53 protein-coding genes (2 of these 53 cut by a window edge) are annotated in these 57213 nt (G+C 62.1%); 34 read left to right on the top strand and 19 right to left on the bottom strand.

The features are described 5' to 3' along the window. Positions 1–184: the 3' end of a hypothetical protein gene (locus tag PH551_RS09420; protein ID WP_285192792.1), read on the top strand. 320 nt of this gene lie to the left of the window's left edge; only the last 184 of its 504 coding nucleotides appear in the window; its start codon lies beyond the left edge, outside the window; it ends in the stop codon at positions 182–184. 70 nt (positions 185–254) lie between these two features. Here the strand turns inward: PH551_RS09420 and ndk are convergent, their stop codons facing one another. Further along, a complete protein-coding gene (gene ndk / locus PH551_RS09415; RefSeq protein WP_011424805.1) occupies positions 255–677 on the bottom strand; it encodes a nucleoside-diphosphate kinase in 423 nt (140 codons plus the stop codon). Positions 678–758: 81 nt separating this feature from the next. Further along, on the bottom strand, positions 759–1448 hold the full coding sequence (locus PH551_RS09410) for a glutathione S-transferase family protein (protein WP_285192791.1): 690 nt from the start codon (positions 1446–1448) through the stop codon (positions 759–761). 137 nt (positions 1449–1585) lie between these two features. On the opposite strand from PH551_RS09410, the gene PH551_RS09405 reads away from it, so the two are divergent. From PH551_RS09405 to PH551_RS09380, 6 genes are all read left to right on the top strand, one after another. Further along, positions 1586–2095, top strand: coding sequence for a DinB family protein (locus tag PH551_RS09405; RefSeq protein WP_285192790.1), 510 nt, complete (start codon positions 1586–1588; stop codon positions 2093–2095). 143 nt (positions 2096–2238) lie between these two features. Further along, on the top strand, positions 2239–3288 hold the full coding sequence (locus PH551_RS09400) for a GGDEF domain-containing protein (RefSeq protein ID WP_285192789.1): 1050 nt from the start codon (positions 2239–2241) through the stop codon (positions 3286–3288). 125 nt (positions 3289–3413) lie between these two features. Continuing rightward, positions 3414–5297, top strand: a complete 1884-nt coding sequence (locus PH551_RS09395) for an ABC-F family ATP-binding cassette domain-containing protein (RefSeq protein WP_285192788.1) — start codon at positions 3414–3416, stop codon at positions 5295–5297. Positions 5298–5424: 127 nt separating this feature from the next. After that, the gene (locus tag PH551_RS09390; RefSeq protein WP_285192787.1) at positions 5425–6276 is read left to right on the top strand and encodes a polysaccharide deacetylase family protein; all 852 of its coding nucleotides are present in this window, start codon (positions 5425–5427) and stop codon (positions 6274–6276) included. 67 nt (positions 6277–6343) lie between these two features. Then, positions 6344–8386: a prolyl oligopeptidase family serine peptidase gene (locus PH551_RS09385; RefSeq protein ID WP_285192786.1), complete on the top strand. Its 2043-nt coding sequence runs from the start codon at positions 6344–6346 to the stop codon at positions 8384–8386. Between the two features lie 98 nt (positions 8387–8484). After that, positions 8485–9411, top strand: coding sequence for a Gfo/Idh/MocA family protein (locus PH551_RS09380; protein WP_285192785.1), 927 nt, complete (start codon positions 8485–8487; stop codon positions 9409–9411). Positions 9412–9456: 45 nt separating this feature from the next. Here the strand turns inward: PH551_RS09380 and PH551_RS09375 are convergent, their stop codons facing one another. Together PH551_RS09375 and PH551_RS09370 are read right to left on the bottom strand one after the other, a co-directional pair. Continuing rightward, a complete protein-coding gene (locus PH551_RS09375; RefSeq protein ID WP_285192784.1) occupies positions 9457–9906 on the bottom strand; it encodes a DNA polymerase III subunit chi in 450 nt (149 codons plus the stop codon). After that, complete coding sequence (locus PH551_RS09370) at positions 9903–11396, bottom strand: leucyl aminopeptidase (protein WP_285192783.1); 1494 nt, start codon at positions 11394–11396, stop codon at positions 9903–9905. Before PH551_RS09370 ends, PH551_RS09375 begins: the two co-directional genes overlap by 4 nt. 143 nt (positions 11397–11539) lie before the next feature. Between PH551_RS09370 and PH551_RS09365 the strand changes: the two genes are divergently transcribed. The 7 genes from PH551_RS09365 to rsmA all read left to right on the top strand — a co-directional run bounded on the left by PH551_RS09365 (position 11540) and on the right by rsmA (position 20000). Next, complete coding sequence (locus tag PH551_RS09365) at positions 11540–12313, top strand: phosphatase PAP2 family protein (protein WP_285192782.1); 774 nt, start codon at positions 11540–11542, stop codon at positions 12311–12313. Positions 12314–12412: 99 nt separating this feature from the next. Then, positions 12413–13594, top strand: a complete 1182-nt coding sequence (locus tag PH551_RS09360) for an LptF/LptG family permease (RefSeq protein WP_285192781.1) — start codon at positions 12413–12415, stop codon at positions 13592–13594. Continuing rightward, positions 13591–14679: an LPS export ABC transporter permease LptG gene (lptG, locus tag PH551_RS09355; RefSeq protein ID WP_285192780.1), complete on the top strand. Its 1089-nt coding sequence runs from the start codon at positions 13591–13593 to the stop codon at positions 14677–14679. Before PH551_RS09360 ends, lptG begins: the two co-directional genes overlap by 4 nt. Further along, positions 14679–17009, top strand: coding sequence for an LPS-assembly protein LptD (locus PH551_RS09350; RefSeq protein WP_285192779.1), 2331 nt, complete (start codon positions 14679–14681; stop codon positions 17007–17009). Before lptG ends, PH551_RS09350 begins: the two co-directional genes overlap by 1 nt. 184 nt (positions 17010–17193) lie before the next feature. Next, the gene (locus PH551_RS09345; protein WP_085777659.1) at positions 17194–18138 is read left to right on the top strand and encodes a SurA N-terminal domain-containing protein; all 945 of its coding nucleotides are present in this window, start codon (positions 17194–17196) and stop codon (positions 18136–18138) included. Between the two features lie 6 nt (positions 18139–18144). Continuing rightward, the gene (pdxA, locus tag PH551_RS09340; protein WP_285192778.1) at positions 18145–19173 is read left to right on the top strand and encodes a 4-hydroxythreonine-4-phosphate dehydrogenase PdxA; all 1029 of its coding nucleotides are present in this window, start codon (positions 18145–18147) and stop codon (positions 19171–19173) included. Continuing rightward, positions 19173–20000, top strand: a complete 828-nt coding sequence (rsmA, locus tag PH551_RS09335) for a 16S rRNA (adenine(1518)-N(6)/adenine(1519)-N(6))-dimethyltransferase RsmA (RefSeq protein ID WP_285192777.1) — start codon at positions 19173–19175, stop codon at positions 19998–20000. The genes pdxA and rsmA overlap by 1 nt, the downstream gene beginning before the upstream one ends. Before the next feature lie 96 nt (positions 20001–20096). On the opposite strand, the gene PH551_RS09330 is transcribed toward rsmA, so the two are convergent. From PH551_RS09330 to PH551_RS09315, 4 genes are read right to left on the bottom strand one after another with little or no spacing between them, the layout of a single operon-like run. Beyond that, on the bottom strand, positions 20097–21536 hold the full coding sequence (locus PH551_RS09330; RefSeq protein ID WP_285192776.1) for a coniferyl aldehyde dehydrogenase: 1440 nt from the start codon (positions 21534–21536) through the stop codon (positions 20097–20099). Positions 21537–21557: 21 nt separating this feature from the next. Next, entirely contained in the window at positions 21558–22664 is a 1107-nt protein-coding gene (locus tag PH551_RS09325; protein WP_285192775.1) for an NAD(P)-dependent alcohol dehydrogenase, read from the bottom strand. Positions 22665–22695: 31 nt separating this feature from the next. Further along, entirely contained in the window at positions 22696–23517 is an 822-nt protein-coding gene (locus PH551_RS09320; protein ID WP_085777654.1) for a p-hydroxycinnamoyl CoA hydratase/lyase, read from the bottom strand. Between the two features lie 45 nt (positions 23518–23562). Beyond that, positions 23563–25140 carry an AMP-binding protein gene (locus PH551_RS09315; protein WP_285192774.1) on the bottom strand — a complete coding sequence of 526 codons (1578 nt, stop codon included), beginning with the start codon at positions 25138–25140 and terminating at the stop codon, positions 23563–23565. A 197-nt stretch (positions 25141–25337) separates the two neighbouring features. Here PH551_RS09315 and PH551_RS09310 point away from each other — a divergent pair, with 197 nt between their 5' ends. Beyond that, on the top strand, positions 25338–25823 hold the full coding sequence (locus PH551_RS09310) for a MarR family winged helix-turn-helix transcriptional regulator (RefSeq protein ID WP_085777652.1): 486 nt from the start codon (positions 25338–25340) through the stop codon (positions 25821–25823). A gap of 77 nt (positions 25824–25900) precedes the next feature. Here the strand turns inward: PH551_RS09310 and PH551_RS09305 are convergent, their stop codons facing one another. Beyond that, positions 25901–26800 carry a helix-turn-helix transcriptional regulator gene (locus PH551_RS09305; protein ID WP_285192773.1) on the bottom strand — a complete coding sequence of 300 codons (900 nt, stop codon included), beginning with the start codon at positions 26798–26800 and terminating at the stop codon, positions 25901–25903. Between the two features lie 232 nt (positions 26801–27032). On the opposite strand from PH551_RS09305, the gene PH551_RS09300 reads away from it, so the two are divergent. The 8 genes from PH551_RS09300 to PH551_RS09265 all read left to right on the top strand — a co-directional run bounded on the left by PH551_RS09300 (position 27033) and on the right by PH551_RS09265 (position 35637). Then, entirely contained in the window at positions 27033–28496 is a 1464-nt protein-coding gene (locus PH551_RS09300; protein WP_285192772.1) for an aldehyde dehydrogenase, read from the top strand. Positions 28497–28561: 65 nt separating this feature from the next. Then, positions 28562–29881, top strand: a complete 1320-nt coding sequence (locus tag PH551_RS09295; protein WP_285192771.1) for an ABC transporter substrate-binding protein — start codon at positions 28562–28564, stop codon at positions 29879–29881. A gap of 5 nt (positions 29882–29886) precedes the next feature. Continuing rightward, the gene (locus tag PH551_RS09290) at positions 29887–30642 is read left to right on the top strand and encodes an ABC transporter ATP-binding protein (RefSeq protein WP_285192770.1); all 756 of its coding nucleotides are present in this window, start codon (positions 29887–29889) and stop codon (positions 30640–30642) included. Beyond that, positions 30639–31367, top strand: coding sequence for an ABC transporter ATP-binding protein (locus PH551_RS09285; RefSeq protein ID WP_285192768.1), 729 nt, complete (start codon positions 30639–30641; stop codon positions 31365–31367). Before PH551_RS09290 ends, PH551_RS09285 begins: the two co-directional genes overlap by 4 nt. After that, positions 31364–32296 (top strand): branched-chain amino acid ABC transporter permease, encoded by a 933-nt coding sequence (locus PH551_RS09280; RefSeq protein WP_285192767.1) that lies wholly within the window; start codon positions 31364–31366, stop codon positions 32294–32296. Before PH551_RS09285 ends, PH551_RS09280 begins: the two co-directional genes overlap by 4 nt. Continuing rightward, positions 32293–33330, top strand: coding sequence for a branched-chain amino acid ABC transporter permease (locus PH551_RS09275; protein ID WP_285192766.1), 1038 nt, complete (start codon positions 32293–32295; stop codon positions 33328–33330). Before PH551_RS09280 ends, PH551_RS09275 begins: the two co-directional genes overlap by 4 nt. 55 nt (positions 33331–33385) lie before the next feature. After that, entirely contained in the window at positions 33386–34171 is a 786-nt protein-coding gene (locus PH551_RS09270) for a coniferyl-alcohol dehydrogenase (RefSeq protein ID WP_285192765.1), read from the top strand. A gap of 20 nt (positions 34172–34191) precedes the next feature. After that, complete coding sequence (locus tag PH551_RS09265; protein WP_285192764.1) at positions 34192–35637, top strand: aldehyde dehydrogenase; 1446 nt, start codon at positions 34192–34194, stop codon at positions 35635–35637. Positions 35638–35807: 170 nt separating this feature from the next. Here the strand turns inward: PH551_RS09265 and gmk are convergent, their stop codons facing one another. The 7 genes from gmk to fabD form a co-directional block, all read right to left on the bottom strand. Next, positions 35808–36470: a guanylate kinase gene (gene gmk, locus PH551_RS09260; protein ID WP_064810043.1), complete on the bottom strand. Its 663-nt coding sequence runs from the start codon at positions 36468–36470 to the stop codon at positions 35808–35810. A gap of 3 nt (positions 36471–36473) precedes the next feature. Further along, positions 36474–37361, bottom strand: a complete 888-nt coding sequence (locus PH551_RS09255; protein WP_285192763.1) for a YicC/YloC family endoribonuclease — start codon at positions 37359–37361, stop codon at positions 36474–36476. 18 nt (positions 37362–37379) lie between these two features. After that, a complete protein-coding gene (gene mltG / locus PH551_RS09250) occupies positions 37380–38597 on the bottom strand; it encodes an endolytic transglycosylase MltG (RefSeq protein ID WP_285192762.1) in 1218 nt (405 codons plus the stop codon). 132 nt (positions 38598–38729) lie between these two features. Beyond that, positions 38730–39992: a beta-ketoacyl-ACP synthase II gene (fabF, locus tag PH551_RS09245; protein WP_285192761.1), complete on the bottom strand. Its 1263-nt coding sequence runs from the start codon at positions 39990–39992 to the stop codon at positions 38730–38732. Positions 39993–40085: 93 nt separating this feature from the next. After that, complete coding sequence (locus PH551_RS09240) at positions 40086–40322, bottom strand: acyl carrier protein (protein ID WP_003547058.1); 237 nt, start codon at positions 40320–40322, stop codon at positions 40086–40088. A 287-nt stretch (positions 40323–40609) separates the two neighbouring features. Further along, entirely contained in the window at positions 40610–41347 is a 738-nt protein-coding gene (gene fabG / locus PH551_RS09235; protein WP_285192760.1) for a 3-oxoacyl-[acyl-carrier-protein] reductase, read from the bottom strand. 30 nt (positions 41348–41377) lie between these two features. Beyond that, positions 41378–42322 carry an ACP S-malonyltransferase gene (gene fabD, locus PH551_RS09230; RefSeq protein WP_285192759.1) on the bottom strand — a complete coding sequence of 315 codons (945 nt, stop codon included), beginning with the start codon at positions 42320–42322 and terminating at the stop codon, positions 41378–41380. A 200-nt stretch (positions 42323–42522) separates the two neighbouring features. On the opposite strand from fabD, the gene PH551_RS09225 reads away from it, so the two are divergent. From PH551_RS09225 to PH551_RS09195, 7 genes are all read left to right on the top strand, one after another. After that, positions 42523–43566 (top strand): aldo/keto reductase, encoded by a 1044-nt coding sequence (locus PH551_RS09225; RefSeq protein WP_285192758.1) that lies wholly within the window; start codon positions 42523–42525, stop codon positions 43564–43566. 192 nt (positions 43567–43758) lie between these two features. Further along, entirely contained in the window at positions 43759–45534 is a 1776-nt protein-coding gene (locus PH551_RS09220) for an adenylate/guanylate cyclase domain-containing protein (protein WP_285192757.1), read from the top strand. Between the two features lie 256 nt (positions 45535–45790). Then, positions 45791–46249 carry a 30S ribosomal protein S6 gene (gene rpsF / locus PH551_RS09215; RefSeq protein ID WP_085777636.1) on the top strand — a complete coding sequence of 153 codons (459 nt, stop codon included), beginning with the start codon at positions 45791–45793 and terminating at the stop codon, positions 46247–46249. 12 nt (positions 46250–46261) lie between these two features. Further along, the gene (rpsR, locus tag PH551_RS09210) at positions 46262–46510 is read left to right on the top strand and encodes a 30S ribosomal protein S18 (RefSeq protein WP_004680498.1); all 249 of its coding nucleotides are present in this window, start codon (positions 46262–46264) and stop codon (positions 46508–46510) included. 155 nt (positions 46511–46665) lie between these two features. Continuing rightward, complete coding sequence (locus tag PH551_RS09205) at positions 46666–47652, top strand: DUF2232 domain-containing protein (RefSeq protein ID WP_285192755.1); 987 nt, start codon at positions 46666–46668, stop codon at positions 47650–47652. Between the two features lie 22 nt (positions 47653–47674). Continuing rightward, positions 47675–48253 carry a 50S ribosomal protein L9 gene (rplI, locus tag PH551_RS09200; RefSeq protein ID WP_285192754.1) on the top strand — a complete coding sequence of 193 codons (579 nt, stop codon included), beginning with the start codon at positions 47675–47677 and terminating at the stop codon, positions 48251–48253. A gap of 375 nt (positions 48254–48628) precedes the next feature. Beyond that, positions 48629–50125 (top strand): replicative DNA helicase, encoded by a 1497-nt coding sequence (locus PH551_RS09195; RefSeq protein ID WP_064707063.1) that lies wholly within the window; start codon positions 48629–48631, stop codon positions 50123–50125. Positions 50126–50149: 24 nt separating this feature from the next. On the opposite strand, the gene PH551_RS09190 is transcribed toward PH551_RS09195, so the two are convergent. From PH551_RS09190 to PH551_RS09180, 3 genes are all read right to left on the bottom strand, one after another. Continuing rightward, positions 50150–50452, bottom strand: a complete 303-nt coding sequence (locus tag PH551_RS09190; RefSeq protein ID WP_285192753.1) for an AzlD family protein — start codon at positions 50450–50452, stop codon at positions 50150–50152. Beyond that, positions 50449–51168: an AzlC family ABC transporter permease gene (locus tag PH551_RS09185; RefSeq protein ID WP_285192752.1), complete on the bottom strand. Its 720-nt coding sequence runs from the start codon at positions 51166–51168 to the stop codon at positions 50449–50451. Before PH551_RS09185 ends, PH551_RS09190 begins: the two co-directional genes overlap by 4 nt. A gap of 67 nt (positions 51169–51235) precedes the next feature. After that, positions 51236–52057 (bottom strand): AraC family transcriptional regulator, encoded by an 822-nt coding sequence (locus PH551_RS09180; RefSeq protein ID WP_285192913.1) that lies wholly within the window; start codon positions 52055–52057, stop codon positions 51236–51238. 189 nt (positions 52058–52246) lie between these two features. On the opposite strand from PH551_RS09180, the gene alr reads away from it, so the two are divergent. The 4 genes from alr to purF all read left to right on the top strand — a co-directional run. Beyond that, positions 52247–53410 (top strand): alanine racemase, encoded by a 1164-nt coding sequence (gene alr / locus PH551_RS09175; protein WP_285192751.1) that lies wholly within the window; start codon positions 52247–52249, stop codon positions 53408–53410. Positions 53411–53586: 176 nt separating this feature from the next. Then, on the top strand, positions 53587–54987 hold the full coding sequence (gene radA, locus PH551_RS09170) for a DNA repair protein RadA (protein ID WP_285192750.1): 1401 nt from the start codon (positions 53587–53589) through the stop codon (positions 54985–54987). Between the two features lie 89 nt (positions 54988–55076). Further along, positions 55077–55691, top strand: a complete 615-nt coding sequence (locus tag PH551_RS09165; RefSeq protein WP_285192749.1) for a CvpA family protein — start codon at positions 55077–55079, stop codon at positions 55689–55691. A gap of 233 nt (positions 55692–55924) precedes the next feature. After that, a protein-coding gene (gene purF / locus PH551_RS09160) for an amidophosphoribosyltransferase (protein ID WP_064801591.1) crosses the window boundary here: on the top strand, positions 55925–57213 show its 5' portion. 202 nt of this gene lie beyond the right edge of the window; 1289 of the gene's 1491 nt are visible here — the first part of the coding sequence; it begins with the start codon at positions 55925–55927; its stop codon lies beyond the right edge, outside the window.

Below are 57213 nucleotides of genomic sequence, written 5' to 3'. Positions count from 1 at the left end.
CCAGCTGGTCGACAAGGACGGCAAGGTGCTGCAGCAATTGAAGACGGAGTTCCGCTCCGACCTCGACCAGACGGTGCTGCCGAGCAAGCCGCTCGTCGTCGGCGCGCTTTACGACAAGAACCCGGAGGTCTTCAAGCCTGACGGCAGCGTCGATTTCTCGAACACCGACAAGTGCCCATCATAGAAAAGCCGGGGCGAGGCCCGGCTTTCGAGAGTCAATTCAACGCATTGCGCAGCAATGCCGAAGCGCGGCCTCAGCCGACGATTTCGGTGTCGGAGAACCAGTACTTGATTTCCTGGGCAGCCGTTTCCGGAGCGTCGGAGCCGTGAACGGAATTTTCGCCGATCGACAGGGCATGGACCTTGCGGATCGTGCCTTCGGCAGCGTTTGCCGGGTTGGTCGCGCCCATGATTTCGCGGTTCTTGAGGATCGCGCCCTCGCCTTCCAGGACCTGAACGACGGTCGGGCCGGAGGTCATGCCTTCGACGAGTTCGCCGAAGAAGGGACGGTCCTTGTGAACGGCGTAGAAGCCTTCAGCTTCACGGCGGCTCATCCAGACGCGCTTGGAGGCGACGACGCGCAGGCCGGCATCTTCGAGCATCTTGGTGATGGCGCCCGTCAGGTTGCGCTTGGTTGCGTCAGGCTTGATCATCGAGAAGGTGCGTTCAATCGCCATAGTCAAATCCTCTGTTTTCTCGGGAAAAGTGGGCGGTCTTTACCCGCCCCAACGGCCGAAAACAAGAGGCTGGCGGCAATTTCACGCCGCTGTCACAGTCCTGCCGCGGCTTTCGTGGAGATCAAGGCAGCGTTCGAACCAGGCCATGACGGGATCGGCGGCGGCGAGCATGGCCAGTCCTGCGGACACCCGCAGCCATTGCAGCGCGCCGAAGACGATATAATCGGCAAAGAGCGGCGATTGCCCGCCGATGAAGGGCTGAAACTTCAGCATGTGACGGAGCGGCTCCAGCTTGGCGCCGAAGGCAGCCTTCTCCGCCTCGCTGTCGGCGGCAAAGACTTCCAGCGGCTTGCCGAGCCTGACCTCGCGGCTCTGACGAAAGTAGGCCTTGTCGCCTTCGTCGAGGATCGCGTGGATATCGAGAAGGGCGATCCGCATGATCGCCGGGTGGATGATCATCTGCGAATAGCCCTCAACCATGCGCGACAGCGCCTTGCCGCCCTCGCCATTGAACAGCGACGGCCGCTCCGGATATGCCTCTTCGAGATAGAGGGCGATAGCAAAACTGTCCGAGATCAGCCGGCCATCATCGTCGAGCACGGGCAGGGTCGATGATACGCCGCCGCCGATGTCGCGGATGCGGGCGTAGGTCGTCGGGATCTCCTTGAAATCGAGCCCCTTATGCGCGAGCGCCATCACCGCCTTCCAGCAATGGGGCGAAAAGAAGCGCCGTTCGTCGGCGCCGCAGAGGGAATAGAGGGCTCTAGTCATGACAATCCTTTCGAGGTCTGATCTGCCTGCATTCGACGACAGAAAGCGAACGCGATCAAATCAGGAAATTTCATGGCGCCATCACTCGGATTTCTCGGGAAAGCGGCTAGACTGCGCCAACAACGCCAGGGGACCATATGCTTAGACATTTCAGGATGCTCGCGGCCTATAACCGCTGGGCCAATGCCCAAGTCTATACGGCTGCGTCCGAACTCAGCGAGGCGGAGTTCCGCAGCGACCGCGGCGCCTTCTTCGGCTCGCTGCATCGCACGCTCAATCACCTGCTCGTCGCCGACCGCATATGGATGAAGCGCTTCACCGGCATCGGCGAAGCGCCGGTGACCCTCGATGCCGTACTTTTCGAAGAGCTGGACGCGCTTGCAGCCGCGCGCAAGGCGGAGGACGAGCGCATCATTGCCTGGATGGGTAGTCTCGATCAGGCGAGCCTCGCCGGCGACTTCACGTATGTCCCGGTGACGCAGCCGATCCAGATCACTCAGCCGCTGTCGAGCGCGCTCGCGCATCTGTTCAATCACCAGACGCATCACCGCGGCCAGTGCCACATGACGCTGACGGCGCTGGGCAAACCGAGCCTCGGGCTGGACCTTATCTATTTTCTGCGCAGCGAAGGCCGCGAGTGGCTGTAAGGCAACGGCTTCATCAAGACTGAATTAACCGCCTTCGCCGGTTCCCATCGCCAATCCGGCGCTTCCCTTCGCAAGTTCAGCTTCTTTTAAAAGCTTGAGAGCATAGCGGAAGCGACAAATGAGGCCGGGCGCGAGGGATCGTCATGCAGAATGCAAGCACAAACGCACTGGTGGCGCGCGAGGCTGTACGCCCAGGGCCAATGACGGATATCCAAAAGATCGCGCATCACATGGCGCGGCTCAACGTTGCCGCGCTGCCGCGCAACTACGAACTCTTTCATGAGGCCATCATCGGGCACAATCCTGGTCTTGCGCAGGATATCGCCGCGCTCGGACCGCAGCCGCAACAGGCGATGCTCGACGAACTCGGACTGAAATACCGGCTTATCGGCCATTGCGGACTGGCGGGCGAGACGTCGCGCAACGAGGCCAGCCTAACGCTGCGCGCGGTGGCGGAAAGGCTTGCCGAAGGATTGCGGCACAGAGACGCCTTTGCCCGCGCCTGCGGCATGATCCTGAGATCTGTCGGCGGTCATGAGGACCAGAGCCTTGCCGCCTTCATCGGCGAGGTCGATTACCTCTCCGCCTCGCTTGCAACTGTAATGTCGGCGGAGATGGAAATCAGCGCCAGACTGCAGGACGACATCAACAAGCTGGACACGCTGGAGCGCGGCATTTCGGCGATGCAATCGGCCACCGTCGCCGACAAGATCACCGGCCTTGCGAATCGCATCGCGCTGAACCGGCAGATTGCCGAACTCTACGAACGTGAAGAGGGTGCCGCCGGCAGCGCGCTGATCATGGTCGATATCGACGATTTCACCGAGCTCAACGACAGATACGGCACTCAGGCAGGCAACAAGCTCTTGAAGAAGCTTGCCGCCCTGTTTCGGAAATCGGTGAAGAAGAACGACTTCGTCGCGCGCACAGAGGCCGACGAATTCGCCTTGCTGTTTGCCAATGTCGGCATGCAGGATGCGATTGCTATCGCCGAGCGCCTGCGCGCCTCGGTCGAAGAAAATCTCGTCTTCGCCACCTCAGACAAGGATGACAGCGGCAGGCTGACCATTTCGGTCGGCGTGGCGCTCAGCGCCGATGCGGCGACACCGGGACATCTCCAGGCCAACGCCCGGGTCGCGCTGCTTGCCGCGAAATCGAACCGCCGCCTGCCGGTGCAAGCTTTCGGCCGCTGAGGCGTATGAACGCTGTCGGTGCGGCGAGCAAGCTCGCGGCCGGACGAGCAAGCTCGCCGCCGAGCGAGCTCGCCGGGGGATAAGCGGTCTTGCCTTGCCGGGCGGTTTCGGCCAAAAAGCCGGCCATGATCACAATTACCGACATTTCCGCCCGCATCGCCGGACGCCTGCTTCTCGATAATGCCAGCGTTTCGCTGCCTTCAGGCACGAAAGCGGGGCTAGTCGGGCGCAATGGCGCCGGCAAATCCACGCTGTTTCGCGTCATCACCGGCGATCTCGGCTCGGAGACCGGCTCGGTGTCGATTCCGAAGGCGGCGCGTATCGGTCAGGTGGCCCAGGAAGCGCCGGGAACCGAGGATTCCCTGATCGAGATCGTGCTTGCCGCTGACAAGGAACGTACGGCCCTGCTTGCCGAAGCAGAAACGGCAAGCGACCCGCACCGCATCGCCGAAATCCAGATGCGCCTCGTCGATATCGATGCCCATTCGGCCGAGGCGCGGGCTGCCAGCATCCTCGCCGGCCTCGGCTTCGACAAGGCGGCGCAAGCCCGCCCCGCCTCCTCCTTCTCCGGCGGCTGGCGCATGCGCGTAGCGCTCGCCGCGGTGCTGTTTGCCGAGCCGGACCTGCTTCTGCTCGACGAGCCGACCAACTACCTCGACCTCGAAGGCACGATGTGGCTGGAGGACTATATCCGCCGCTATCCGCACACGGTCATCATTATCAGCCACGACCGCGATCTCCTGAACAATGCGGTCAATTCCATTGTCCATCTCGACCAGAAGAAGCTCACCTTCTACCGCGGCAATTATGACCAGTTCGAGCGGCAGAAGGCGGAAGCCGACGAGCTGCAAACGAAGGCCAGGGCGAAGAACGAGGCAGCGCGCAAACATCTGCAGAGCTTCATCGATCGCTTCAAGGCCAAGGCTTCCAAGGCCCGGCAGGCGCAATCGCGTGTCAAGGCACTCGAGCGGATGGGGACGGTAGCTGCCGTCATCGAGGATCATGTGCAGCCGATCACCTTCCCCGAGCCGGAGAAGCAGCCGGCCTCGCCGATCGTCGCAATTCAGGGCGGCGCCGTCGGCTACGAGCCCGGCAAGCCCATCCTGAAGAACCTCAACCTGCGCATCGACAACGACGATCGCATCGCCCTGCTCGGTTCGAACGGCAACGGCAAGTCGACCTTCGCCAAATTCATCTCAGGGCGACTGGCGCCGGAGAGCGGCGAAGTGAAGCTCGCACCGAGCCTGAAGATCGGCTTTTTCGCCCAGCATCAGCTCGACGATCTGATCCCCGAGCAGTCGGCGGTGGAACATGTGCGCCGGCTGATGCCGGCCGAACCGGAGGCCAAGGTGCGCGCCCGCGTTGCGCAGATGGGGCTTGCGACCGAAAAGATGGCTACCGCCGCCAAGGATCTTTCCGGCGGCGAGAAGGCACGCCTGCTGATGGGGCTCGCCGCCTTCCATGCGCCGAACCTGCTGATCCTCGACGAGCCGACCAACCATCTCGACATCGACAGCCGCCGTGCTCTGATCGAGGCGCTGAACGATTACAACGGCGCCGTGATCCTGATCTCGCACGACCGCCACCTCATCGAGGCGACCGTCGACCGGCTGTGGCTGGTCAACGGCGGCACTGTCACCACCTTCGAAGGCGATATGGACGAGTATCGCGACCTCATCGTCAGTTCCGGTAAAAAGAAGGAAGACAGGCCGCAGACCAGCGACGATACGACTTCGAAGGCCGACCAGCGCAAGCTCAACGCGGAAAAGCGCGCCTCGCTGACGCCGCTGAAGAAAAAGATCAACGAAATCGAATCCTTGACGGCGAAGCTGGAGAAACAGATTCAGGCTCTTGATGCGGAGCTTGCGGATCCGACTCTTTATGAGAAGACGCCCGCCAAAGCCGCCGAAAAGGCAAAACAGCGCGGCGAGGCCGCGGCAAAACTCACTGCTGCCGAGGAAGAGTGGCTGATGCTGTCGTCCGAATATGAAGAGGCAATGGCAGGATAGCCACAGTCTTTTAGGAAACGCCGCGGACTGCCACGCGTTACGAGAATTCCTGCCGATCTCAACCGATCGTTAATCATAATTCGAAAGGTTGTCTCAACATTCATTACTGATTTGTTGAGCCCTTTCCATGCATCGATTTTTCGTTCTTTCCTGGATCGCCCTTGCGGCCGCCCTCTCCGCCTGCAGCACGACCAGACAAGCTCCCGACACCTCGATCAAAACCGCCTCCGTAGTTGCGCCCGAGGGGCGGACGCCTTCCGGCAATCCGGCCAAGGATGATGATGCAACGCCGCTCTTTCTCGGCCCGCATCACCTTTCCGGGAGGACGCTGGAGGTCTCTTCACTTGCCGATTTCAAGCTCAACGACAAGGAAGTGATCCTGAGCTTCGACGATGGCCCGATCCCCGGCCGGACGGACAAAGTGCTGGCGATTCTCGACCAGTTCGGCGTCAAGGGCGCCTTCATGATGGTCGGCGAGATGGCCGAGATGCATCCGGCGCTGGCGCGCAAGGTGGCAATGGAGGGCAATGCGGTCGGCAGTCACACCTATGACCATGCCAACTTGACCTCGCTGAGCTTCGATGCGGCAATGGACGAGGTGCTCAAGGGCGAGCTGGCGGTGACCAAGGCGACGGGAACAGACGTCTCCTTCTTCCGCTTCCCCTATCTCGCCGAGAGCCAGAGGCTGCGCGCCGCTATCGCCATGCGCGACATGGTCGTCATGGATGTCGACATCGACAGCAAGGACTATTTCACCAGCACACCCCTGTCCGTGACGCAGCGGACGATGAACCTGCTGCACAAGCGCGGCCGCGGCATCGTTCTGATGCACGACATCCACAAGCGCACCGCGAGGATGTTGCCGACCCTGCTTTCGAAACTCGAAGCCGAAGGCTACAAAGTCGTGACGCTGAAGTTCAAGAAGCCGCAGGTACCGAACGATCTCGTCGCCTCGGCCGATGTGGTGATGACCCGCTAACGCGCCTTGCCAAGGCGGAGCAGGCTGCCTAGATCTGGGCGACGTCAATGCAAGCGGCAGCTCAGATATGAACCTTCATCTCGAAACGGACGAAGATCCGCGGACCCGCCAGTTCATCGCTGAACACAATGCGCTCTCCGACGCGGCATTGAGAACGCAGCAATTTGCCGAAGATCGCGACGCGATCAAAGCGCTTATCGAGCGGCAGGACAGGCTGATCGTGCCGATGCGCCGCGGGGGCTGGCTGTTCGATTTCCGGCAGAGCAAGGACAATCCGCTCGGCGTCTGGCTCCGCCTGCCGGCGGACCAGGCTCCCCTGCCCGATGCAGCCTGGGAGCCGGTCTTCGATCTCGATGCCTTCTGCGCCGGCGAAGGCAAGCGCTGGAACTGGCGCGGCGCCGTCACCTGCCCGTGGGAACCGACCCGCGTCCTGCTCATGCTTTCGGACGGCGGTTCCGACCTCATCCGCCTGCTCGAATTCGACGCCGAACGCAAACAGGTCGTGACGGGCGGTTTCGACACGCCCGCCGCGCGGTCGCATGGCACGTGGCTCAGCCGCGACGAGATCTGTTACTTCGGTTCGATCGACCGATTTTCGGCGACCCGCTCGGGATGGCCGCGCGTCGGGCGGCGGTTGAAGCGCGGGCAGCGGCCGGAAGAAGCCGCCATCATGTTCGAAGCCGCAGACGAGGATGTCTATGGCTTCAATCTCGTCATCGACCCTGCCAGATCGGGCGGTTCGACAGGTACCGGGCTGATCGACATTTTCGTCGCCAGCCATGAAATCGGCGTGGCCAGCGCTTTCCTCATTGCCGATGACGGCGCGCAACGGCGCATCGATCTGCCCAAGGAAGCCGATTTTCAGTTCAATCATAATCATTGCCTCTGGCGAGCAAAGACCAAGGAGCGCGTTGCGACCGGCAGCCTGGTGCTGCAACGCTTCGACCCCAGTTCGGACACGATGCCGCTGGGGCCGGAGCGGATCCTGTTTCAGCCCGGCGAAGGCCAGTCCGTCGCGCAGATGATGCTGATGCGCGAATGGTGTGTCTTCATCGTTTCCGACCGGCTGCGGCCGCGACTTCTGGTGCTCGACCTCACAAAGCCTGATGCCGAACAGCGGGAAATCGCGCTGCCGGCGGAGATGCAGACGGCTTATGTCAGGCCCCTCTATGCGGATCTGCATCATGGCAACGACACACTCCACATCGTCGGCCAGGGTTTCCTGCAGCCGCCGACCTGTTACCGTCTCGAACTCTCCGATCGCAGCAGAGAGCCCGAGCCGATCTTCACAGCGACGGCGCCGAGCTATTTCGATGCGACTGATATGTCGTCGGAACTGCTGGAGGCTGTGTCCGAGGACGGAACCAGGGTCGCCTACCGGCTGGTGCTGCCGCGGCAGTGGACCAATGGCGCACTGCCGGTGCTGATCTACGGCTATGGCGGATTCGACGTCTCGCTGTCGCCGAATTACTCCGGCGTAACCGGCCGCTGGCTAGAGCAAGGTGGCGCCTATGTGCAGGCCTATATTCGCGGCGGCGGTGAATTCGGGCCTGACTGGTATCGCAGCGCCAAACGGCACGGGCGAGACCGGGCCTTTGCCGATTTCGTCGCCATCGCCCGCGATCTGGTCGCTCGCGGTTACACCATGCCATCCCGAATTGCCTGCCAGGGCGGCAGCAATGGCGGCCTGCTGACGGGCGTGATGCTGACGCGCTACCCGCATGATTTCGGCGCGGTCTGGTGCCAGGTGCCGGTGCTCGACATGACACGCTTCCACCTGTTCAGCGCCGGCCAGGCGTGGATGGATGAATATGGCGATCCAGATACGCCGGCGGACAGGGAATTCATGCTCGGCTATTCGCCGCTTCACAATATCCGGCCGGCCAGCGAGGTCACTTATCCGCCGATCTATATTGAAAGCTCCAGCAATGACGATCGCGTGCATCCCTCGCACGCACGCCGTTTTGCTGCGCGGCTGGAGGAAGCGGGACATCAACTGCTCTTCCACGAATTCGGCTTAGGCGGGCATGGCGGCGACGGCAGTTCCGAGGAGCGCGCCGCCCGCGCGGCGATGGGTTACAGCTTCCTTCGCGAGACCATCATGCGATAGGATAGAAAGGAATGGAGGAGCAGAGCTTGTCGGCGCTCTTCTTTCTGCTACAACACGCCCAATAAATCATACTTTTCATACAGGCACGAGCGAAACACATGTCCCCTATCAACCTCGCCATCGTCGGCGTCGGCAAGATCGTCCGCGACCAGCACCTCCCTTCCATCGCCAAGAACCCGGACTTCAAGCTCGTCGCCACGGCAAGCCGTCACGGCACGGTCGAAGGCATCAACAGCTACACCACGATCGACGCGATGCTCGACGCCGAGCCTTCGATCGATGCCGTGTCGCTCTGCATGCCGCCGCAATATCGCTATGAAGCCGCCTATAAGGCGCTCGTCGCCGGCAAGCATGTCTTCCTGGAAAAGCCGCCGGGTGCAACGCTGAGCGAAGTGGCCGACCTCGAGGCGCTGGCGAACAAGCAGGGTGCTTCGCTGTTTGCCAGCTGGCATTCTCGTTATGCGCCGGCCGTCGAATCCGCCAAGGCCTTTCTTGCTTCGACGACGATCAAAAGCGTGCATGTGATCTGGAAAGAGGATGTCCGCCACTGGCATCCGAACCAGGACTGGATCTGGCAGGCCGGCGGCCTCGGCGTTTTCGATCCCGGCATCAATGCGCTGTCGATCGTCACCCATATCCTGCCGCGGCAGGTCTTCATCACCGGGGCTGTGCTGGAATTCCCAGAAAATCGTGATGCGCCGATCGCCGCCGACATTCACTTCCGCGATGCAGACGGCCTGCCGGTTCATGCCGAATTCGACTGGCGCCAGACTGGCAAGCAGAGCTGGGACATCGTTGCGGAAACGGCAGCCGGCCAGATGGTCCTCTCCGAAGGCGGCGCCAAGCTTTCCATCGACGGCACGCTGACATTCGCCGAACCGGAACAGGAATATCCTTCGCTCTATCGCCGCTTCGCTGAGATCATCAAGGCGGGCAAATCGGATGTCGATCTCGCACCCCTGCGCCACGTCGCCGATGCTTTCATGCTCGGCAAGCGGAAATTCGTCGAGGCGTTCCACGACTGAGCCATTTGAGGTCCTTGCCTGTCGGCTCCGACGGCAAGGACCCGCTCAAGCCTTCTTCTCCCACCGCCCTTCCGGTGTCTGCTGCCAATAGGTGAGGTTATGCCCCTCGCCTTTCAGCTTCTTCCATTGCGCGCGGGCAGTTTCCAACTGCTCCTGATCGTGACCGTCGAACATGAAGACGACGCGCTCATAGGCATCGGCCGGCGGCGGCTCGGCACCGTCGACAACGAAACGAACCGTCGCCGCATTGGCATTGTCCCCCGTCGCCGTCAAAAGCACCGGCTGGCTTTCGGCAAAATCACCTTCGTCGGTCCCATGCGGCAGGAAACTCTCCTCCCGGAACGTCCAAAGATGCGCATCGAGTGCATCGCGCCGCGCCGCCTCGCGCGTCTGGACGACGACACGCCAGCCGCGCTCGACACTTTTGTCGAGGAGCGGTGGAAGCGCGTCTTCCAGCCTGGTTTCGGTCAGATGATAGAAGAGAACGTCGGTCATCGGGATTCATGATGCGCGCGAACGAGCTCGTCGAGCAGGCGCACGCCGAAACCGGAACCCCAGGACTGGTTGATCTCATCCTGCGGCGAGCCCATCGCCGTGCCGGCGATATCGAGATGCGCCCAAGGCGTCTCCTGGACGAAGCGTTTGAGGAAATGCGCCGCGGTGATCGAGCCGGCCTGACGGCCGCCGGTGTTCTTCATGTCGGCGAATTTGCTGTCGATCAGCTTGTCATAATCCTTGCCGAGCGGCAGGCGCCAGAGTTTCTCGTTTGTGGAAAGGCCGGCCGCCGTCAGCTGTGCCGAAAGCTCGTCGTCATTGGAGAACAGGCCGGCGTGCACGTTGCCAAGCGCCACCACGATTGCACCGGTCAGGGTGGCCAGATTGATCATGAACTGTGGCTTGAAGCGATCATTGCAATACCAGAGTGCATCGCAGAGCACGAGGCGGCCTTCGGCATCGGTGTTGATCACCTCGATCGTCTGGCCGGACATGGAGGTGACGATGTCGCCCGGGCGCTGGGCGTTGCCATCGGGCATGTTCTCGACCAGGCCGATGATGCCGACCGCGTTGACGGCGGCTTTGCGGGCGGCGAGCACGTGCATCAGGCCGGTCACGGCGGCGGCACCGCCCATATCCCCCTTCATATCCTCCATGCCGGCGGCCGGCTTGATCGAAATGCCGCCGGTATCGAAAACGACGCCCTTGCCGATGAAGGCGACCGGACGGTCCTTGCTCTTGCCGCCCTTCCACTGCATGACCGCCAGACGCGGCGGACGCACGGAGCCCTGCGCAACACCGAGCAACGCACCCATGCCGAGACGGCGCATTTCCTTCTCTGTTAGGATCTCCACCTCGACGCCCAGCTTTTCCAGTTCCTTCGCCTTGGCGGCGAATTCGACAGGTCCAAGCGCGTTCGGCGGTTCGTTGACAAGGTCACGGGCGAGATTGACACCGCCTGCGATCGCTTCGGAATCGGAAAACGCCTTCCTGGCGCCGGTCGCATCGGCGGTGACGATCGTCACCTTAACGGGTTTTGCCGGCTTTTCCTCGTCATCATTCCTCTTTGTCTTATAGGCATCGAAGCTGTAGGCGCGCAGCAGCATGCCGAGCGCGAAATCAGCGGCGGCGCGCGCGTTCGTCTCAAGGCCGGGCACGTCGACGAAGATGGCGGCCTTGTCGGTATTCTTGATTTTCGACGCCGCGGCGCCGCCGGCTTTCAGCCAGTCGTGAGCGGTGAGTTCGCTGGCCTTGCCAAGCCCGACGACAACGATGCGCTCGACGGGGGCTCCTTCCGGGGCGACAATATCAAGCGCGGCCATTGATTTAGCGGAGAATCGAGCGATCTTGGCAGCCTTGGCGATCACGCCTGCCGGATCAGCCGTTTCGGTGCCTGCGGCGCTGTCGGCCTCCGCAGTTTTCAGCAGGATCGCGAGCCCGCCATTGAGCTTTACCGACTTCGAGAATGAAATTTCGAACTTTACTGACATGTCTTCTCCGCTGGGATTCTTGAAATCCGTCCCTGGCGGATAATTTCGCGTTTGGCGGGTCTGTCAATGGCTCGCGACTATTGTTATGGTCGCCCGCGGCCGTCCAGGCTCTCGTGTTTTCGTCAGTTACGTAGATATTCGCGTTGACAGTTTTTTCGAAAAATCGATGGCAGGGCCCTGTGATCCGCCTGCCGAAAACGACTTTCGGTGCATTCCTGTTTCTGTTCTGGGCGTGGTGGGCGCTGCTTGCCATCTTTCGCGCCTTCCCTGGAATAGACGTTTATTTTTCCCAGCTTTTTTTTGTGGGCGCAGATTGTGACGCGACTGCCGCTGCCGTGAGCATCTGCGGCGGCTTTCCCTATCGCGACTCGGGGAATTTCGACCTGCTGCGAACCATCTTCTTCCGCCTGCCCTACGTCGTGGCGATCGTCATGGCGTGGAAACTGATCGAATGCTACCAGCAGCACGGCGCGACCTTCAACGCCGAGCGGGCGCGTAAGCTCAAGGTCGCGCTCGGAACGCTGCTGATCGGGCCGGTGCTGCTCGTCAATGTTATCCTGAAGGAACATTGGGGCCGGCCGCGGCCGGTGCAGACGGACATTTTCGGCGGGAGCCTGCATTTTGTCGAGGCCGGCTCACTTGCCGGCAAATGCGTCTCGAACTGCTCCTTCGTGTCCGGCGAGGCGGCGAGCGCTGGATGGCTGTTCTGCCTTCTGCTCTTCGTCCCGAAATCGCTGCGTTATGCGCTGGTGCCACCGGTCGCCGCGATCTCGCTCCTGACGCCCGCCATGCGGCTATCCTTCGGCGCGCATTATCTTTCCGACGTGACGCTCGGATGGCTCTCCTCGCTTGTCATCTTCGCAGCGCTGCTGGCGTTAACTGAGTCGCAACAGGGCCAAAAAAATTCTGAAAATTGAATGAATTTTTGACACCTGCTTGTCGCAAAAGCGCGACAAAGAGCGTAGAGGGATTCTCCTGCAAGCCGTTTTGGCGTGCAGGTGCTTTCAAGGGCCGGCATGAAACTACTCGAGACATACATATTGCGGCGCGTCGGCCAGATGTTTCTCGTGGCGCTCCTGCCCGTGTTGGCAATCATCTGGACGACACAGGTCCTGCAGCGCATCAATCTCGTCACCGACAGCGGCCAGTCGATCGGCTCGTTTGCCAAGCTGGCGACGATGATCCTGCCGTCGATCATTCCCGTGGTGCTGCCCTTCGCCCTCGTCATCGCCATCACCCAGACGCTGACGACGATGAACAACGATTCCGAGCTGACCGTCATCGACGCGGCCGGGGCACGGCGCACCATTCTGGTCCGGCCGATCCTGCTGCTTGCCGCCGTCATCAGCGTCTTTTCCTTTTTCGTCGACAACATCGTCGAGCCACGGGCAAAGACGGTGGCGCGTCAGATGATCGCCGAAACCTACGCCGATCTCCTCTCCTCGGTTATCGAAGAAAAGACCTTCCGCAAGCTCGACGAAGGTCTCTATGTGCAGATCTCACAACGCCTGGCGGGGCGGATGCTGAAGGGCCTATTCGTCGCCGACGAGCGGGACCCGGCCTACGAGCTCATCTATTACGCCAAGGAGGGCGCCGTCGACGATACCGGCACGACGCTGATCATGCACGACGGCGAGGTGCATCGCAAAACGCCCGACGGCAACGTCTCGGTCATCAATTTCGATTCCTATTCCTTCGACCTCTCCGACATGACGGAGAGCCGCGGTCAGGCGACGCTGAAAGCCAGCGACCGTGACCTGTGGTTCCTGTTCAATCCGGATCCGAACGACAAGGACTATACGATCCGCCCCCAGAGCTACCGCGCCGAATTGCATCGACGGCTGACGGACTGGATCCTGCCCGTCGTCTTTGCATTGTTCTCACTGGGGATCGCCGGCGACGCGCGCTCGCACCGGGAGGCTCGGCTGCATCCGATGGTGAGCGCGCTCGGCTATGCTTTCGCGCTACGATGGGCTGCTTTCTACGCGGCAAACCAAATCGACACCGATCCGGAATATATCGCGGTTCTCTACGCTATCCCGATCCTCAGCAGCATCATCTCGATCATCTTCCTCGGCCTGCACAAGCGACTGGTCATGCCTTCGTTCGTCTGGGACCGGATATCGGTTTCCTGGAGACGCATGCAGGAAAGACTGCTTACCGCGACCAGCAGGTCCGGCGGGGGCGCGGCCCAATGATGTTCGGGACATTGTCGCGTTATTTCTTTCGCCGTTATCTGGCGACGACCTGCTGGTTTCTGATCGGCGTATCGGCGATCGCCTTCCTGCTTGATTTCAGCGAGACGGCTGGGCGCATGTCCGGCCTGCCCGGCTACACGATCGGCGGCGGCATCGTGATGACCGCCGTGCGCCTGCCGCTCATCCTGCAGCAGACTATCCCCTTCGTCGCCCTCTTCGTCGGCATGACGGTGCTGATCGGGCTCAATCGGAAATATGAGCTCGTGGTCACGCGCGCGGCCGGCATCTCGGTCTGGCAATTCATGTTTCCGTTCATCGCCGGCTCAATTGCGCTCGGAGTGCTGACGATGACGGCGCTCAACCCGCTTGCCGCCTGGGGACAGCGCCAGGCGCTGCTGGTCGAGTCCGACTGGCGTGGCGAAAACGCGGCTCTGCGCAAGGCGCCGCAGATTCCGTGGCTGCGCCAGATCAGTGGCCGCGACGATGTCATCATAGGCGCCCAGACGGTCCAGGAGAACGGAACCAAGCTGATCGACGCCGTATTGATCCATTTCGATTCAAGCGGCCGAGTCATTCTGAGACAGGATGCCGCCACGGCAAAGTTGGAAGATGGTTACTGGCAGCTTAACGGCGTCGTCGAGCGCAAGCCTGGCGAAATCCCACTGCGCAAAGCTTCGGTCCAACTTCGCACCAATCTGAAACAGGATTTCGTTCAGGAGCGGCTGACAGCGCCGGAAACAATTGGTTTCTTTGACCTTTCCAATCGCATTGCGGCGGCCAAATCCTTCGGCATCTCGACCAAGGCCTTGGAGACGCAATTCAACTCCCTGTTGTCTCAGCCTTTGCTGCTGGTGGCCATGACTCTCATTGCTGCAACAGTGTCCCTAAAATTTAGCCGGTTCAACCAATCCCGCTCCGTGATTCTGGGTGGAATCCTGTCAGGCTTCATGCTTTATGTCGTCACCGTGCTTGTTAAAGCATTCGGAAGCAGTGGAGTCGTGCCTCCCTTCGTGGCGACCTGGATACCGGTTGTCGTCGCGTTGGCCTTGGGCGCGACTATTCTGCTTCATCAGGAGGACGGCTAGTGGCGGTAGGCGACCGCAAGTATTTTAGTAAACAGTTGGTTGCCCTGCTTGTCGGTGCGGCTCTATGTTCCTATTTCGGCAGCGCCCCGGCCTCCTATGGCCAGGCCAACACGCCTGAACAAAATATCGAGAATAAGATTCCCGAAGGGGCCAAGCTTCTGCTTTCGGCCAATGAACTCGTCTATAACCGTGACGCCGAACTCGTGTCGGCGATCGGCGGCGTGCAGATCAACTATGGCGGCTACAAAATGGTCGCGCAGAAGGTCGAGTACAACCAGAAGACCGGCCGGATGATGGCGCTCGGCAATGTCGAGCTCGTCAGTCCGGACGGCAACCGCATCTACGCCGACAACCTAGACGTGACCGACAATTTCGCCGACGGGTTCCTGAACTCGCTGCGCATCGAAACTTCCGACAATACGCGTATCGTCGCCGAAAGCGGCGAGCGGGTCGGCGGCACGAAGATGATTCTCAACAAGGGCGTCTATACCGCCTGCCTTCCCTGCGCCGAAGATCCGAAGCGCGCACCGTTCTGGCAGGTCAAGGCCAAGCGCGTGATCCAGAATGGCGAAACCCATACGATCCGCCTGGAGCGGGCGCGTTTCGAGCTGCTTGGTTACCCGATTGCCTTCGTGCCGTTCATCGAGGTTCCCGACAATACGGTGAAGCGCAAGTCCGGCTTCCTGTTCCCGACGATGAGCCTGTCGCAGAACCTCGGCTTCGGCCTTTCCATTCCTTATTATTACGTGATCTCCCCGAGCATGGATGCGACGGTCACGGCGACCGGCTACACGGCCCAGGGCTTCCTGGTCGAAGGCGAATTCCGTCAGCGATTCGAAAACGGCACGCATATCCTGCGCGTCGCCGGCATCGACCAGGCAAAGCCGGACAATTTCAGCTCCGGCACCAGCGATGCCGAAGCCGAGCAGCGCGGCATGGTGGCGTCAAAGGCGGAGTTCCGCATCAATCCGCGCTGGACGTTCGGCTGGGACGTCATGGTGCAGAGCGACAACAATTTCTCAAAAACCTACAAGCTGCGCGGCTTGAGCAGCACCGATCGCACGAACCAGATCTACCTGACGGGGCTCGGGAAACGGAATTATTTCGACATGCGGGCGTTTTATTTCGACGTCCAGGATGCCGATCGGACGAACACGGCCGAAAAGCAGCAGGCCATCGTCTATCCCGCGCTTGATTATCACTATGTCGCGCCTCAGCCGCTTGCAGGCGGTGAACTTTCTGCGGACGTCAACCTGACGAATATTTCGCGCACACACGACGACTTCTATACCGTCGACGGATTCGACCGGTTCCGTGGCCTGAAGGGCCAGACTTCGCGTCTGACGGCCGAACTTCAATGGAAACGCACCTATGTCACGCCGACCGGTCTGGTGATCACGCCGCTTCTGGCCGCGCGCGGCGACGCTTTCGCGTTGAACATGAACGACCCGACCGGTTACGCGGGCAATTATCTTGACGACGAATCCGCCACTCGCTCGATGTTCACCGCCGGGCTGGAGATGCGGTATCCGATCCTGATGACGACTGATAACAGCACGCATATTCTGGAGCCGATCGTCCAGATCTATGCGCGCCCCGACGAGCAGCTCGCCGGCCGGCTGCCGAACGAGGATGCACAGAGTTTCGTTTTCGATGCCACCTCGCTCTTCGACCGCGATAAATTCTCTGGTTACGACCGCGTCGAAGGCGGCACCCGCGCCAATGTCGGCTTCCAGTATACCGGGACGTTCGACAGCGGTTACAAGCTGCACGGCATTTTCGGCCAGTCTTATCAGATCGCCGGCCAGAACTCGTTCGCGACCGATGACCTCGTCAATGTCGGCGCGGATTCGGGCCTCGAAACCGACCGCTCCGATTATGTCGGCCTCGGCGGCGTCGAAACGCCGTACGGTGTTTCCGTTGCGGCCTCCTACCGGCTCGACGAGAAGGATTTCGAATTTCGCCGTGGCGACCTGACGACAGCCTACCAGAACGACACCTTCCAGACGCAGGTGACTTACACGCATCTCAGCGCCCAGCCGGCCTATGGCTTCGCCGAGGACAACGACGAGATCCAGACCAGCAGCAAGGTCAAGTTCAAGGACTATTGGTCGATCTTCGGCGGCATCGCCTGGGATCTGAACAACGATGTGATCAGCCGCCGGACACTCGGCCTTTCGTATGAGGACGAATGCACGATCTTCACGATCGCCTATACGGATAGCAGGGATTCCGACGACGAGTCGGCAAGCGACTGGACGATCGGCGCGCGGCTGACGTTCCGCACGCTCGGCGACATCAAGATCGGCTCCGACACTCTCTCCAACTAGCCGGCGGACGGCGTAAACATGGCCTCAAGTCATTCTTTCGCCGTAAGCCTGTGCAGGACATTGCCGCCAGTCGATATCCGAGGCATAGGAGTTTCGCGCCGCGATGGAAGCCATTTCCGCGTGTCTCGCACTGTGGTAAGGACGCCGCGATCAAAGTCTCGCGGCGCTATTGGGAGGTCAACAGATGATTGACGCGAAAAAAGCCATAACCGCCTTTCTCGCCGGCGCAGCGATTGCCTTGCTGACGGGCCTTGCCGGCCCGGCGCTTGCGGCAAGCGGAGTCCAGGCCGTGGTGAACGGCACAGCCATCACCAGCGGCGACGTCGCCAAGCGTCAGGCCTTCCTGCGCCTGCAGCATACCAAGGCCGACGCCAAGACCGCCACGGAGCAATTGATCGACGAGACGCTCAAGCGCCAGGAGGTCGCGCGCGTCCATATGTCGGTTTCGCAGCAGGACGTCGACGCGTCTTTCGCACGCTTTTCGGCCGGCAACAAACTTTCCGTCGAACAGATGTCGCAGATCCTCGATCGCGCCGGCGTGGGCGTCGACCATTTCAAAGGCTTCATCGCCGTGCAGATGAGCTGGCCGCGCGTCGTCAATGCCCGCTACGGTTCGACCTCGCGGCTGTCAAATTATGATCTCGTCTCGCGCATGATGCAGAACAACAAGCAAAAGCCGGTGACGACGGAATATATGCTGCAGCAGATCATCTTCGTCATTCCTGAGGCCAAGCGCGGCGCCATCACCGGTAAGCGCAAAGGCGAGGCCGAGGCATCGCGCTCGAAATTCCCCGGCTGCGATCAGGCAAAGACCTTTGCCGCAACGATGCGCGATGTTTCCGTGCGCGATCTCGGCCGCATGCTTGCTCCCGAGATCCCGCCGGATTGGAAACCTCTGGTCGAGCAGGCCAAGGGCAACACGACAGGCACCCGCGTTACCGAGAAGGGCGTCGAATATCTGGCGATCTGCAGCCAGCGCCAGGTCTCCGACGACCAGGCCGCCGAAATGGTCTTCCGCCAGGAGGATCTCGACAAGTCCAAGGCCGGCAAGAACGGCCCACCGGAAAACGAAAACAGCAAGAAGTACCTGGACGAACTGCGCAAGAAAGCGCAGATCGCCTATCGCTGACCGACGATGGCGATACCCTTCTCACGACCGCTTGCGCTGAGCCAGGGCGATCCCGCCGGCATCGGACCGGATATCACCCTGACGGCCTGGCTCCGGCGGCGTGAACTCGGGCTTCCGCCTTTTTTCCTGATCGGCGATCCGGATGTTCTGGCTCTACGGGCCCGCCAGCTCAATCTGGCGGTTTCCATACGTGAGGTCGACACGGCCGGCGAGGCCACCGGCATATTTGCCGATGCTCTGCCCGTCATGAGCGTGCCGGCCGGCATTGAGGTGGTGGCCGGCGAGCCGCATGCGGCAACGGCGAAGGGCACGATCGCGGCGATCGAGAAAGCAGTCTCGCTTGTCATCGGCGGCGAGGCACTCGCAGTCGTCACCAATCCGATCGCCAAGGGCGTGCTCTACGAGGCGGGTTTCCGGTTTCCCGGCCATACCGAATTTCTCGCTGATCTTGCCGCCAGGGCGACCGGCAGGCCGGTGACGCCGGTCATGATGTTGTCGGGACCGAAACTGAGGGCCATTCCAGTTACCATCCACATTCCTGTCCGCGATGTGCCGCAAGCACTGACCGGCGAACTGATCATCGAAACCTGCCGGATCGCCGATGCGGATCTCAGGCAGCGCTTCGGTATCGACGCGCCGCGCCTTGCCGTCGCCGGCCTCAACCCGCATGCTGGTGAAGGCGGAGCGATCGGCACGGAGGATGAGGACATCATCCGCCCATCGATCGAGCAACTGCGTGACGAGGGTATCGACGCGATCGGCCCCCTGCCCGCCGATACGATGTTCCATGACGATGCGCGGGCGCGATATGATGTCGCCATCTGCATGTACCACGACCAGGCGCTGATCCCCGCCAAGGCACTCGGTTTCGACGACAGCGTCAACGTGACCCTCGGGCTTCCCTTCGTGCGAACCTCGCCGGACCACGGCACCGCTTTCGGCATTGCCGGCAAGGGACTGGCGCGCGAGCAGAGCCTGGTTGCGGCACTGAAGCTTGCCGCCCAGCTCGGCCGCGCCGCCGAAGGCCGCCGCTGATGGCAGCGCTCGATGGCCTGCCGCCACTTCGCGACGTCATTCAGCGTCACGGCCTCGATGCGCGCAAGGCGCTCGGGCAGAACTTCCTGCTCGACCTCAACCTGACGCAGAAGGTCGCCCGCACCGCAGGCGCGCTCGAAGAGACCACCGTTTTCGAGGTCGGCCCCGGCCCCGGCGGGCTGACCCGGGCGATTCTGGCGCTCGGCGCCAAGAAGGTCATCGCGATCGAGCGGGACGCGCGCTGCCTGCCGGCGCTTGCCGAGATCGCCGACCACTATCCCGGCCGACTGGAGGTGATCGAAGGCGATGCGCTGAAGACGGGTTTCGAGTCACTGGCGCCGGAAGGACCCGTCAAGATCATCGCCAACCTACCCTACAATGTCGGTACGCAGCTGCTGGTCAACTGGCTGCTGCCAAGGGCCTGGCCGCCATTCTGGCAATCGCTGACGCTGATGTTTCAGAAGGAAGTCGGCGCGCGGATCGTAGCCGGAGAGGACGATGACCATTACGGCCGTCTCGGCGTGCTCTGCGGCTGGCGGACCGAGGCGCGCATGGCCTTCGACGTGTCGCCGCAAGCCTTCACGCCGCCGCCGAAGGTGACTTCGACGGTGGTGCATCTTGTCCCCAGGGCGAACCCGATCCCGTGCGCCATCGCCAATCTGGAAAAAGTAACGCAGGCCGCCTTCGGCCAGCGCCGCAAGATGCTGCGCCAGAGCCTGAAGCCACTCGGCGGCGAGAGCCTGCTCATCAAGGCGGGAATCGATCCGGCGCGGCGGGCGGAGACCCTCTCAGTCGAAGAATTCTGCCTTCTCGCAAATAGCCTTTAGCGCCACATCTCCTGTTGGATGCACAAAGGACGTGCCTTAGATCGAAGGCCGTCCCTTTGCACAGGCGATCGGACGGCTGGGTTGATGAGGAGCGCTTTACCTGCAGATCGCTTCGGCCAGAAAGGCGCGCATCGCCTCGCCGAAGGGCGGCCGCATCATAAGTTCCGCCTCCACCATCTTGCTCTGGTGATAGACGGCGCGCGGATGCGAGAAGGCGAGGAAACCGAACTTGCCGTGATAGGCGCCCATGCCGGAATGACCGACGCCGCCGAAGGGCAGGCCTTCCGCCGTAACGTGGCTCATGCAATCGTTTATGGTCACGCCGCCGGAGATCGTATTGTCAAGAACGCGACGCTCCTCTTCGCCATCCTCGCTGAAGTAATAAAGGGCGAGCGGACGCGGCCGGGCGTTGATGCGATCGATGACGTCGGCGACATCGCGGTAGGAAAGAACCGGCAGAACCGGCCCGAAGATTTCCTCCTGCAGCGCGCGCATATCGTCGGTGGGATCGAGGATCAGGGTCGGTGGCATGCGGTGAACCGGTTGCTGCGAGAAGTTCTCTCCTGCCGGGTTGATTTCGACGATGCGGGCGCCCTTGGCCCTGGCTTCGTCGACTAGGCCCTGCACGCGGCCATGATGACGGGCATTGACGATCGAGGTGTAGTCAGGATTGTCCTTCAGCGTCGGATACATCGCACCGACCGCCGCAACGGCGTGCTCGGCAAAGGCTTCAACGCTTTCCTCGGGCACGTAGACATGATCCGGGGCCAGACAGATCTGGCCGGCGTTCAGCGTTTTGACCGTCATGACCCGACGCGCCGCGTCTGCGAGATCGGCCGAACGGCCGACGATAACGGGCGACTTGCCCCCGAGTTCGAGCGTCAGCGGCGTCAGATTTTCCGCCGCCGCCCGCATGACCTCATGGGCAACCGCCGTGCCGCCGGTGAAGATCAGATGGTCGAAGGCAAGCGAGGTAAAAGCGGTGCCGGTCGCCGGTCCGCCTTGTACCACCGCAATTTCCGTTTCGTCGAAGGAGCGGGCAACGAGTTCCGCCATCAGCGCGGCCGAAGCCGGCGTCACCTCCGACGGTTTGATCATGGCGCGGTTGCCGGCGGCGAGGATGCCGGCAAGCGGGGCAAGGGCGAGCTGATACGGGAAATTCCACGGGCTCAGGATGCCGACCACCCCCTTAGGCTGATAGACTACCTCGGCAACAGCGTCCGGGAACAATGCCTCATGCTGCTCCGGCTTCAGCCATTCGGCAAGATGAGCCCTGGCATATTTGAGCGAACCGACGCAGGTGAAGACGTCGAGAAGCAGGCTCGCCTCGACGCTGCGGCTGCCGAAATCATCCGACAGGGCCGCCGCAATTGCATCCTTGTGATCGACGAGAAGGGCGATGACGCGGTCGATGCGGTCGATGCGGGTCTCGATATCAGGCGGCCCCTCCCTAAGGAAAGATGCCCTTTGCCGGGCAAGCAGCGCCTTCATGGTGTCAGCACTGGTATCGGTGGCGATTGGGGTGACGGTGTTCATTGATTCCTCCCTAAAACGATGTCAGGCGGCAGGCTGGCGCACGATCGGTTTCAGCACGATGCCTCTTTCCGAGTCCTCCACCGCCCGGTTGATGTCGGCAAAATCGTAGAAGCAGACGAGCCTGTCGAACGGGAATCGCCCTTGGCGATGAAGGTCGATCAATAGCGGGATCAGCACGTCGGGATTGGAATCGCCCTCGACGATGCCGCGCACCCGGCGTCCGCCGGACAGGATATGGGTGAGGTCGAGCGTCAACGTCGCCCCGTGCGGCGAAGCCCCGACGATGCCGCATGTGCCACGCGGCGCCAACACCCGCACGCATTGGTCGATGACGGCCGGCACGCCGGAGGCATCGATAGAATAGTCGACGCCGGCACCGGTCAGCGCCATAATCGCGGTGACGGCGTCGATCTTCTTGCCGTTGACGATGTCGGTCGCCCCGAGTTCGGCGGCAAGCGCCAGCCGCGTCTCGTTGACATCAACCGCGATGATTCGTGACGCGCCGACGACGCGCGCCGCCATCACGGCGGCCAGACCAACAGAGCCCATGCCGAAAACTGCGATTATTTTTCCAGGCTCGACGTCGAGCGCGTTCATCACGGCGCCGGCGCCGGTCTGGATACCGCAGGCGAGTGGGCCAAGCAGCGCCAGATCCGCATCTTTCGGCACTTTCACGATATTGCGTTCATGGCAGAGCGCGTGGCTTGCAAAGGACGATTGTCCGAAAATATTGCCATGAATCCGCTCTCCCTCGCATGAGAGTCCGGTCGAACCGTCGGCGCGCGCACCGAAGAAATTGCGCGGGAAAAATTCGTGGCAATAGGTTTCCTCGTGATCTCTGCAGCTCGGGCAATGACCGCAGGAATTGAAGGTCATGACCACGTGATCGCCTGGCGCAACCTTGGCGACGCCCGGCCCGACACGTTCGACGATGCCCGCGCCTTCGTGACCGAGCACGACCGGCTGCGGCACCGGCAGATGCTGGTCGCGCATGACGATATCGGTATGGCAAACGCCGGTCGCCACGACGCGAACCAGGATCTCCCCCTCGCGCGGCTCCTCCAGATCGAGCCTTTCCAGCGAAAACGGCATATGCGGCGCACGCGCCACCGCGGCATGGATCTTCATTCTATCCTCCTCCCGAGATCAATCCGCGCCCTCAGCCGCGCCTGTAGGCGCCGAGTCCCGGCTGATAGGTCTTGTCGTCGAGGAACTGCTTCAGTCCCTCGTCGCGCCCCTTGGTCTTGTCGAGAAACAGCATCTGCTCCAGCTTGGCGTAGATGTAATCGTCGGCGAGATCCCACGGCAGGTTGCGCACCCGCTTATAGGTGTCCTTGGCGGCCTTCAGCGTCACCGGGTTCTTTTCGAGCAGGCTCGCGCAAATCTTGCGAACCCGGGTTTCGAGTTCGGCGAGCGGCACGGCCTCGTTGACGAGACCCATTTCGGCAGCCTTGCGCCCGCCGAAGAGTTCGCCGGTCATGATGTAGTAGAGGGCGTCGCGATGGCGCATCACCTCGGCCACCGCACGCGTGACGTTGCCACCCGGCAAGATGCCCCAATTGATCTCGGAAAGGCCGAAATTCGCCTCCTCGGCGGCGATGGCAAGGTCGCAGGAAACAAGCGGTGTGAAGGCGCCGCCGAAGCACCAGCCATTGACCATGGCGATCGTCGGCTTTTCGAAGTACATCAGCCGACCCCACCAGCCGCCGGATTGGCGCCGCGCCTTCAATGTGGCATCGCGCGGCTTGTCGTCATTGTCGCGAAAATATTCCTTGAGATCCATTCCGGCGGACCAAGACTCGCCGGCGCCGCGCAGGACGAGCACGCCGCAGCGCTCATCGCCCTCGAGCTCATCGAGTACCTCCAGCATCCGTGCATTCAAGGCCGGATTCATCGCATTGCGCTTTTCCGGTCGGTTGAGGGTCACGAAAGCGATGCCGTTATCGAACTCGACCAGAACCGGCGATTGGTCTTCAGTCATGAGGTCACTCCATTGGTTTCGGCGTGATTGCCGAGGGCCGTTTCATCAGGCCTGTCGTTGAAGGGTTTCGTCGGCATGAAGCTGGCGCAGAACATGTTTCTGCACCTTGCCGGAGGCGGTGCGGGGAACGGCTTCGACGAAGAGGATCTGCGCCGGGCGCTTGAAGGCGGCGAGCCTCGCCGCGCAATGGCCAGCAATCGCCTCGCCCGTCACCACGGCGCCCGGCCGCAGCACGACACAGGCGACGCCACATTCTCCCCACCTGTTATTGGGAATGCCGACGACCGCGACGTCGAGGACATCGGGATGGCTTGCGAGTACGGCCTCGACTTCGGCCGGATAAACATTCTCACCGCCGCTGATATACATATCCTTCAGCCGGTCGACGATGCGATAGAAGCCGTTTGCTTCGCGCCGGCCGAGATCGCCGGTACGGTACCAGCCATCGGTGAAGGCGGCGAAGGTTTCGGCAGGCCTGTTCCAGTAGCCCGGCGTCACCGCCGGTCCACGCAGCCAGAGCTCGCCAATCTCGCCGCGGCCAACGTCGTGGCCACCCTCGTCGACAATGCGGATGTCGACCAATGGTGCGGGAAGACCGACGCTGCCGGGATTGTCCTGCACCGCGCGCCGGTCGATCGGCACATGCAGCACCGTTCCGGCCTCGCTCATGCCGTAACCGTTGACCAGCGCAACGCCGTCATCGAGATAGCTTTCGATCAGCGCCTGCGTCAGCGGCGCGCCGCCGACGAAGAGCGCATGCAGGCCAGAGAGAGCCGCGGCGCTGTAGGCGGGATCGTTGCGCAGAGCGAGGGCGATCTGCGGGACGGCGAAATAATGGGTGACGGCGCGCTCACGCAAGACGGCCAGCGTGCGCGCCGGGGTGAAGCGGTCGGAGATGACGAGCGTACCGCCCAGCATCAATGTGGTGCGGGCCACGGCGATCAGGCCGATCGTGTGGAAGAACGGCAGATCGCACAAAGCAACCGAAGCCGGCCCGATTTCCCCGACGAAGGAAAAATTGATGGCGGCAAAGAAAGCATTGCGGCCGGTGATGACTACGCCCTTCGGCTGCCCTGTCGTGCCCGAGGTGTAGAGAAGGACGCACGCCCGATCGGCATCTCCGGACACCGGATCGGCGGAGGCGCTCGCCTCGATGCGGGCCGAAAGCCCGGCTGGGCCATCTGCCGTGGAGATCACCGCCATGCCAGGATCGACATCTGCGAGGCTTGCCACAACTTCCGAAAACTCCTCGTCGCGGACCAGGAGCGCCGGCGCGCAATCGGCAAGTATCGGCAGCAGTTCGGCGGCGCCGAGACGCCAGTTAAGCGGCACATAAACGGCGCCGACGCGCTGGCAGGCAAAAGCCAGCACGATCGAATCGATCGAGTTGCGCGCCAGCATAGCGACCCGCGCCCCGTCCTGGCGTGCTCCGAGGATATCATCGAGGAAACCGGCGCATCGGGCGATCCGCATATCGAGCTCGGCATAGGTAAGCTCCCGGCCGGTGGCGATCTCGAACAGGGCCTGTCGATCCGGCGCGACACGGGCGCGGTAAAGGATGGGATCATCCGCCACCAGTCCGCAATCGACGAACGAAGACATTCCGGAATGGGAATGCGCCATTTTTCCTCCCATGCCAGCCGCTCCTCCGCGGCCGACAAATTTGTATGTAACACATACTAATATTTTTTGAGCAGGATGCAAGAGGCTGCTCGCAGCAAATCCGTTTACGCCGACAAGCTCTGGGAAATCTTCGGGCGCATATTGACTAAGCTGCTGATTTTGATGGTTATGGCGCCTTGACCGGGCGAGAACGAATAATGGCCGCAAAACCACCGAAGGATGATTTTGAGAGCGAGGATGCTCCGGCGACGCCATTGCTCGACGTCGGCCGGCTTGGCGATCTCCTCGGCTTTCACCTGCGCATGGCGCATGTCGCGATCTATCGTGACTTCGCTGGAACCATGGAAGAGCTGGCGCTGACGCAAAAACAGCTCGCGGTGATGGAACTCCTTGCAGTCAATGCGGGCGCATCGCAGATCGACTTGGCCAATACGCTTGGCACCGACCGCGCAACGATGATGGCTCTCGTCAACCGGCTGGCAGCTCGCGGCTTCGTCGAGCGCCGCCCTTCCGCGGCGGACCGCCGCCGTCAGGAACTGCATCTGACGATGGCGGGACACGCCATGCTCGCGCAGGCGCGCAAGCTGATCGATGCACACGAACGGCGTTTCATCGACCTTTTTTCGCACGACGAAATGGATGCTCTGCTGGCTGCGCTGAAGCGGATATATAAGCGCGACTGAAACCTGCTCCGCCCTTTGCCGGCTTGCCAGAGCAGCATAGGAGCCTTGGCAACTCCGGCGATGCCATGCGCGCAAACCTAAGGCCAGTCCGCATAACCCGAGGAAAGCATGCTGTTTTCCGAGCCGGCGGAAGCACGGGCGATCTCACGGTAGCCGGCGGGGGAAAGGCCGGTTTTGCGCTTGAAGAAATGGCTGAAATAGGTCGGGTCGCGAAAGCCGAGGCTGTCGGAGATTTCCTGGATGTTGCGGGCCGAACGCTCCAATCTCAGCTTTGCCTCCTGCACCACGCGCTCGTGCAGAAGCTGGATCGGCGAGCGGCCGAGCGTCCTCTGACAAATCGAATGCAGGCGGTCGGCGGTGACGCCCAATTCCGCGGCATAATCGCTGATCGGCCGGTGCTGGCGGAAACCGGCCTCGACCAGCTGGCGATAACGCTGCAGGATCGATCCGGTTTCGCCCTGCCCACGCGGCTCGCTTCTTTCGCTGTCGCTGCCGCGCCACAGCGTCATCAGGATCAGCCTGAGATAGGCCGAGACCACCATCCAGGAGGCCCGGGAGGGATCGCCGAGTTCCCGCACGAAGCCCGAAATCAATGGACTCATTTCGGCCACCAGCAAGGGATCCCGTGCCTCGACCAGCTTGCGCTGCTCGGTGAGGAGGCGCAGCGAGTAGGATTCCACCTTGTCGCCAATCGCGTCGACCATGATCTGCGCCGAGGCGCCGATGACATGGGCGGCACTCCCGGCAGCAATCGACAGATCGCAGCGTGCCTGCGGCGGCAGGAAGGCAAGCAGCGGCCCGTGCAGCGGCCGATCTTCGCCGCTGTCGAAATGAAGGTCGGCGGCGCCATCGCCGAGCAGCAAGAAATGATGGAAATCGGCATACAGCCCTTTTTGCAGACGGATGCGCCGATGCGACAGCGCCGGCGCATGCCACTCGCCCCTGGCATAGTGATGAATGCCTCCGTCCGTAGCCAAAACCGCTCCTTCGCTTCTGTCAAATAGTGCCGCAGTCGCCAGATAATTACAATATTAACCCAATAAATCGCATTCCATCCGTAAACGATCGGCGTAACTTATTGTCATCAGCCTTTGGGAGGAGGCATTTCATAGACACCGGAACGCTTAAGCGGCCTCCAGGCCGGCGCGTCCGCTCGTCTTCTCCCGTGGCAATAATGCGGCGTCAGCACTTGGCGCCAGCATGTGACAAATGGGTGAAACCGTGTTTTCGGCAAAGCTGATGATCAACAACGAGGCGATGGATGCTTCCGAGGGGGCCACCTTCGAACGCATCGATCCGCTGACCGGCGATGTCGCGACGATCGCTCCGGCAGGATCCGTCGCCGACATGACGCGGGCCGCCAATGCCGCCGCTGCCGCCTTTCCCGATTGGTCGCAGACCGGCCCCGGGGAACGGCGCAAGCTGCTCAATGCCGCCGCCGAACTTCTCGATGCCCGTGCGCCGGAACTGGTTGCCGCCATGACCGGCGAAACCGGCGCCACGACGCAATGGGCGGCGATCAATTGCCGGCTCGGCGCCGATATTTTCCGCGAGGCGGCGGCGATGACCACGCAAATCTCGGGCGAGCTCATTCCATCGGGCATTCCCGGAAACCTTGCCATGGCGGTGCGCCAGCCGGCCGGCGTCTGCGTCGGCATCGCGCCCTGGAATGCGCCCATTATTCTCGGCACCCGCGCCGTCGCCATGCCGCTTGCCTGCGGCAACACCGTCGTCCTGAAAGCCTCCGAACTCTGCCCCAAGACCCATGGCCTGATCGGCGACATCCTGCGTGACGCCGGTTTTCCCCCCGGCGTCGTCAATGTCGTTTCCAATGCGCCGAGCGATGCCGCTGCCGTCGTCGACACCCTGATCGCCCATCCGGCCGTGCGCCGCATCAACTTCACCGGCTCCACCCGCGTCGGCAGGATCATCGCGGAAACGGCGGCGCGGCATCTGAAGCGCTGCCTGCTCGAACTCGGCGGCAAGGCGCCGTTCATCGTGCTGGCCGATGCCGATATCGACGAGGCGGTGGGGGCTGCCGCCTTCGGCGCCTTCATGAACCAGGGCCAGATCTGCATGTCCACCGAGCGGATCATCCTGATGGACGAGATCGCCGACAGCTTCGTCGGCAAATTCCGGGCGAAGGCCGAAACCCTCGTTGCGGGCCATCCCGGGGACGGCAATACGCCGCTCGGCACGCTGATCAACGCCGAAGCGGCGCGGCGTGTGAAGTCGCTCGTCGACGATGCCCTGCAGAAGGGCGCGGTGCTCGTCTGCGGCGGCCGGCCCAACGGCACGCTGATGGATGCAACTGTCATCGATCACGTGACGCCTGCCATGCGCATCTACCGCGAAGAGAGTTTCGGGCCGGTGGCGGCGATCCTCCGGGTACGCAGCGTCGACGAGGCGGTGACGGTTGCCAACGACAATGAATACGGGCTCTCGGCGGCGGTTTTCAGTGCCGACGTCAATGCGGCAATGGCCGTTGCCATGCGGCTTGAATCCGGCATCTGCCACATCAACGAGGCCACGGTTTCCGACGAGCCGCAAATGCCGTTCGGCGGCGTCAAATCAAGCGGCTACGGTCGCTTCGGCGGCAAGGCCGCAATCGACGAATTCACCGAGCTCAGATGGATCACCATGGCATCGGGGAAACGACGCTACCCGATCTGAGTCCGGATCGGGATGAACACAGGAAACGGGCTGGGAGGCCCGCATCAAGAGGGAGGAACGATTTCATGAACGGCATTTTCCGCAACGGCAAACTCAACGCGGCGTCTCTCACCCGCCGCTCTTTCATCGCATCGGCTGCCGCAGGCAGTGCAGCGCTGGCGCTTTCCGGCCGCACGACTTTCGCCCAAGGCGGCGATACGCTGAAGGTCGGCTTCATCAGCCCGCGCACCGGCCCTCTCGGCGGCTTCGGCGAGACCGACGGCTATGTGCTGGAACTTGCGCGCAAGGCGCTGGCGAACGGCCTGCAGGCGGGCGGCAAGACCTGGAAGGTGGAGATACTCGACCAGGACACCCAGTCCGACCCCTCGCGCGCCGGCCAGCTGGCGAAGGACCTGATCAACAATGAGGCGATCGACCTGATGCTCGCCGTCTCGACGCCCGAAACCATCAATCCGGTGGCCGATGCCTGCGAGGCGGCAGGCATTCCTTGCCTCTCTACCGTGATGCCCTGGGAAGCCTGGTATTTCGGCCGCGGCGCCAAGCCCGGCGCGCCCTCGCCGTTCAAGTGGACCTACCATTTCGGTTTCGGCGTCGAAGAGTTCCACAAGGCCTATGTCTCGCAGTGGAACCTGATCGAGACCAACAAGAAGGTCGGCGTCATGTATCCGAACGATGCCGACGGCAATGCGATCCGCGCGCATCTGGCGCCCGCACTTGCCAAGGCGGGTTTCACCATCGTCGATCCCGGCGCCTATGAAACCGGGACCACCGATTTTTCGGCGCAGATCGCTCTCTTCCGGCAGGAAGGTGTGGAGATCTTCAACTCCTTCCCGATCCCACCCGATTTCGCCGCCTTCTGGCGTCAGGCGGCGCAGCAGGGTCTGACTCAGCAGATCAAGATCTGCCAGGTCGCCAAGACGGGCCTCTTTCCATCCGACATCGAGGCGCTCGGCGATCTCGGCCTCAACATCGGCAGCGCCGCCTACTGGCACAAGGCCTTCCCTTACAAATCCACGCTGACCGGCGTCTCCGGAACCGAACTCGCCGACGGCTATGAAACGGCAAGCGGCAAGCAGTGGACGCAGCAGCTCGGCGCCAGCCTGGCGCTGCTCGACGCCGGCTTCGATGCGCTGAAGGCGAGCACCGACGTCAAGAACAAGGAGGCGGTGGCCAAGGCGCTCGCCACGCTGAAGACCACGACGATCGCCGGCAAGGTCGACTTCACCAGCGGTCCCGTCGCCAATGTTTCTCCCGGGCCGATCATCGGCACGCAGTGGGTGAAGGCACCGGAGGGCTCGAAATTCGCGCTCGACTACGTCGTCACCGAAAACGCCACCGACCCCAACGTTCCGGTCGGCGCCAAGCTCACCGCCTATAACGGATAACAACAGTGCAGAGGCAAGAAGCTCAAAGACGGCCGGGGGAAGCTTTTCTCTCGGCCAGGGGGATCCACAAGCGGTTCGGCGCGCTTTTCGTGCTGGAGAACCTAGATTTCTCCATGGGCGATGGCGAGGCGGTCGGCATCGTCGGGCCGAACGGCGCGGGCAAGACGACGCTGCTCAGCGTGCTCGCCGGCGCCTACCCGCCGAGTGCGGGAAGCATCACCTTCGATGGCGCCGACGTTACCAGCCGGACGGCGGCGGAACGCTGCCGGTCAGGTCTCGTGCGGACGCATCAGATCCCCAAACCCTTCAGCGGCATGACGACCTTCGAAAATGTCTTCGTCGCCGCCTCGCACGGCAATGCGGCAAGCCGCGACGAGGCCTATGAGCGGGTGGTGGATTCACTGTCGCTCTGCGGCATGCTCGGGGTCGCCAACCGCCAGGCCGACACGCTCGGCCTGCTCGATCGCAAACGGCTGGAACTTGCCCGTGCGCTCGCCACCCAGCCGCGGCTGCTGCTGCTCGACGAAATCGGCGGCGGACTGACCGATGGCGAAGCGAGCGAACTCGTCGAAGCCATCCTGGAATTGCGCCGCCGCGGCATAGGCATCGTCTGGATCGAGCATATCGTTCATATCCTGCTGCAGGTAGCCGAACGGCTGATCTGCATGGATGCCGGCCGGATCATCGCCGATGGCGAACCCAAGAGTGTCATGAGCGATGCGGAAGTGGTCAAGGCCTATCTTGGAGGGACGCCGGCATGAGCCTTCTTTCCGTCCAGAATCTTGACGTCCGCCACGGCTTGCTCCAGGCGGTGCGCGGGGTCAGCTTCGATATCGCTAAAGGCGAGGTGCTGGCGCTGGTCGGCGCCAACGGCGCCGGCAAGACGACGCTGCTCCGATCAATCGCCGGCGCCCATCTGCCCTCCTCCGGCCGCGTCCTTCTCGATGATGAAGACCTGGCTGCCGTCCCCTCCCACAAGCGGATCGCCAAGGGCATCGCCCTGGTGCCGGAAGGCCGGCGCCTGTTTTCGCAGATGACGGTGGAAGAGAACCTGCTTCTTGGCAAGAGCTGCGGGCGCAACGGCGAGTGGAGCATCGACCGCATTCTGGACGCCTTTCCTAACCTGAAACCCCGCCGTCACGCCAAGACCGGGCACCTCTCCGGCGGGGAACAGCAGGCGACCGCCATCGGCCGGGCGCTGATGAGCAATCCCGATATTCTTCTCCTGGACGAGGTCTCGCTCGGGCTTTCGCCTCTGGTCGTCGACCGCGTCTATGCCCAGTTGCAGGCGCTGCTGACTTCGGGAACGACCATCGTGCTGGTCGAGCAGGATCTCGGCCGCGCCATGAGTGTCGCAAGCCGCATCATCTGCATGCTGGAAGGCCGCATCGTGCTCGACAGGCCGGCAGCCGCCGTCACCCGCGACGAGGTCACCAAGTCCTATTTCGGACTGCACCGGACAGCCGGCGAAAGGAGCGCATCATGATCAACACCCTGATCCAGGGCCTCCTGCTTGGCGGTTATTACGCCGTCATCGCCTGCGGATTGTCCTTCATGTTTTCGGTCATGCGGATCATCAATCTCGCGCATGGGAGCCTGGCGGTCGCCGCCGCCTACGGGCTGTGGCTGCTCGCCGCCAAGGCCGGCATTCCACCTTTCGCCGGCTTATTGATCGTGCTGCCCGTCATGGCGGTAATCGGCTGGCTGCTGCAGCGCTTCATCCTCGAACGCAGCGCCCGCGGCGGCACGCTGCTGCCGATCCTGACGACCTTCGGCCTGTCGATCGTCATCGACAATCTGCTGTTCGAACAGTTCGGCGCCGACACACGATCGCTCGCGCCCTTCATCGGCAATCTCTCCTATGCATCCTGGCAGCTGCCCGGCCACATCTTCGTCGGCAAGCTTGCCGTGATGATGATGGTAACGGCGATCCTCATTCTCGGCGGGCTGCAATTCTTCCTCGGCCGATTTGCATTGGGCCGCGCCATCCGCGCGACGGCCGAAGATCCGGATACGGCGGGACTCGTCGGCATCGATGCGCGCAGGGTGAATTCGGTGGCGACCGCCATCACCATGGTCACGATCGGCATTGCCGGCGCCTTTCTCGGCATGCGGGCGACCTTCAGCCCCTATGCCGGCGGCCCGCAGCTTCTCTTTGCCTTCGAGGCCGCGGTCATCGGCGGAGCCGGATCGCTCTGGGGCACGCTTGCCGGCGGCATCATCCTCGGCCTTGCCCAATCGCTCGGCGCGCAATTGCATCCGCAAGGCTTTCTGATCGGCGGCCATGCCGTGTTCCTGCTGGTGCTTTTCATCCGGCTGTCGCGCTCCCGCCTGCCGGTTCTCGACAAGATAGCAGCACTTCTGAAACCCGGCGCCCTCCTCAATCTTCGCGCACGCCATCGGAGCCCGACATGACCCCCAATACGAGCTTCGCCTCCAACGGAATATCGATCGAGCGCTGGACGACCTCGTCGCGGGTGGCGCTCGCCTCCATGGCCGTGGTGTTTGCGCTGCTGATCCTTGCGCCGGCCGTGCTCGGCGCCGGTGCGATCGACCGGATGACGGCCCTGTTCATCTATGTGATCCTGGCCGCCATGTGGAATGCGCTTGCCGGTTTCGGCGGGCTGGTCTCGGTCGGCCAGCAGGTGTTCTTCGGCCTCGGCGCCTATTTCACCATTCGGCTCGCCGATGCGGGGCTCGATCCTTTCGTCTCGGTCTTTGCCGCCGCGATCGTGACCGGCGCATTGTCGATCCCGCTTTCGCTGTTCATGCTGCGGCTGAAGGGCGGCGAGTTTGCGATCGGCATGTGGGTCGTGGCCGAACTCGCGCACCTGCTCGTCAATCTCGACCGGCTGATCCAGGGGGAAACCGGAACCTCGCTGATTTCGCTCAACGTCTATGACAGCGGCACGCGGCGGGCGGCGATCTACTGGCTGGCGCTTGCATCCATGGCCGCCCTGCTCGGCGCGCTGTTCATGCTGATGCGCAGCCGCGCGGGCGCGGCGATGCAGGCGATCCGCGACAATGAGGAGGCGGCGACCTCGGTCGGCGTGCGGGTAACCGCCACCAAGCGGCTGCTCTTCATGCTCGCTGCCTTCGGCATCGCGATTGCCGGCGGCCTGTGGCTTGCAACCGCCACGACCTTCCAACCGAAGACCTATTTCAGCGTCCAGTGGACGGCCTACATGATCTTCATGGTGCTGGTCGGCGGGATCGGCAAATTCGAGGGCGCCATCCTCGGCGCCATCCTGTTTTTCGTGATCGAGACTTTCTTCGGCAGCGCCGGCGTCTGGTATCTGATCGGGCTTGGCGCCACCGCGCTGATCTTCTCGCTCTACCTGCCGCGCGGCCTCTGGGGCGAAATCGAGCGCCACTTCAACCTCCAGCTTCTGCCCGTGGGCTATCGGCTGAAATTGCCCGGCCCGACGAAAATCAAATGGAAAGAATGAACCGACCTGCTTCCCGGTTTTCTTGCGACCAGTCTTCTTGCGAAAGGTAAAATCCATGCTTTTTGGTAAAACAATCCTGGTGACCGGCGTCGCCTCCGGCATCGGCGCCCGGACGGCTGATCTGGCCGGCCAGATGGGCGCCGAGGTCATCGGCGTCGATGTGCGCGAACCGGCACATGGAAGTGCCGCCTTCATCAAGGGCGATCTCTCCACGCCATCGGGCGTTGCCGAAATCGCAGCGCAGCTGCCGATGCGTCTCGATGCGCTCGCCAATGTCGCCGGCCTTTCCGGCAATACCGGCGTCGTCTCGACGCTCGCCGTCAATTTCTACGGGCTACGCGCGCTGTCGGAAGCCATCGCACCGCGCCTGCGCGAAGGCGGCGCCATCGTCAACGTCGCCTCGATCGCCGGTTACGGCTGGCGGGCCAATTTCGAGCGGGCCAAATTGCTGACCTCGATCGAAGGCTTTCCGGATGTCGCGGCCGTTGTCGCCGAACACGGCCTCAAGGACGAGCAAGGTTATCCGCTCTCCAAGGAACTGCTGCTGCTCTGGACCATGCGCGCGGCCCACCAACCCTTGTTCAAGAACCGCGGCATCCGCGTCAATGCGGTGAGCCCCGGGCCGGTGGAAACACCCATCCTCAAGCAGTTCCGCGCCGTGCTCGGCGACGCCAGGGTCGACAGCGATATCACCCGCGTCGGCCGTGCCGGCACATCGGCCGATATCGCGCCCGCCGTGCTCTTCCTCTGCTCGGATGGCGCACGCTGGATCAACGGCGCCAATCTTGCCGCCGACGGCGGCCTCGAAGCCTCCATCAACGCCGACGTGCTCGGCTTCTAATTCTTTCCAGGAGACCCACGATGAATATTTCCCTACTGATAGACGGCGCAGACCGGACAGCCTCCGGCGGCCGGACCTATGACCGCATCGATCCCTTCACGGAGAAGCTTGCGAGCCGCGCCGCCGCTGCAAGCCTGGAGGATGTTGCCGCCGCCGTCGGCGCCGCCTCGGCTGCCTTCGGCGCGTGGTCGAAGACCGGACCCGGCCAGCGCCGCGCCATCCTGATGAAGGCCGCCGATATCATGGATTCGAAAGTGGCTGAGTTTACCCGGCTGATGATCGAGGAGACCGGCGCTACCGCGCCCTGGGCCGGCTTCAACGTCATGCTCGCTGCCAACATCCTGCGCGAGGCGGGCGCCATGACGACGCAGATTTCAGGCGAAATCATCCCTTCCGACAAGCCCGGATCGCTTTCCATGGGCGTTCGCCAGGCGGCCGGCGTGTGCCTGGCGATCGCGCCCTGGAATGCACCCGTCATCCTCGCCACCCGCGCCATCGCAATGCCGATCGCCTGCGGCAACACTGTTATCCTCAAGGCATCCGAACAATGCCCGGGCACGCACCGGCTGATCGCTACGGCGCTGACCGAAGCGGGGCTGCCGGCGGGCGTCATCAATGTTCTCACCAATGCGCCGGAGGATGCGCCGGAGATCGTCGCAGCACTCATCGCCCATCCGGCCGTCAGGCGCGTCAATTTCACCGGCTCGACCAAGGTCGGCAGGATCATCGCCGAGACCTGTGGCAAATATCTCAAGCCTGCTCTGCTCGAGCTCGGCGGCAAGGCACCGCTCGTCGTTCTCCACGACGCCGACATCGACGGCGCCGTCAATGCCGCGATTTTCGGCGCCTTCATGCATCAGGGCCAGATCTGCATGTCGACGGAGCGGATCATCGTCGACACGGCGATCGCCGATCAGTTCGTGGCTAAACTGGCCGCCCGCGCCAGCCAGTTGCCGGCCGGTGACCCGCGCGGTCATGTCGTTCTCGGCTCGCTGATCAGCCTCGATGCCGCCAGGAAGATGGAGGAGCTGATCACTGATGCCACCGCCAAGGGCGCAAAACTCGTGGCCGGCGGCAAGCGCTCCGGCACCGTGGTCGAGGCGACGCTGCTCGATCACGTCACCCCTGACATGCGCGTCTATTCGGAAGAATCCTTCGGCCCGGTCAAGCCGATTATTCGCGTCTCCGGCGAGGAGGAAGCTATCCGCGTTGCCAACGATACCGAATACGGCCTGTCATCCGCCGTCTTCAGCCGCAACATCCAGCGGGCGATGGCGGTTGCGGCGCGCATCGAATCCGGCATCTGCCACGTCAACGGCCCGACGCTGCACGACGAGGCGCAAATGCCCTTCGGCGGCGTCAAAGGCAGTGGCTACGGCCGCTTCGGCGGCAAGGCAGCGATTGCCGAATTCACCGACCTGCGCTGGATCACGGTGGAGGATTCTGCCCAGCACTATCCCTTCTGAGAGGTCGGGCAGCGCCGGCGAAATTTCCGAGGGGGCGAGCGCCATTACAATGCCGTGGTGGGTGACCTGGCGCGGTGCTGTCTCAAACCTGACGTCAGCGAATTCCCAGTGTCGGAATGGCTGTCACTGGCGAGCGCCGCATCAGGGCACGAATCCACGCAATCAGCTCGCTAGAGCGACGGCGTCTCTTCCAGCAGCTCTCGGACGAAATCGAACATGCCGTGGCGGCGGTCGCGGCGCAGGCGTTCGGCCTTGACGATCGACTGGACGGCGTCGAAGGCGGTGTTGAGATCGTCATTGACGATGACATAATCATATTCGCGCCAGTGGGCGATCTCGGCGCGGCTGTTGGCCAGACGCGTCTGAATCACCTCCTCGGAATCCTCGGCACGGCGATGCAGCCGCGACTGGAGCTCCGTCATGGTCGGCGGCAGCACGAAGATCGAGACGACGTCGGCCGACATCTTCTCCTGCAACTGCTGGGCGCCCTGCCAATCGATATCGAAGAGCATGTCGCGGCCTTCGGCCATGGCCTGCTCGACCGGCTCGCGCGGCGTGCCGTAGAAATTGCCATGCACTTCGGCCCATTCGAGCAGCGCGTCGCTATCGCGCAACCGCTCGAACTCGCGCACACTCTTGAAATGGTAATGCACGCCTTCGACTTCGCTCGGGCGGCGCTGGCGCGTGGTGACGCTGACGGAGAGGCCGATATGCTTGTCGGTCTCCAGAAGCGTGCGCGCAATCGTGGACTTGCCTGCGCCCGACGGCGACGAAATGACAAGCATCAGACCGCGGCGGGCGATCTGCACGGGCGAGGATTTCGCCGGTTTCATGTCCTACTCCAAATTCTGGACCTGCTCGCGGAACTGGTCGATCACGACTTTCAGCTCAATGCCGGCGGCGGTGACCGCCGAGGCATTCGACTTCGAGCAGATGGTATTCGATTCGCGGTTAAATTCCTGTGCAAGGAAGTCCAGCCGGCGCCCGGCAGGCCCGCCTTTCGCCAGGAGATCGCGCGCGGCGGCGATATGCGCCTTCAGACGATCGATTTCTTCGCGCAGATCCGCCTTGGTCGCCAACAAAGCGGCCTCCGCGTGCAGCCTGTCACGGTCGAGGGCGGCCATGCCGTCCATCAGCAAGGCAACCTGTGCCGCAAGCCGGGCCGCGATCTCCGCCGGCGAACGTGAGGGATCCATCTCGATCGTCCGCGTCAGGCTCTCGATCGTCGCGACATGATCGAGAAGGATGCGGGAAAGCGCCGCGCCTTCCTGTGCGCGCATTGCCTTGAGATCGGCAAGCGCGGCGAGCAGCCCAGCGCTAATATCTGCATCACGGGCGGCAAGCGCCTCCTCGCCATCCTCGCCTTCACGGAACTCCACGATGCCGCGCACGAGAAGCAGCGTATCGAGCTTCAAAGGCGCCGGATCGATCACATCAACCAGTTGTTCGCGCATGGCGAGCACGGCAGCGAGCGCCTCTTTGTTCAGAAGTGCCTCGAAACGGTTCTCGTCGGCGGTGACCGACAGCGATGCCTGCAGGTTGCCGCGGCTGAAGGTTTCGCCGGCAAGGCGGCGGACCTCCGCCTCCATGCGTTCGAGACCGGGCGGCAGGCGCAGGCGCAGGTCGAAACCCTTGCCGTTGACCGAGCGCAGTTCCCACGCCCAACGCCAGCGGCCGCTCGTTCCCTCGCGCCGCGCAAAACCGGTCATCGACTGCAAAGCCATGCGAGCCTCCCGAAACTGTCAGTTGATCTTCTTTTTCTTCGGCGGCACGACGGTCGCGCCGTTTTCGCCCGGCTGCTCTTCCGGCTGGCCGTCGACGGCGATATTCGGATCCGAACCCTTGTCGGCCTCGAGCTTACGCCAACGCTTGACGTTGGCATTGTGCTCCTCGAGCGTAGCGGCAAAAACGTGACCGCCGGTGCCGTCGGCGACGAAATAGAGATCCTGGGTTTTCCAAGGGTTGGCGACGGCTTCCAGCGCATCCTTCCCGGGATTGGCGATCGGCGTCGGCGGCAGGCCCTTGATGACATAGGTATTGTAAGGCGTGTCCCGTTTCAGATCCGATTGGTAGATCGGCCGGTCGGCCGGTTTTCCCTCGCCACCGAACAGCCCATAGATGATCGTTGGATCGGACTGCAGGCGCATGCCCTTGCCAAGCCGGTTCAGGAACACCGAAGCGACATGGGCACGTTCGTCGGGAATGCCGGTCTCCTTTTCGACGATCGAAGCGAGCGTCACGAATTCTTCTTTGGTTCGCAGCGGCAGCGAGGAGTCGCGCTTATCCCAGATCTGGTCGACCAGCTTCTGCTGTGCAGCCGCCATCTGTTCGATGATTTCCGAGCGCTTGGTGCCGCGCGAGAATTTGTAGGTGTCCGGACGCAGGCTACCTTCGGCCGGTAGTGCGGCCGGCAAGTCGCCTTCCAGAACCGGATCCTGCAGCATGCGGTCGAACATCTGGCGGACCGTCAGGCCTTCCGGAAAGGACACCGAATAGAGGATGGACTTGCCCGATTTTAGCAGCTCCATGATATCGCTCATGGAGGCTCTCGCCTTGATCTCATATTCGCCGGCCTTCAAGCTCTCGCCGGCGGAAAGATGAGTCGCCGTCAGATATCGAAAGATGCGGGCATCGGAGATGATCGCGTTGCGCTCAAGGTTCGAGGCGATTTCGGCGAGACCCGCACCGTTGCGGACGATGAAATTGGTGTTGGTCTGCAGCGGGCCCGGGCTCTGATAGGTCGAGGTCGCGTAGTAGAAGCCGATGACGGCGAGGACGCAGACCAGCACAGTCATCGTCATGATGAAGTTCAGGAAAAGGACGATCTGGCTGCGAGCGTTCTTAGAGCGTTTCGGCGGCTCGGGAACACGTTCCGGACGCAGGGCTTCGCTCGGCGACTTCGGGATGATCGGTCCCTTCTGCGCCTGGGTATCGTTGCTCTGGTTCGTCGTATCGCTCACCGGCAATCCTCTATAACTCGGCCGTCATTTCGCTATTTCGCGAAGCAATGCGGCAAAAAGCAGGTTCTGCCACCGTTCAACGAAGCCGCTGCCGGTCCTTGTGCTTTCACACGGCCTGCTACGACGGGACCCTTACTGTGCGTAGCGGCGCAGCACGAGCGATGCGTTCGTACCGCCGAATCCGAACGAGTTGGACAGCGCCACATCGATTTCTCGCTCACGAGCCTTGTGCGGAACAAGATCGATCGCCGTCTCGCGTTCGGGATTGTCGAGATTGAGCGTCGGCGGCGCGATATTGTCACGGATTGCAAGTGTCGCGAAGATCGCCTCGATCGCGCCGGCAGCACCGAGAAGGTGTCCCGTCGCCGACTTGGTCGAGGACATGGAGATCTTCGACGCCGCGTTGCCGACCAGGCGCTCGACCGCCCCGAGCTCGATCGTGTCGGCCATAGTCGAAGTACCGTGGGCGTTGATGTAATCGATATCGGCAGGCGTCAGTCCGGCGCGCTTCAGCGCCATCGCCATGCAGCGGCCGGCACCCTCGCCGTCTTCAGAGGGCGCGGTAATATGGTAGGCGTCGCCCGACAGGCCATAGCCGACGATCTCGGCGTAGATCTTGGCGCCGCGCGCTTTGGCATGCTCCAGCTCTTCGAGCACGACAATGCCGGCACCCTCGCCCATGACGAATCCGTCACGATCACGGTCATAGGGGCGCGAAGCCTTCTGCGGATCGTCATTGTGCTGGGTCGACAGCGCCTTGCAGGCGGCAAATCCAGCCAGCGAAATACGGCTGACGGGAGATTCCGTGCCGCCGGCGACCATGACATCGGCGTCACCAAGCGCGATCAGCCGCGCGGCATCGCCGATCGCATGCGCACCTGTCGAGCAGGCGGTGACGACCGAATGATTGGGTCCGCGCAGCTTGTGACGGATGGAAACCTGACCGGAGACGAGATTGATCAGGCGCCCCGGAATGAAGAAGGGGGAGATGCGGCGCGGGCCTTTGTCGCGCAGGGTGTAACCTGCCTCGACGATGCCTTCGATGCCGCCGATGCCGGAGCCGATCAAAACGCCGGTGGCAATCTGATCCTCATCCGTCTCGGGATGCCAGCCGGCATCGGCAAGCGCCATATCGGCGGCGGCCATGCCGAAGATGATGAAGGGATCGACCTTGCGCTGTTCTTTCGGCTCCATCCACTGATCGGCATTGAAGGTGCCGTCGGTACCGTCACCGATCGGGATACGGCAGGCGATCTTGGCGGGAAGGTCGTCGACTTCGAATTCGGTGACCAGGCGGGCGCCGTTCTGGCCGGCAAGCAGCCGCGACCACGTCACCTCAGTTCCGCATCCCAAGGGTGATACCATGCCGGTACCGGTGATGACGACACGTCTCATCGCGTGCTTTCCCCCGTCTCTTATGTTCTATGGAGAAATATGCCGAAAAGAAAAGGGCGGACTCCAGGCCCGCCCTTTCTCAAATATATAGGATCAGGCCTGGGCCTTCTCAATAAATTTCACCGCATCGCCGACCGTCAGGATCGAGTCGGCAGCGTCATCGGGGATTTCAACGCCGAATTCTTCTTCGAAAGCCATGACAAGTTCGACCGTGTCGAGCGAGTCAGCGCCCAGATCGTCGATAAAGCTGGCGCTCTCGACGACCTTGTCGGCATCGACGCCAAGATGATCAATAACAATTTTCTTTACGCGTTCTGCGATATCGCTCATGTCGGTTTCCTCGACCTTATGTCCTGATCGGAGTGCCGTTGCGGCACCCTTACCCTGTTTCAGCCTGCGATGTTTTCAGACATCCTCGGCAAACTCATTTACCCGGCTTCAGAGATGTCCCAGGCTTGCGAAAAGCCAGCCGGTCCGTCTGCTTTCTCGGGACGACTGTTCAAAGTCATTGGCCCGCTTAACATGGTTTAAGTCTGCCGCAAAGCCAGAAAATCAACGCTTCGTGATTGCTCAACATGCTATTGCGGGAAATATCTCCGTGCCGACAGTTTGTCGTTTCAGATCATCGCCATGCCGCCGTTTACGTGCAGCGTCTGGCCGGTCATGTAGGCGGCTTCGGAGGATGCAAGGTAAGCAACAGCCGAAGCGACCTCGCCGCCCGTGCCCATGCGCTTCATCGGGATCGCCCCCATGATCGCTTCCTTCTGCTTGTCGTTCAGCTTGCCGGTCATGGCGCTTTCGATGAAGCCGGGCGCGACGCAGTTGACCGTCACGTTACGGGTGGCAATTTCCTGCGCCAAGGACTTGGTGAAGCCGATCATGCCGGCCTTGGAGGCGCAGTAGTTGGCCTGCCCCGGATTGCCGGTGACGCCGACGACGGAGGTGATGTTGATGATACGGCCATAGCGGCGGCGCATCATCGGATGCGTTAACTCGCGCGTCAGGCGGAAGGTCGCCGTCAGATTGACCTCGAGGACCGCATCCCAGTCCTCGTCGCTCATGCGCACGAACAGGCCGTCCTTGGTGATGCCGGCATTGTTGACGAGAATATCGACACCCTCGAGATCGGCCTCGGCCTTCTGGCCGAGCGCCTTGACCTCGTCACGGTCCGACAAGTTGGCCGGAAAGATCTTGACGCGCTCGCCGAGCTCGGCCGCCAGCGTTTCCAGCTTCTCGACACGGGTGCCGTGCAGACCGACGATGGCGCCCTGCTTATGAAGAAGGCGGGCGATTTCCTCGCCGATACCACCCGATGCGCCGGTGACGAGAGCCTTGCGGCCGGAAAGGTCGAACATGGGAAGGTTCCTTATATCTGGAGATATCAATCAGGCCATGAGGGCGGCGACGGTCGCGTCGATATCCGAAGGACCATTGACCGAGACGCCGTTGATCGTCTTATCGATGCGGCGGGCAAGGCCGGTCAGCACTTTGCCGGAACCAAGCTCGTAAAGCGTCGTGACGCCGTTTGCCGCAAACCATTCCACCGTCTCGCGCCAGCGGACCTGACCTGTCACCTGCTCGACCAGGAGGCTGGCGATCTCGTCGGCGCCGGTCACTGGCGCCGCGCGGACATTGGCGATCAGGGGCACGGCGGGAGCGGACTTGGCAACCGTTGCCAGCGCCGCGCGCATGGCCTCGGCCGCAGGCGCCATCAGCTTGGAATGGAAAGGAGCGGAGACCGGCAGCAGGATGGCGCGCTTGGCGCCCTTGTCGGTCGCAAGGCCGGCGGCCTTTTCGACGGCTGCCTTCTCGCCCGAGATGACGATCTGGCCGCCGCCATTGTCGTTGGCGATCTGGCAGGCGCCGGTAGCGGCGGCCTCCTCGCAAACGGCAACGACGTCGGCATGTTCGAGGCCGATGATCGCGGCCATGGCGCCGACGCCGACAGGGACGGCCGCCTGCATGGCATTGCCGCGAATACGCAGCAGCCGCGCCGTATCCGCGAGCGAAAAGGTGCCGGCGGCGCAAAGCGCCGAATATTCGCCAAGCGAGTGGCCGGCGACATAGGCGACCTTGGACTTAAGATCCACCCCCTTGGCCTGAAGAACACGGACGACGGCGATTGATACCGCCATCAGCGCCGGCTGGGCGTTCGCCGTCAAGGTCAACGTGTCCTCAGGACCGTTGAACATGACGTCGGAAAGCTTTTCACCAAGTGCCTCATCAACCTCTTCGAAAACGGCGCGGGCTTCGGCGAAATTCCCGGAGAGATCCTTGCCCATGCCGACGGCCTGGCTGCCCTGGCCGGGAAAAGTGAAAGCGATGGTCATGTTCATGTCCCTGACTATGCCCCTCAAGGCTGTTTTGCCTCCAATTGACATTCTTTCCGGCAGAGTCAAGTGGCGCTCCATTCTCCGCAAAGCCTTTCGCGCCCGCGCAAAAGCCCGGATTTTGCTCTTGCGCTCCGTTAAATCCAGCCTAGATTCACCCAGACCCTTCCAAGGCTTCCCTCTCTCTCCCAAGGTTTTCCATGAAGTACAATTCCCTAGGCCGAACCGACATTACCGTTTCAGAAATCTGCCTTGGCACCATGACCTGGGGCTCGCAGAACAGCGAAGCCGACGCTCATGCGCAGATGGACTACGCCGTCGAGAAGGGCGTCAATTTCTTCGATACCGCCGAACTCTACCCGACCACGCCGGTTTCGCCCGAAACACAGGGCTGGACTGAAAACTATATCGGTAGCTGGTTCAGCAAGTCCGGCAAGCGCCGAAATATCGTGCTTGCGACCAAGGTCGCCGGCCGCGGCCGCGATTATCTGCGCGGCGGCGAAGGCGCGGACGCAAAGAACATCCGCCTGGCGCTCGAGGCCAGCCTGAAGCGGCTGAGGACCGATTACATCGACCTCTATCAGGTCCACTGGCCGAACCGCGGCCATTTCCACTTCCGCCAGAACTGGAGCTACAATCCCTTCACCCAGGATCGAGACCAGGCCGTCGCCAATATGCTCGAAATCCTGGAAACACTGGGCGCGCTGGTGAAGGAAGGGAAGATCCGGGCGATCGGCCTTTCCAACGAGACTACCTGGGGCATCCAGAAATATCTGACGCTCTCAGAACAGAAGGGCCTGCCGCGCGTTGCCAGCGTCCAGAACGAGTACAATCTGCTCTACCGCCATTTCGACCTCGACCTTGCCGAACTCTCGCATCACGAGGATGTCGGGCTGCTTGCCTATTCGCCGCTCGCCGGCGGCATCCTGACCGGCAAATATATCGATGGTCTGAGGCCGAAGGGTTCACGCGCGTCGATCAATCCTGATATTGGCGGCCGGTTGCAGCCCCTGCAGGAGCCGGCCACCAGGGCTTATCTGGCGCTCGCAGCCCAGTACGGCCTCAATCCGACAGTCATGGCGCTCGCCTTCTGCCGATCGAGGCCCTTCATGACGTCGGTCATCATCGGCGCGACGTCGATGGAGCAGCTCGATACTGACCTGAGTTCCGTCAATCTCAATCTGTCGATCGAGGTTTTGGCTGAAATCGAAAAGGTTCACCGCCAGTACCCGATGCCGATGTGAGGCAAACGGACAGCCCGCAATCGATGAGGCCATTCGCAGTCGGATTCCCTCGCGGTCGAGCGTACATCGCCTGGCCTCGCACCACGAACTGCAACGACGAGTTTACGCTCCGGAGGCAATTTCGCTTCTCCGTTCTCGGCATTTCAGCTAGATTTGTATAGCTCTGGCAGCGCCGCAGGAACGCTCACCCCCGTGGAACGGAAGCTCGCAGTGATACTTGCCGGCGACGTTGCCGGTTACAGTCGCCTTGTTGCAGCCAACGAGGAAGACGCCCTTGCGACACTCAGTGTCTATGGCGCCACCATCGGTGATCTGGTGCGCGAGCATGGCGGGCGGATTTTCGGCAGCGCCGGAGATAGCATGATCGCCGAATTCCACAGCGCAGTACAGGGCGTCCGTGCAGCCGTCGCGATCCAGCGCGCCCTCCATCGCCGAAATGCTGACCTGCCTGTGGATCGACGCATGGAGTTCCGCCTTGGGCTCAACCTTGGCGATGTCGTCGTCTCCGGAGACAACTTGCTTGGCGACGGCGTGAACGTCGCCGCCCGTCTTCAAGAAGTGGCGCTGCCTTCAGGTATCTGCATTTCCGGCGCTTTGCGTGAGCAGATCGAGGGCAAGCTGGACTTTCCGCTCGTGTCGATGGGCGATCGCACACTGAAAAACATTCCCCGTCCGGTGCCCGTGCATCGGGTTGACTGGAGCCGCGAGGACCCTATCGAGGCGGGGGTGCTCGGCGGGCCACTCAGACTGCCTGACAAACCCTCGATCGCCGTATTACCCTTCGTCAACATGTCCGATGACCCTGAGCAGGAGTACTTCGCCGATGGCTTGACCGAAGACATAATAACGGCGCTCTCGCTTTATCGCTGGTTTTTCGTCATCGCTCAGAACTCGTCCTTTGTGTTTAAGGGGCGCGCGGTTGATGTGAAGCAAATCGGGCGCGATCTCGGCGTGCGCTACATCGTAGAAGGCAGCGTGCGCAGGGCCGGGATGCGGGTTCGCGTCACAGGCCAGCTGATCGAGGCGGAAAGCGGCGTGCACCTCTGGGCACAACGCTACGACCGTGAGATCGCCGATATCTTCGCCATTCAGGACGAACTCACCCAAAACGTCGTCGGTGCCATAGAGCCTGAAATCCTTATCGGCGAGAGCCGCCGTGCGCTGCTGCGAACCACGGACAACCTCGACGCCTACGAGAGCCACATGCGCGGAACCTGGCTGCACAACGCACAGGATACGGCCGAACATTTCATCGAGGCCATCAACTGGCATCGGCGAGCCATCGAGCTCGATCCCAGCTTTGCGCGCGCCCACATGATGTTGGCCCGCTCGCTCTACGCCCGCTGTCTTCGCGGCTTCAGCGACGACGTCGACAGGGACAGTACTGAACTTCGCGTCGAGGCAGAACGTGCTGTCGCGCTCGACCCGCGCGATCCCTACTCTCATTATGTTATGTGCCTCAGCCATTTTGCGGCCCATAACGCTCCAGCCGCGGTCGAGGCGTCCCAGCAGGCGATCGATCTCAACCCCAATTTTGCACTGGCGCATATGGCGCTCGGATGGGCTCGCATTTTCACCGGCCATTTCGCCGAAGCCTGCGACCCGCTCCACATGGCCCTGCGGCTCAGTCCGCATGACCCCTTTACCTTTCTCTTTTTCGACCGACTGGCTTTGTCTCACTACCATCTCGGCAATTACGAGGAGGCCGTTCACTATTCCGAACGCGGACTGTCGCTGCGTCGCGCTTATTTCAACCGACTCGTGCTCCTCGCGAGTCTAGGACAGCTCGATCGCCACGATGAAGCACGGCGGCTAATACCGGAAATTCTAGCGCACGCACCGATGGACCTCGAACACTACTGGAAGTTCCTGACACCATATGTCGCCGCCAACCACTACGACCATTTCGTTGACGGTTTACGCAAAGCAGGACTATCTTTGTTGAACTCGCCGCGAGAACAATGCTGACTGCCCCTTGCGTTTCGCGCGAAAATCCGTATAAGCGCGCCTGTTCGTTAACCCGGTCTTCTGGCTGGTGGCTGAACGGAGGGCCGGTTTCCTGTCTGGAAATCGTTCGGAACGGAAGCGTTCCAGCCTCCCGTGTCTCCGCTCTCGACCGTCTCGGAAACGCTTTTCTTGCCTGGGTCCGCCCAATCAGGAGCAGTCGTTGAGGCTTAGCCGCCGAATATCGGGTTGAACCAAACGCAAGAAAGGCAAAGCTGTCATGGCTCTTTATGAACATGTATTCCTTGCCCGGCAGGATATTTCCGCTCAGCAGGTCGATGCACTCGTAGAACAGTACAAGGGTGTGATCGAAGCTAACGGCGGCAAGGTCGGGCGCATCGAAAACTGGGGCCTCAAGTCCCTCACCTATCGCATCAAGAAGAACCGCAAGGCGCATTACGCCCTGATGGACATCGATGCACCGGCAGCAGCGATCCAGGAAATGGAACGTCAGATGCGCATCAGCGAAGACGTTCTTCGCTACATGACCATCGCCGTCGAAAAGCACGAAGAAGGCCCATCTGCGATGCTGCAGAAGCGTGACCGCGACGACCGCGGCCCGCGCGAAGGCGGCGACCGCGGCCCGCGCCGCGAATTCGGCGACCGTCCGCCGCGCCGCGACGGCGAGTTCCAGCGCGCCCCACGTCCGGACCGCGCTCCCCGCGAAGACCGTGCATAAGGAGATATAAGAATGTCTGAAGCTTCCTCCGCTCCGGTCCGCCGTCCGTTCCATCGCCGCCGCAAGACCTGCCCGTTCTCCGGCGCAAACGCTCCGCGGATCGACTACAAGGACGTACGTCTGTTGCAGCGCTACATTTCCGAGCGCGGCAAGATCGTTCCGTCCCGCATCACGGCCGTTTCCCAGAAGAAGCAGCGCGAACTCGCCCAGGCGATCAAGCGCGCCCGTTTCCTCGGCCTGCTGCCCTACGTCGTCGCCTGATCGGCTGAGACGATCATTCTGAGGGAAGGCATTCGTGCCTTCCCTTCTCCCTTCCGCGATGGGCGCGGATCGGAATTCCTAAAACCCATGTTGAGATGTTTCTGAATTCGATTCAGCAACGGCCTCTAACTGCTTGATGAAGCAGGACAGCGACCTTGAAACGACCTGATCTTAAAACGCTGCTGATCGGCGCACTCGCCGGATTGACCGCCGCCTTGCTAGTGCTGGGCGCGAGCATGCAGCCGTCGTTTTTCAGCGCGCTTCTCTATACGGCCTCGGCGCTGCCGATCCTGCTCGTCGGGCTCGGCTGGGGCAATGCCGCCGCAATTTCAGCGGTCGTCACGGGAGCGGCGCTTGGTGCGGTCCTCATCTCCCCGTCTTTCGCGCTCATCATGACGCTGGTGACGCTGCTGCCGGCCGGCTGGCTTAGTCATCTCGCCAATCTCGCGCGCCCCGCCTCCGAACTCGGCGGCCCAGACCATCTGCTTGCTTGGTATCCGCTCTCCGATATCCTCCTGCATCTGTGCGGCCTGGTGACGCTTGCTGTCATCGTCATCGGCGTGATGATCGGCTATGGGCCTGATATCACCGACCCGATCGTCGATCTGCTGATCACCTCGGTCAAGCAGCAGCAGCCGGAATTCATGCCCGATCCGGCGGCAACCGCGCAGACCAAATCGCTGATCCTGCTGATGCTGCCGGCCGTGCAGGGCTGCATGTGGGTCAGCATGCTGTTTGCCGCCTATTATTTCGCCGTGCGCATCGTCGCCGCATCCGGCCGCGGCCTTCGACCGCGCGAGGATATTCCTTCGTCGCTGCGCATGAACCGCAATTCGATCTTCATCTTCCTGGCCGGGCTAGCCGCCTGCTTCTTCGGCGGCGTTCCGGCGCTCGTCGGCGCGACCGTGATCGGCACCTTCGGCGCCGGTTTCATGCTCTCCGGCTTCGCCTCGCTGCATTTCCGCACACGCGGCAAGGACTGGCGGATACCGGCCCTCATCCTCTGCTACCTGGCTTCGATGCTCATGTTGTTGCCAGCTCTCCTCATCCTCGTCCTGGGTCTCGCCGATACGCGCAAGGCGATCGCACTGACCCCGGCGAAAGATGCCGATGCCCCCAAACAATCCGATACGAAAATCTGAGACACAAGAAAGGAACAAGAAAATGGAAGTCATCCTTCTCGAACGCATCTCCAAGCTCGGCCAGATGGGCGAAACCGTAAAGGTTCGCGACGGCTTTGCCCGCAACTACCTGCTGCCGCTCGGCAAGGCACTGCGCGCCAACGCCGCCAACAAGGCCCGCTTCGAATCCGAGCGTGCAACGCTCGAAGCCCGTAACCTTGAGCGCAAGTCGGAAGCCCAGAAGGTCGCCGACGTCCTCGACGGCCAGTCCTTCATCGTCGTACGCTCCGCCGGCGAAACCGGCCAGCTCTACGGCTCGGTCGCTGCCCGTGACGTTGTCGAAGTTCTCGCCGCGGAAGGCTTCAACATCGGCCGCAACCAGGTTCACCTCAACACGCCGATCAAGGCGATCGGCCTGCACAAGGTCGAGCTGCAGCTGCATGCCGAAGTCGAAATCAACATCGAGCTGAACGTTGCCCGTTCGGCCGAAGAGGCAGAGCGTCAGGCCAAGGGCGAAGAGCTCACCTCGGTCGACGCGATCTACGGCGTCGACGAAGACGCACTGCGTCCGGAAGATTTCTTCGATCCGGAAGCCGACGGCCTCGACGAAGACGAAGCATAATTCTCGACGGATATTCCTCGATAGGGAGAGCCCGGCCACCGTGCCGGGCTTTTTCTTTTCGTACGTTCCGAGTCCGCGCAGCCCTCGGGTCACTTTTTTAGCGGGGGATTACCCGGATGTTTTTGCTGCGTGCCCGATGTCATCGGGCTAACATATCCTTCTCCGGAACGGATGAGCTGAGTCGGCTCCGTACCGTGTCCTGCAGGTGACACTGCCAGTATTTCGCATTTGTGGCGCCCGGGACTGTGGAGAAGTCGAACAATGGGCACAGCGTTCAGGATTTAGGCGAGACGAGCCCCGCTCCTTTCGCAGCCCCTTGATTTTCTCCATCCGGAATTGCAAATCCGGAGTTGGAAAAAGACAGAACGGATGATGATGAACGACGCCGCTCGAAAGATTGCAGCCGTTGCTCCGTCGGAGCAGCACTACCGCGAAGCACCCAACAATATCGAAGCCGAGCAGGCGCTTCTCGGCGCCATCCTGATGAACAACGACGCCTATTACCGGGTGTCGGACTTTCTGAAGCCGATCCATCTTTACGAACCGCTGCACCGGAAGATCTTCGAGGTCGCCGGCGACATCATCCGCATGGGCAAGATCGCCAATCCGGTGACGATCAAGACTTTCCTGAAGGCCGACGAGAAAGTCGGCGAGATGACGGTTTCGCAATATCTGGCAAGCCTCGTCAGCAATGCCGTCACTGTCATCAATGCCGAGGATTACGGCCGGGCGATCTATGATCTCGCGCTGCGCCGGGCGCTGATCACAATCGGCGAGGATGTCGTCAACATCGCCTACGACGCGCCGCTTGACATGCCGCCGCAGTCGCAGATCGAGGATACCGAGCGCCGGCTGTTCGAGCTCGCCGAAAACGGCCGCTACGACGGCGGCTTCCAGTCCTTCAACGACGCCGTGGCGTTGGCGATCGACATGGCGGCGGTCGCCAAAGAACGCGACGGCGGCCTTTCCGGTATTTCTACCGGCATCCATTCGCTCGATGCGAAGATGGGCGGCCTGCAGCGTTCGGACTTGATCATTCTCGCCGGACGCCCGGGCATGGGCAAGACCTCGCTTGCGACCAACATTGCCTATAATATCGCTGCCGCCTATGAGGGCGAGGTGCAGCCGGACGGCAGCATGAAAGCCAAGAACGGCGGCGTCGTCGGGTTCTACTCGCTCGAAATGTCGTCCGAACAGCTCGCCACCCGTATCATCTCGGAGCAGACGGAAGTCTCCTCCTCGAAGATCCGCCGCGGCGACATCAACGATGCCGACTTCGAAAAGCTCGTCGCCTGCTCGATGATGATGCAGAAGGTGCCGCTCTATATCGACCAGACCGGCGGCATCTCGATCGCCCAGCTTTCAGCGCGGGCGCGCCGCCTCAAGCGCCAGCGAGGCCTCGACGTGCTCGTGGTCGACTACGTGCAGCTGATGACCGGCTCCGGCAAATCAAGCGACAACCGCGTCCAGGAAATCACCCAGATCACTACTGGCCTCAAGGCGCTCGGCAAGGAGCTCAACGTTCCGATCATCGCGCTGTCGCAGCTCTCACGTCAGGTCGAAAGTCGCGACGACAAGCGCCCGCAGCTCTCCGACCTTCGTGAATCCGGTTCGATCGAGCAGGACGCCGACGTCGTGCTCTTCGTTTTCCGCGAGGAATATTACGTCAAGAACCAGGAGCCGCGCGATCCTCACGATCCGAAATATCCGGAATGGGAAGCGCTGTTCGACAAGGTGAAAGGCACCGCCGATGTGATCATCGCCAAGCAGCGTCACGGACCGACAGGCACGGTGAAGCTCGCCTTCCAGGCAGAATTCACCCGCTTCGCCGATCTCGCAGATCCTTCCTTCATCCAATACGAAGAACATTGACGCGTTTTTCCGCGTCGATTTTCTTCAGAGCCCTGCAACCCGCAACAATGCAACCGTTGCGACGCCGACCACGACGCTTGCAAGCATCGGCAAACGGCGCGCGGCAATCGCGGTTACCGCGCAGGCTAACGTCTCCGCCCAGCCGGTCGCAAAGGCGGTCGGGGCGATGACGGCCATCAGCACGGCCGGCGGAATGGCTTCGATTGCCGTTCTCCGGCGCTCGTCGATCTCGACATGCCGGATCAGGACGAGACCGCTGATGCGGGTAAAAACGGTTGCGGCTGCCATCGCGAGGATGGAGATGAGGATATCGAAATGCAGCGTCATGCCGCCTGCTCCCGCGCCCTGCCCTGCCAGAGGGCCACTGCCAGCCCAGCCAGCGCCCCGGCGGCGATATGCCAGACCCCTGGCACGAAATGGTGGACAGCAACGGAAGCGGCACCGCTTGCGGCAAGCACGGCGCCGGTTTCCGGCCCTTTCCAGAAGCCCATGACCAGCACGACGAAGACAGCCGGAAAGGCGAAGTCGAGGCCGATGACGGCCGGATTGCCGAGAAAGGCGCCGAGCAGTGCGCCTGTCAGCGAGGAACCGACCCAAGCGAGGTAAAAAGGCATGACGATGCCGGCATACCAGGCGGGCCTCAGCCGCGTGCTGCCGGCCCGGAATTCCGCCATGGCCCAGAGCTCATCGGCGAGGAAGAGCATGGCGATATAACGTTTGACGCCGGGGAAGGACTGCATCTTGGTGCCGAGCGACGCGCTCATCAGCACGTGGCGGATATTGACCAGCAGGGCTGCAAAGCCGACGCCGATCCAGCTTGCCGGATGCGTCCAGATGTCCATCGCCACGAATTGCGAGCCGCCTGCAAAGACAAGTGCGCTCATCAGCGTCGTTTCCAACGGGGAAAGGCCCTTAGTGGCCGCGACCGCGCCGAAGACAAGACCGATCGGCAAAACGGCGACGACGAGCGGAAAGATGGCACGCATTCCGGCGAGAAATTCGCCAAGACGAAATTCGCCGGATGGCCGGCTGTGCTGCAACATGGCAACCTCCTGATTAAGATCGCGGAGGGTTAGCCCAGGCCGCCACGGCTGTATTGAACGAAAGTGATCAGCCCAGGCGGAACTGGCCGGGCGTCACGCCCGTGCGTGCCTTGAAGTGCCGAGTAAAGTGCGCCTGATCGGCAAAACCGCATTCCAGCGCGATGTCGGCTGGCATGCGACCCTGCCGCAGCAGCCGCCGGGCCACCTGCACCCGCCGATCCGTCAGGAAGGCGTGCGGTGTGATGTGATATTCCTTGCGGAAGGCGCGGATGAGATGAGCCCGGCTCAATCCCGCCACTTCGGCCAGTTCCTTGAGGCCAACATCGAGGTCGAAGTTCTCGATCAGGTATTCGCGAGCTCGGGCGACGGCGCTTCGCTCCTTGGTATCGACAGGCACGACAATCGTGCTGCCGTGACGCGCAAAGATCGCCGCCAGCACCGAGAACATTCCTTCATCGGACTCGAGGGCGCCTGCGCCGCTCTCCAGCGTTCGGTGAGCGGCGTGAAAGGCATTGGCAAGCTCGGGATCGCGTGGGAGCGCGCCGGAAAAAGAGGGCGTCGCATGGAAGGCCTTGCCGGTGACATCCTCCAGAATATCGACGAACAGCTTCGTGTCGGGATAGATCATGCGGTAGCGGTAGCCTTTACCGCCCGGAGCGCCGTCATGGATGACACCGGGGTCGATCAGATAAAGGTCGCCGGGCCCGGTTTCCTCCCGCCTGCCGCTGAGGGTGGCGATCTGGGTGCCGCTTTCTATCGCGCCGATGCTGAACGTATCATGCGCATGCGGCGCATATTCATGGGTGAGAAAAGTGGCGCTTAGGCATTCCATGTCGCGGAAGCGGCTATCCCGCCAGAAGCGGGCCGATTCCACATTGGCGAGCGGCATGGCCTCCGCCGCCTCTTTCTGCGATACATTCTGCATCCGGCAAAATTAACGCGAAAGCCTGCATGCGTCTTGAACAAAAGTGATCGTACAAGAAGCAAAGGGTGATATGTGACCGCCTGCGCTTTTCCTTGGCCACAATGCTCTCTAAACTGAGCGGGACGGGCTCCTTCCATTTTTTCACGGCGATTCATGACAGATTTTCCCATCCCCTCCGAAGACGATGATCTTTTCACTTCCGCGGGCCTGCGGCTGACCGTTGATCTGAGTGCGCTCACGGAAAACTGGCGCGACATGGCGCGCCGCTCGGGTGCGGCGCGCGCCGCAGCCGTCGTCAAGGCGGACGCCTACGGCATGGGTATCGAGGATGCCGGCGAAGCGCTCTACTTGGCGGGCGCCCGGGATTTTTTTGTCGCGACCGCCGATGAAGGGGTGACGCTTCGTCTCTATGCGCCCGAGGCGCGCATCTTCGTGCTCTCGGGCATATGGCCGGGCACGGAACGGCGGTTCTTCGACAATGATCTCGTACCGGTGATTTCCTCCGACGAGCAGCTCGCCTTCTGGATGGCGGTGCTTGCCGATTACGGCGATTACCCCTGCGCCCTGCATGTCGATACCGGCTTCAATCGGCTCGGGCTGCACATCGACGACGCTATCGCCCTTGCCGACGACGTCTCGCGGCCTGCGAGCTTCGCGCCGGTGCTGGTCATGAGCCATCTCGCCTGCGGCGACGATCCCAGCCATGCGATGAACCGACAGCAACTCGAATCATTCCGTAGGGTTGCGGCCGTCTATGAAGGCATCGATTCAAGTCTTGCCGCCTCGGCCGGCATCTTTCTCGGCGACGATTATCATTTCGACCTGACCCGGCCGGGCATCGCGCTCTATGGCGGCGAGGCGGTCAGTGGCATGGCGAACCCGATGCGGCCGGTCGCGACCGCGGAAGCACGCATCATCCAGGTGCGCACCGTCGAGGCCGGCGAGACCGTCAGCTACGGCAGGGCACTGCAGCTTTGCCGCAGAAGCCGGCTGGCAATCGCGTCTGCCGGTTATGCGGACGGTTACATGCGCAGCCTATCGAGCGCCGGCGTGCCGCTGCGCCAGGCTGTGCCGCAGGGCGGGCAAGGCTTCATCGCCGAACACAAGGTGCCGGTTGCCGGCCGGATCACCATGGACTTGACGATCTTCGACATCACCGACCTGCCCGAGAACGCCGTGCGCGCCGGCGACTATGTCGAATTGTTCGGTAAAAACATGCCGCTGGACGACGTGGCGCGGGCGGCGGGCACGATCGGATACGAGATCCTGACCAGCACGGGGCTGCGCCATGAACGACGCTATGTGGCCGAGGAGTAGGAATATCCTTGGCGGATCGCTAAATATCCAGCGCAGGAGTCCGCCATGCCTCCTGCCCCTTCCCGCAAGGCCATCGACAATCTAACGTCCATATTACACTAGGGACGATTCCCTGCCGCCAAGCGCCTCATCGGCGGGAACACCTCACCAGAAGATTTTATCGAAAGCAGTCATCGATGGCGAAGGCCAGGACACAATTCATCTGCCAGAATTGCGGCGCGGTCCATAATCGTTGGGCCGGCAAATGCGATGGTTGCGGCGAGTGGAACACCATCGTCGAGGAAGACCCGATGGGCGGCATCGGCGCCGGCCCCGGCAAGACGCCGAAGAAGGGCCGGCCGGTGACGCTGACGGCGCTCTCGGGCGAAATCGAGGAGGCGCCACGCATCCACACCGCCATGTCAGAACTCGACCGGGCGCTCGGCGGCGGTTTCGTGCGCGGCTCGGCGGTTTTGATCGGCGGCGATCCCGGCATTGGCAAATCGACGCTGCTGATGCAGGCCGCCACCGCCCTTGCACGGCGCGGCCACAAGATCATCTATGTCTCCGGCGAGGAGGCGGTGGCGCAAGTCCGGCTCCGGGCGCAGCGGCTTGCCGCAGCCGATACCGACGTGATGCTGGCGGCCGAAACCAATGTCGAGGATATCCTGGCGACGCTTGCTGAGGGCAAACGCCCCGATCTCGTCATCATCGATTCCATCCAGACGCTGTGGAGCGAACTTGCCGAATCTGCGCCGGGAACGGTGACGCAGGTGCGCACCGGCGTTCAGTCGATGATCCGTTTCGCCAAACAGACGGGAGCCGCCATGGTGCTCGTCGGGCATGTGACCAAGGACGGGCAGATCGCCGGGCCGCGCGTCGTCGAGCACATGGTCGATGCCGTTCTCTATTTCGAAGGCGACCGCGGCCATCACTACCGCATCCTGCGCACGGTCAAGAACCGCTTCGGCCCGACGGACGAGATCGGCGTTTTCGAAATGTCCGACAAAGGACTGCGCGAAGTCGCCAATCCCTCCGAGCTCTTCCTCGGCGAGCGCAATGAAAAATCACCTGGAGCCGCGGTCTTTGCCGGCATGGAGGGGACGCGGCCCGTGCTCGTCGAGGTGCAGGCGCTGGTGGCGCCGACCTCGCTCGGCACGCCGCGGCGCGCTGTGGTCGGCTGGGACTCGGCCCGGCTGTCGATGATCCTGGCGGTGCTGGAGGCCCATTGCGGCGTCAGGCTCGGCCAGCACGACGTCTATCTCAACGTCGCCGGCGGTTACCGCATCTCCGAACCGGCGGCCGATCTCGCCGTCGCCTCGGCGCTGGTTTCGTCGCTCGCCGGTATTGCCCTTCCCGCCGATTGCGTCTATTTCGGCGAAGTCAGCCTGTCGGGCGCCATCCGGCCGGTTGCGCACACCGCCCAGCGCCTCAAGGAAGCCGAGAAGCTGGGCTTTTCCGCAGCGCTGCTTCCTTCCGCCTCCGCCGAGCTGCCGAAGGGTTCCGGCGGGCGATGGAGCGAGGTCGAAAGCCTGCCGGATCTGGTTGCGCGCATCGCCGGGTCGAAGGGAGCGCTGCGTGTGGAAGACGAGGTTTGATCCTTTCATTGCCGCGAATGGTAATGTTATAGGAGGCACACGATAAGGCCGACACGGCCGCCGAGCGGCAGTCCTGGAGTTGAATTTTCATGCCCATTACGATTTTCGACGGTATTGTCATCGGCGTCGTGCTCTTCTCCGCCGTGCTGGCAATGGTCCGCGGTTTCTCGCGCGAGATCCTTTCGATCGCGAGCTGGGGCGGTTCGGCCGCCGCCGCCTACTACCTCTATCCGTACCTGCTGCCCTATGCGAAGAAGTACACTGATGACGATCGCATCGCGATCGCCGGTTCGGCCGCCGTCGTCTTCCTGATCGCGCTCATCGTCATTTCCTTCATCACCATGAAGATTGCCGATTTCATCATCGACAGCCGCATCGGCGCTCTCGACCGCACCCTCGGCTTTCTGTTCGGCGCGGCCCGCGGCCTGCTGCTGATGGTCGTTGCCGTCGCCTTCTGGAACTGGCTGGTCGATGTCGACCACCGGCCGGCCTGGGTCAACGAGGCCAAGTCGAAGCCCTTCCTGGATTCGATGGTCGTGAAGCTAAAGGCGGTGCTGCCGGAGCAGTTTGCCCAGATGATACAGGCAAGCTTCCGTGATAAGATGCAGCCGGCACAGGGCAGCGAAGGCGCCACGCCGCCGGCGACCGATCAAGCGCCGGCGGACGACGCGCCCGCAGGCGGCGCGCAGCAGCCGGCGAATTGACACAGTGTTCAGCAGCTTGACTCGCCTCGCGGCAATTGCCATTTGAGCGGGACGTGAAATAAGGGTCCGGCCGGGCATTCCAGCTCCGCCGGACCTAAGCCGTTTCAGAGCCCGCTGAACGGGCTTTGAAAGCAGATGTCGTTCAGCACGAAGCTATCGGAAACCTGCGAGATTTCCGGTATCGTGCTATTGGTAATGCCGATCCATTCTTGTGAGAGCAGAGGCCCGCAGAAATGAACCAGTCCCATTCCTTCCCAATCGACGATCCGCTCGACGGAGATACGCTGCATGAGGAATGCGGCGTTTTCGGAATTCTGGGACATCCCGATGCCGCAGCTCTCACTGCTCTCGGGCTGCACGCCCTGCAGCACCGCGGACAGGAGGCAGCCGGCATCGTCTCGTTCGATGGCAAGCGCTTCTATCAGGAACGCCATATGGGCCTGGTGGGAGACCACTATACCAATCCAATGACGCTGGCCCGCCTGCCCGGCAGCATAGCGATCGGCCACACACGCTATTCCACGACAGGCGAAGTAGCGATGCGCAACGTGCAGCCGCTGTTTGCTGAACTGGAAGAAGGCGGCATCGCCATCGCCCATAACGGCAATTTCACGAATGGCCTGACGCTGCGCCGCCAGATCATCGCCACCGGCGCCATCTGTCAGTCGACATCCGATACCGAAGTCGTCCTGCATCTCATCGCCCGCTCGCGCCATGCTTCCACATCCGACCGCTTCATCGACGCCATCCGCCAGATGGAAGGCGGCTATTCGATGCTTGCCATGACCCGCACGAAACTGATTGCCGCGCGCGATCCCACCGGCATCCGCCCGCTTGTCATGGGTGAACTCGACGGCAAGCCGATCTTCTGTTCGGAAACTTGCGCGCTCGACATCATCGGCGCCAAGTTCATCCGCGATGTCGAAAACGGCGAGGTCATCATCTGCGAAATCCAGCCTGACGGCTCGATCAGCATCGATGCCCGCAAGCCGAGCAAGCCACAGCCGGAGCGTCTCTGCCTGTTCGAATATGTCTATTTCGCCCGTCCCGATTCGGTCGTCGGCGGCCGGAACGTCTATACGACGCGTAAGAACATGGGCATGAATCTCGCCAAGGAATCGCCTGTCGATGCCGATGTCGTCGTGCCGGTGCCGGATGGCGGCACGCCCGCAGCTCTCGGCTACGCGCAGGAAAGCGGCATCCCCTTCGAATACGGCATCATCCGCAACCACTATGTCGGCCGTACCTTCATTGAGCCAACGCAGCAGATCCGCGCCTTTGGAGTCAAGCTGAAGCATTCCGCCAACCGGGCGATGATCGAAGGCAAGCGCGTGGTGCTGGTCGACGATTCCATAGTGCGCGGCACGACGTCGCTGAAGATCGTGCAGATGATCCGCGAGGCCGGTGCGCGCGAAGTCCATATCCGCGTCGCAAGCCCGATGATCTTCTTCCCGGATTTCTATGGGATCGATACGCCCGACGCCGACAAGCTGCTCGCCAATCAATATGCCGATGTCGAAGC

The organism is Rhizobium atlanticum (genome assembly GCF_030182485.1).
Classification (GTDB): Bacteria; Pseudomonadota; Alphaproteobacteria; order Rhizobiales; family Rhizobiaceae; genus Rhizobium.
The sequence above is the reverse complement of the archived record's forward strand: the minus strand, read 5'-3'. Positions and strand labels throughout refer to the sequence as shown.

What these genes read in the sequence shown, in the direction of transcription:
- PH551_RS09360 (WP_285192781.1), top strand. Translation starts at nt 12,413, where the DNA reads ATGAAACTACTCGAGACATACATATTGCGGCGCGTCGGCCAGATGTTT.
- ndk (WP_011424805.1), bottom strand. Translation starts at nt 677, where the DNA reads ATGGCGATTGAACGCACCTTCTCGATGATCAAGCCTGACGCAACCAAG.
- PH551_RS09165 (WP_285192749.1), top strand. Translation starts at nt 55,077, where the DNA reads ATGCCCATTACGATTTTCGACGGTATTGTCATCGGCGTCGTGCTCTTC.
- fabG (WP_285192760.1), bottom strand. Translation starts at nt 41,347, where the DNA reads ATGTTCGACCTTTCCGGCCGCAAGGCTCTCGTCACCGGCGCATCGGGT.
- PH551_RS09280 (WP_285192767.1), top strand. Translation starts at nt 31,364, where the DNA reads ATGATCAACACCCTGATCCAGGGCCTCCTGCTTGGCGGTTATTACGCC.
- rsmA (WP_285192777.1), top strand. Translation starts at nt 19,173, where the DNA reads ATGGCAGCGCTCGATGGCCTGCCGCCACTTCGCGACGTCATTCAGCGT.
- PH551_RS09255 (WP_285192763.1), bottom strand. Translation starts at nt 37,361, where the DNA reads ATGGCTTTGCAGTCGATGACCGGTTTTGCGCGGCGCGAGGGAACGAGC.
- PH551_RS09270 (WP_285192765.1), top strand. Translation starts at nt 33,386, where the DNA reads ATGCTTTTTGGTAAAACAATCCTGGTGACCGGCGTCGCCTCCGGCATC.
- PH551_RS09320 (WP_085777654.1), bottom strand. Translation starts at nt 23,517, where the DNA reads ATGACTGAAGACCAATCGCCGGTTCTGGTCGAGTTCGATAACGGCATC.
- PH551_RS09395 (WP_285192788.1), top strand. Translation starts at nt 3,414, where the DNA reads ATGATCACAATTACCGACATTTCCGCCCGCATCGCCGGACGCCTGCTT.
- PH551_RS09345 (WP_085777659.1), top strand. Translation starts at nt 17,194, where the DNA reads ATGATTGACGCGAAAAAAGCCATAACCGCCTTTCTCGCCGGCGCAGCG.
- alr (WP_285192751.1), top strand. Translation starts at nt 52,247, where the DNA reads ATGACAGATTTTCCCATCCCCTCCGAAGACGATGATCTTTTCACTTCC.
- PH551_RS09240 (WP_003547058.1), bottom strand. Translation starts at nt 40,322, where the DNA reads ATGAGCGATATCGCAGAACGCGTAAAGAAAATTGTTATTGATCATCTT.
- PH551_RS09400 (WP_285192789.1), top strand. Translation starts at nt 2,239, where the DNA reads ATGCAGAATGCAAGCACAAACGCACTGGTGGCGCGCGAGGCTGTACGC.
- PH551_RS09410 (WP_285192791.1), bottom strand. Translation starts at nt 1,448, where the DNA reads ATGACTAGAGCCCTCTATTCCCTCTGCGGCGCCGACGAACGGCGCTTC.
- PH551_RS09300 (WP_285192772.1), top strand. Translation starts at nt 27,033, where the DNA reads ATGGGTGAAACCGTGTTTTCGGCAAAGCTGATGATCAACAACGAGGCG.
- PH551_RS09195 (WP_064707063.1), top strand. Translation starts at nt 48,629, where the DNA reads ATGAACGACGCCGCTCGAAAGATTGCAGCCGTTGCTCCGTCGGAGCAG.
- lptG (WP_285192780.1), top strand. Translation starts at nt 13,591, where the DNA reads ATGATGTTCGGGACATTGTCGCGTTATTTCTTTCGCCGTTATCTGGCG.
- radA (WP_285192750.1), top strand. Translation starts at nt 53,587, where the DNA reads ATGGCGAAGGCCAGGACACAATTCATCTGCCAGAATTGCGGCGCGGTC.
- PH551_RS09375 (WP_285192784.1), bottom strand. Translation starts at nt 9,906, where the DNA reads ATGACCGACGTTCTCTTCTATCATCTGACCGAAACCAGGCTGGAAGAC.
- PH551_RS09190 (WP_285192753.1), bottom strand. Translation starts at nt 50,452, where the DNA reads ATGACGCTGCATTTCGATATCCTCATCTCCATCCTCGCGATGGCAGCC.
- PH551_RS09295 (WP_285192771.1), top strand. Translation starts at nt 28,562, where the DNA reads ATGAACGGCATTTTCCGCAACGGCAAACTCAACGCGGCGTCTCTCACC.
- fabD (WP_285192759.1), bottom strand. Translation starts at nt 42,322, where the DNA reads ATGACCATCGCTTTCACTTTTCCCGGCCAGGGCAGCCAGGCCGTCGGC.
- PH551_RS09385 (WP_285192786.1), top strand. Translation starts at nt 6,344, where the DNA reads ATGAACCTTCATCTCGAAACGGACGAAGATCCGCGGACCCGCCAGTTC.
- fabF (WP_285192761.1), bottom strand. Translation starts at nt 39,992, where the DNA reads ATGAGACGTGTCGTCATCACCGGTACCGGCATGGTATCACCCTTGGGA.
- gmk (WP_064810043.1), bottom strand. Translation starts at nt 36,470, where the DNA reads ATGAAACCGGCGAAATCCTCGCCCGTGCAGATCGCCCGCCGCGGTCTG.
- PH551_RS09310 (WP_085777652.1), top strand. Translation starts at nt 25,338, where the DNA reads ATGGCCGCAAAACCACCGAAGGATGATTTTGAGAGCGAGGATGCTCCG.
- rpsR (WP_004680498.1), top strand. Translation starts at nt 46,262, where the DNA reads ATGTCTGAAGCTTCCTCCGCTCCGGTCCGCCGTCCGTTCCATCGCCGC.
- PH551_RS09315 (WP_285192774.1), bottom strand. Translation starts at nt 25,140, where the DNA reads ATGGCGCATTCCCATTCCGGAATGTCTTCGTTCGTCGATTGCGGACTG.
- rpsF (WP_085777636.1), top strand. Translation starts at nt 45,791, where the DNA reads ATGGCTCTTTATGAACATGTATTCCTTGCCCGGCAGGATATTTCCGCT.
- PH551_RS09285 (WP_285192768.1), top strand. Translation starts at nt 30,639, where the DNA reads ATGAGCCTTCTTTCCGTCCAGAATCTTGACGTCCGCCACGGCTTGCTC.
- PH551_RS09265 (WP_285192764.1), top strand. Translation starts at nt 34,192, where the DNA reads ATGAATATTTCCCTACTGATAGACGGCGCAGACCGGACAGCCTCCGGC.
- PH551_RS09185 (WP_285192752.1), bottom strand. Translation starts at nt 51,168, where the DNA reads ATGTTGCAGCACAGCCGGCCATCCGGCGAATTTCGTCTTGGCGAATTT.
- PH551_RS09275 (WP_285192766.1), top strand. Translation starts at nt 32,293, where the DNA reads ATGACCCCCAATACGAGCTTCGCCTCCAACGGAATATCGATCGAGCGC.
- PH551_RS09380 (WP_285192785.1), top strand. Translation starts at nt 8,485, where the DNA reads ATGTCCCCTATCAACCTCGCCATCGTCGGCGTCGGCAAGATCGTCCGC.
- pdxA (WP_285192778.1), top strand. Translation starts at nt 18,145, where the DNA reads ATGGCGATACCCTTCTCACGACCGCTTGCGCTGAGCCAGGGCGATCCC.
- PH551_RS09370 (WP_285192783.1), bottom strand. Translation starts at nt 11,396, where the DNA reads ATGTCAGTAAAGTTCGAAATTTCATTCTCGAAGTCGGTAAAGCTCAAT.
- PH551_RS09390 (WP_285192787.1), top strand. Translation starts at nt 5,425, where the DNA reads ATGCATCGATTTTTCGTTCTTTCCTGGATCGCCCTTGCGGCCGCCCTC.
- PH551_RS09405 (WP_285192790.1), top strand. Translation starts at nt 1,586, where the DNA reads ATGCTTAGACATTTCAGGATGCTCGCGGCCTATAACCGCTGGGCCAAT.
- PH551_RS09225 (WP_285192758.1), top strand. Translation starts at nt 42,523, where the DNA reads ATGAAGTACAATTCCCTAGGCCGAACCGACATTACCGTTTCAGAAATC.
- rplI (WP_285192754.1), top strand. Translation starts at nt 47,675, where the DNA reads ATGGAAGTCATCCTTCTCGAACGCATCTCCAAGCTCGGCCAGATGGGC.
- PH551_RS09180 (WP_285192913.1), bottom strand. Translation starts at nt 52,057, where the DNA reads ATGCCGCTCGCCAATGTGGAATCGGCCCGCTTCTGGCGGGATAGCCGC.
- PH551_RS09330 (WP_285192776.1), bottom strand. Translation starts at nt 21,536, where the DNA reads ATGAACACCGTCACCCCAATCGCCACCGATACCAGTGCTGACACCATG.
- PH551_RS09325 (WP_285192775.1), bottom strand. Translation starts at nt 22,664, where the DNA reads ATGAAGATCCATGCCGCGGTGGCGCGTGCGCCGCATATGCCGTTTTCG.